The organism is Azonexus sp. GW821-FHT04F04, from assembly GCF_059420025.1.
Map to the genome: position 1 here is coordinate 115,344 of NZ_JBWKSX010000006.1, position 57,671 is coordinate 173,014.

At 53.4% G+C, this 57,671-nt stretch carries 52 protein-coding genes (2 of these 52 cut by a window edge); 35 read left to right on the forward strand and 17 right to left on the reverse strand.

Going from position 1 to position 57,671, the window contains the following annotated elements:
* The 3 genes from AC07TV_RS13305 to AC07TV_RS13315 form a co-directional block, all read right to left on the reverse strand.
* On the reverse strand, positions 1–424 hold the 5' end (the start) of the coding sequence (locus AC07TV_RS13305; RefSeq protein WP_494648843.1) for a hypothetical protein. It extends 701 nt beyond the left edge of the window; only the first 424 of its 1,125 coding nucleotides appear in the window; it begins with the start codon at positions 422–424; its stop codon lies beyond the left edge, outside the window.
* Entirely contained in the window at positions 425–700 is a 276-nt protein-coding gene (locus AC07TV_RS13310) for a DUF2249 domain-containing protein (protein WP_494648844.1), read from the reverse strand.
* Between the two features lie 131 nt (positions 701–831).
* Positions 832–1,905 (reverse strand): rhomboid family intramembrane serine protease, encoded by a 1,074-nt coding sequence (locus tag AC07TV_RS13315; protein WP_494648845.1) that lies wholly within the window; start codon positions 1,903–1,905, stop codon positions 832–834.
* Between the two features lie 83 nt (positions 1,906–1,988).
* On the opposite strand from AC07TV_RS13315, the gene AC07TV_RS13320 reads away from it, so the two are divergent.
* Entirely contained in the window at positions 1,989–3,230 is a 1,242-nt protein-coding gene (locus AC07TV_RS13320; protein WP_494648846.1) for a TIGR03790 family protein, read from the forward strand.
* A 52-nt stretch (positions 3,231–3,282) separates the two neighbouring features.
* Here AC07TV_RS13320 and AC07TV_RS13325 read toward each other — a convergent pair whose 3' ends face one another.
* Together AC07TV_RS13325 and AC07TV_RS13330 are read right to left on the reverse strand one after the other, a co-directional pair.
* Positions 3,283–4,593, reverse strand: coding sequence for a homoserine dehydrogenase (locus AC07TV_RS13325; protein WP_494648847.1), 1,311 nt, complete (start codon positions 4,591–4,593; stop codon positions 3,283–3,285).
* A 9-nt stretch (positions 4,594–4,602) separates the two neighbouring features.
* Positions 4,603–5,841, reverse strand: coding sequence for a pyridoxal phosphate-dependent aminotransferase (locus AC07TV_RS13330; protein ID WP_494648848.1), 1,239 nt, complete (start codon positions 5,839–5,841; stop codon positions 4,603–4,605).
* Between the two features lie 108 nt (positions 5,842–5,949).
* Between AC07TV_RS13330 and AC07TV_RS13335 the strand changes: the two genes are divergently transcribed.
* A complete protein-coding gene (locus AC07TV_RS13335; RefSeq protein WP_494648849.1) occupies positions 5,950–6,321 on the forward strand; it encodes an Mth938-like domain-containing protein in 372 nt (123 codons plus the stop codon).
* Between the two features lie 4 nt (positions 6,322–6,325).
* Here the strand turns inward: AC07TV_RS13335 and AC07TV_RS13340 are convergent, their stop codons facing one another.
* Positions 6,326–7,120, reverse strand: coding sequence for an outer membrane lipoprotein-sorting protein (locus tag AC07TV_RS13340; RefSeq protein WP_494648850.1), 795 nt, complete (start codon positions 7,118–7,120; stop codon positions 6,326–6,328).
* Positions 7,121–7,174: 54 nt separating this feature from the next.
* Here AC07TV_RS13340 and AC07TV_RS13345 point away from each other — a divergent pair, with 54 nt between their 5' ends.
* From AC07TV_RS13345 to AC07TV_RS13365, 5 genes are all read left to right on the forward strand, one after another.
* Positions 7,175–7,924 carry an ABC transporter ATP-binding protein gene (locus AC07TV_RS13345; RefSeq protein ID WP_494648851.1) on the forward strand — a complete coding sequence of 250 codons (750 nt, stop codon included), beginning with the start codon at positions 7,175–7,177 and terminating at the stop codon, positions 7,922–7,924.
* 30 nt (positions 7,925–7,954) lie between these two features.
* Positions 7,955–9,295: a DUF1302 family protein gene (locus tag AC07TV_RS13350; RefSeq protein ID WP_494648852.1), complete on the forward strand. Its 1,341-nt coding sequence runs from the start codon at positions 7,955–7,957 to the stop codon at positions 9,293–9,295.
* Positions 9,296–9,359: 64 nt separating this feature from the next.
* On the forward strand, positions 9,360–10,580 hold the full coding sequence (locus tag AC07TV_RS13355) for a glycosyltransferase (RefSeq protein WP_494648853.1): 1,221 nt from the start codon (positions 9,360–9,362) through the stop codon (positions 10,578–10,580).
* Positions 10,581–10,616: 36 nt separating this feature from the next.
* Positions 10,617–11,324 carry an acyltransferase gene (locus tag AC07TV_RS13360; protein ID WP_494648854.1) on the forward strand — a complete coding sequence of 236 codons (708 nt, stop codon included), beginning with the start codon at positions 10,617–10,619 and terminating at the stop codon, positions 11,322–11,324.
* 208 nt (positions 11,325–11,532) lie between these two features.
* Positions 11,533–12,306, forward strand: coding sequence for a PEP-CTERM sorting domain-containing protein (locus tag AC07TV_RS13365; RefSeq protein WP_494648855.1), 774 nt, complete (start codon positions 11,533–11,535; stop codon positions 12,304–12,306).
* Between the two features lie 164 nt (positions 12,307–12,470).
* On the opposite strand, the gene AC07TV_RS13370 is transcribed toward AC07TV_RS13365, so the two are convergent.
* Together AC07TV_RS13370 and AC07TV_RS13375 are read right to left on the reverse strand one after the other, a co-directional pair.
* On the reverse strand, positions 12,471–13,544 hold the full coding sequence (locus AC07TV_RS13370) for a nitroreductase family protein (protein ID WP_494648856.1): 1,074 nt from the start codon (positions 13,542–13,544) through the stop codon (positions 12,471–12,473).
* A complete protein-coding gene (locus AC07TV_RS13375) occupies positions 13,534–14,421 on the reverse strand; it encodes a ThiF family adenylyltransferase (protein WP_494648857.1) in 888 nt (295 codons plus the stop codon). The genes AC07TV_RS13370 and AC07TV_RS13375 overlap by 11 nt, the downstream gene beginning before the upstream one ends.
* A gap of 35 nt (positions 14,422–14,456) precedes the next feature.
* Here AC07TV_RS13375 and AC07TV_RS13380 point away from each other — a divergent pair, with 35 nt between their 5' ends.
* The 28 genes from AC07TV_RS13380 to AC07TV_RS13515 all read left to right on the forward strand — a co-directional run bounded on the left by AC07TV_RS13380 (position 14,457) and on the right by AC07TV_RS13515 (position 46,807).
* Complete coding sequence (locus AC07TV_RS13380; RefSeq protein WP_494648858.1) at positions 14,457–15,722, forward strand: ABC transporter permease; 1,266 nt, start codon at positions 14,457–14,459, stop codon at positions 15,720–15,722.
* Entirely contained in the window at positions 15,719–16,951 is a 1,233-nt protein-coding gene (locus AC07TV_RS13385) for an ABC transporter permease (RefSeq protein ID WP_494648859.1), read from the forward strand. The genes AC07TV_RS13380 and AC07TV_RS13385 overlap by 4 nt, the downstream gene beginning before the upstream one ends.
* A gap of 130 nt (positions 16,952–17,081) precedes the next feature.
* Positions 17,082–17,705 carry an XrtA/PEP-CTERM system exopolysaccharide export protein gene (locus AC07TV_RS13390; protein WP_494648860.1) on the forward strand — a complete coding sequence of 208 codons (624 nt, stop codon included), beginning with the start codon at positions 17,082–17,084 and terminating at the stop codon, positions 17,703–17,705.
* Positions 17,706–17,769: 64 nt separating this feature from the next.
* Positions 17,770–19,335, forward strand: coding sequence for an XrtA system polysaccharide chain length determinant (locus AC07TV_RS13395; protein ID WP_494648862.1), 1,566 nt, complete (start codon positions 17,770–17,772; stop codon positions 19,333–19,335).
* Between the two features lie 3 nt (positions 19,336–19,338).
* Positions 19,339–20,265, forward strand: a complete 927-nt coding sequence (locus tag AC07TV_RS13400; protein WP_494648864.1) for an XrtA-associated tyrosine autokinase — start codon at positions 19,339–19,341, stop codon at positions 20,263–20,265.
* Positions 20,255–21,832 carry a TIGR03016 family PEP-CTERM system-associated outer membrane protein gene (locus AC07TV_RS13405; protein WP_494648865.1) on the forward strand — a complete coding sequence of 526 codons (1,578 nt, stop codon included), beginning with the start codon at positions 20,255–20,257 and terminating at the stop codon, positions 21,830–21,832. Before AC07TV_RS13400 ends, AC07TV_RS13405 begins: the two co-directional genes overlap by 11 nt.
* Positions 21,833–21,836: 4 nt before the next feature.
* Positions 21,837–22,940: an XrtA/PEP-CTERM system-associated ATPase gene (locus AC07TV_RS13410; RefSeq protein WP_494648866.1), complete on the forward strand. Its 1,104-nt coding sequence runs from the start codon at positions 21,837–21,839 to the stop codon at positions 22,938–22,940.
* A complete protein-coding gene (gene wecB / locus AC07TV_RS13415; RefSeq protein ID WP_494648867.1) occupies positions 22,921–24,093 on the forward strand; it encodes a non-hydrolyzing UDP-N-acetylglucosamine 2-epimerase in 1,173 nt (390 codons plus the stop codon). The genes AC07TV_RS13410 and wecB overlap by 20 nt, the downstream gene beginning before the upstream one ends.
* Before the next feature lie 9 nt (positions 24,094–24,102).
* Complete coding sequence (locus AC07TV_RS13420; RefSeq protein ID WP_494648868.1) at positions 24,103–24,966, forward strand: XrtA system polysaccharide deacetylase; 864 nt, start codon at positions 24,103–24,105, stop codon at positions 24,964–24,966.
* Positions 24,956–25,990, forward strand: a complete 1,035-nt coding sequence (locus AC07TV_RS13425; protein ID WP_494648869.1) for a FemAB family XrtA/PEP-CTERM system-associated protein — start codon at positions 24,956–24,958, stop codon at positions 25,988–25,990. The genes AC07TV_RS13420 and AC07TV_RS13425 overlap by 11 nt, the downstream gene beginning before the upstream one ends.
* Positions 25,991–25,992: 2 nt before the next feature.
* Positions 25,993–27,204: a TIGR03087 family PEP-CTERM/XrtA system glycosyltransferase gene (locus AC07TV_RS13430; protein ID WP_494648870.1), complete on the forward strand. Its 1,212-nt coding sequence runs from the start codon at positions 25,993–25,995 to the stop codon at positions 27,202–27,204.
* Entirely contained in the window at positions 27,201–28,715 is a 1,515-nt protein-coding gene (xrtA, locus tag AC07TV_RS13435) for an exosortase A (protein WP_494648871.1), read from the forward strand. The genes AC07TV_RS13430 and xrtA overlap by 4 nt, the downstream gene beginning before the upstream one ends.
* On the forward strand, positions 28,712–29,872 hold the full coding sequence (locus AC07TV_RS13440) for a TIGR03088 family PEP-CTERM/XrtA system glycosyltransferase (RefSeq protein ID WP_494648872.1): 1,161 nt from the start codon (positions 28,712–28,714) through the stop codon (positions 29,870–29,872). The genes xrtA and AC07TV_RS13440 overlap by 4 nt, the downstream gene beginning before the upstream one ends.
* A gap of 27 nt (positions 29,873–29,899) precedes the next feature.
* On the forward strand, positions 29,900–31,807 hold the full coding sequence (locus AC07TV_RS13445; protein WP_494648873.1) for an XrtA/PEP-CTERM system amidotransferase: 1,908 nt from the start codon (positions 29,900–29,902) through the stop codon (positions 31,805–31,807).
* On the forward strand, positions 31,807–33,018 hold the full coding sequence (locus AC07TV_RS13450) for a TIGR04063 family PEP-CTERM/XrtA system glycosyltransferase (protein ID WP_494648979.1): 1,212 nt from the start codon (positions 31,807–31,809) through the stop codon (positions 33,016–33,018). Before AC07TV_RS13445 ends, AC07TV_RS13450 begins: the two co-directional genes overlap by 1 nt.
* Positions 33,019–34,245, forward strand: coding sequence for a glycosyltransferase (locus AC07TV_RS13455; protein ID WP_494648874.1), 1,227 nt, complete (start codon positions 33,019–33,021; stop codon positions 34,243–34,245). It begins immediately after the preceding gene.
* Positions 34,238–35,593 (forward strand): phenylacetate--CoA ligase family protein, encoded by a 1,356-nt coding sequence (locus tag AC07TV_RS13460; protein ID WP_494648875.1) that lies wholly within the window; start codon positions 34,238–34,240, stop codon positions 35,591–35,593. The genes AC07TV_RS13455 and AC07TV_RS13460 overlap by 8 nt, the downstream gene beginning before the upstream one ends.
* A gap of 3 nt (positions 35,594–35,596) precedes the next feature.
* Complete coding sequence (locus tag AC07TV_RS13465) at positions 35,597–36,253, forward strand: arsenate reductase/protein-tyrosine-phosphatase family protein (protein WP_494648876.1); 657 nt, start codon at positions 35,597–35,599, stop codon at positions 36,251–36,253.
* Positions 36,250–37,212: a polysaccharide deacetylase family protein gene (locus AC07TV_RS13470; protein ID WP_494648877.1), complete on the forward strand. Its 963-nt coding sequence runs from the start codon at positions 36,250–36,252 to the stop codon at positions 37,210–37,212. Before AC07TV_RS13465 ends, AC07TV_RS13470 begins: the two co-directional genes overlap by 4 nt.
* The gene (locus AC07TV_RS13475; protein WP_494648878.1) at positions 37,209–38,435 is read left to right on the forward strand and encodes a carboxylate--amine ligase; all 1,227 of its coding nucleotides are present in this window, start codon (positions 37,209–37,211) and stop codon (positions 38,433–38,435) included. The genes AC07TV_RS13470 and AC07TV_RS13475 overlap by 4 nt, the downstream gene beginning before the upstream one ends.
* Positions 38,436–38,687: 252 nt before the next feature.
* A complete protein-coding gene (locus AC07TV_RS13480) occupies positions 38,688–40,205 on the forward strand; it encodes a 6-pyruvoyl-tetrahydropterin synthase-related protein (protein ID WP_494648879.1) in 1,518 nt (505 codons plus the stop codon).
* Entirely contained in the window at positions 40,195–40,572 is a 378-nt protein-coding gene (locus AC07TV_RS13485) for a GtrA family protein (protein WP_494648880.1), read from the forward strand. Before AC07TV_RS13480 ends, AC07TV_RS13485 begins: the two co-directional genes overlap by 11 nt.
* Positions 40,569–41,615: a glycosyltransferase family 2 protein gene (locus tag AC07TV_RS13490; protein WP_494648881.1), complete on the forward strand. Its 1,047-nt coding sequence runs from the start codon at positions 40,569–40,571 to the stop codon at positions 41,613–41,615. The genes AC07TV_RS13485 and AC07TV_RS13490 overlap by 4 nt, the downstream gene beginning before the upstream one ends.
* A 4-nt stretch (positions 41,616–41,619) precedes the next feature.
* Positions 41,620–42,777, forward strand: coding sequence for an acyltransferase family protein (locus tag AC07TV_RS13495; RefSeq protein WP_494648882.1), 1,158 nt, complete (start codon positions 41,620–41,622; stop codon positions 42,775–42,777).
* The gene (locus tag AC07TV_RS13500; RefSeq protein WP_494648883.1) at positions 42,770–44,089 is read left to right on the forward strand and encodes a putative O-glycosylation ligase, exosortase A system-associated; all 1,320 of its coding nucleotides are present in this window, start codon (positions 42,770–42,772) and stop codon (positions 44,087–44,089) included. The genes AC07TV_RS13495 and AC07TV_RS13500 overlap by 8 nt, the downstream gene beginning before the upstream one ends.
* 68 nt (positions 44,090–44,157) lie before the next feature.
* On the forward strand, positions 44,158–44,889 hold the full coding sequence (locus tag AC07TV_RS13505; protein WP_494648884.1) for a tetratricopeptide repeat protein: 732 nt from the start codon (positions 44,158–44,160) through the stop codon (positions 44,887–44,889).
* Between the two features lie 31 nt (positions 44,890–44,920).
* Positions 44,921–45,838 (forward strand): hypothetical protein, encoded by a 918-nt coding sequence (locus AC07TV_RS13510; protein ID WP_494648885.1) that lies wholly within the window; start codon positions 44,921–44,923, stop codon positions 45,836–45,838.
* A 21-nt stretch (positions 45,839–45,859) separates the two neighbouring features.
* Complete coding sequence (locus tag AC07TV_RS13515; RefSeq protein ID WP_494648886.1) at positions 45,860–46,807, forward strand: polysaccharide deacetylase family protein; 948 nt, start codon at positions 45,860–45,862, stop codon at positions 46,805–46,807.
* A gap of 90 nt (positions 46,808–46,897) precedes the next feature.
* Here the strand turns inward: AC07TV_RS13515 and AC07TV_RS13520 are convergent, their stop codons facing one another.
* The 9 genes in view from AC07TV_RS13520 to AC07TV_RS13560 are tightly spaced (at most 58 nt apart) and all read right to left on the reverse strand, a layout consistent with a single transcriptional unit that may run on beyond the window.
* The gene (locus AC07TV_RS13520) at positions 46,898–47,779 is read right to left on the reverse strand and encodes an FkbM family methyltransferase (protein ID WP_494648887.1); all 882 of its coding nucleotides are present in this window, start codon (positions 47,777–47,779) and stop codon (positions 46,898–46,900) included.
* Complete coding sequence (locus AC07TV_RS13525; RefSeq protein WP_494648888.1) at positions 47,776–49,221, reverse strand: oligosaccharide flippase family protein; 1,446 nt, start codon at positions 49,219–49,221, stop codon at positions 47,776–47,778. Before AC07TV_RS13525 ends, AC07TV_RS13520 begins: the two co-directional genes overlap by 4 nt.
* A gap of 10 nt (positions 49,222–49,231) precedes the next feature.
* Entirely contained in the window at positions 49,232–50,197 is a 966-nt protein-coding gene (locus tag AC07TV_RS13530; RefSeq protein WP_494648889.1) for a glycosyltransferase family 2 protein, read from the reverse strand.
* Positions 50,194–51,906, reverse strand: coding sequence for an asparagine synthetase B family protein (locus AC07TV_RS13535; protein ID WP_494648890.1), 1,713 nt, complete (start codon positions 51,904–51,906; stop codon positions 50,194–50,196). Before AC07TV_RS13535 ends, AC07TV_RS13530 begins: the two co-directional genes overlap by 4 nt.
* A gap of 36 nt (positions 51,907–51,942) precedes the next feature.
* Positions 51,943–52,860 carry a glycosyltransferase family 2 protein gene (locus AC07TV_RS13540; RefSeq protein WP_494648891.1) on the reverse strand — a complete coding sequence of 306 codons (918 nt, stop codon included), beginning with the start codon at positions 52,858–52,860 and terminating at the stop codon, positions 51,943–51,945.
* 21 nt (positions 52,861–52,881) lie between these two features.
* The gene (locus AC07TV_RS13545) at positions 52,882–53,637 is read right to left on the reverse strand and encodes an FkbM family methyltransferase (protein WP_494648892.1); all 756 of its coding nucleotides are present in this window, start codon (positions 53,635–53,637) and stop codon (positions 52,882–52,884) included.
* A gap of 19 nt (positions 53,638–53,656) precedes the next feature.
* Positions 53,657–56,056 carry a hypothetical protein gene (locus tag AC07TV_RS13550; RefSeq protein ID WP_494648893.1) on the reverse strand — a complete coding sequence of 800 codons (2,400 nt, stop codon included), beginning with the start codon at positions 56,054–56,056 and terminating at the stop codon, positions 53,657–53,659.
* 58 nt (positions 56,057–56,114) lie between these two features.
* The gene (locus AC07TV_RS13555; protein ID WP_494648894.1) at positions 56,115–57,359 is read right to left on the reverse strand and encodes a glycosyltransferase family protein; all 1,245 of its coding nucleotides are present in this window, start codon (positions 57,357–57,359) and stop codon (positions 56,115–56,117) included.
* 50 nt (positions 57,360–57,409) lie between these two features.
* Positions 57,410–57,671, reverse strand: the 3' end of a protein-coding gene (locus AC07TV_RS13560; protein ID WP_494648895.1) for a GNAT family N-acetyltransferase. It continues 2,552 nt past the right edge of the window; the window shows 262 of its 2,814 coding nt (coding positions 2,553–2,814); its start codon lies off the right edge, out of view — the gene reads right to left on this strand; its stop codon occupies positions 57,410–57,412.

Here is a 57,671-nt window from a genome sequence, read left to right on the forward strand (position 1 = left end):
GCACAATCGCCGACAGGGCCAGCATCAAGCAGCCGAGCGCCGCGCCGTACCAGCGCCAGCCGGGATGCGGTGTGCCAAGCGCTGCCCGGGCACGCAGGGCGATCCAGTTGAGCAATATGGCGGCCAAAACAAGGTCGACCGCAGCAGCCAGGTAAACCACGCTGTATGGCAGCCAGCCCTGCATTGCTGCAACGGCCACCAGGCCGGTTGCCTGGGCCGCCGATGGCAGCTTCGCCAGACGCCGATCCGGCTCACCGGTGCGGGTCAGCACCGGCACAAAGTGCATCATCGCCGCAAAGATCAGCGGCACGATGCCGACGGCAAACGCCAGATGCGCTACCGCCAACGGCGAACCCAACCCGCTCAGCGCCAGAACGGCGCTGCACACCAGTGAAAGCAGGGTCAGGCTCGCGGTGAAAATCACTCAGCCAACAACGGAGAAATCGATCACGATAGCGCCCGGTTCGCGCTGCTTGTATTCGATATTGAGATGAGCGCCGTAGCGAGCCTGCAATTGGGCCAGCAGCGGCAAGGGATCGTGATCGTTGCAGAAGCGCATCGTTTCGCCGGCTTGCAGCGCATCAAGGGCGCCAAAGATGGCGGCATGACGGAAACGCTTGGCGATCCCGCGGGCATCGAACGGATAGAGAGCTTCAGCGGTCGGATGGTCGCAGGAGTGGACGGGGTGAATGGTTTGCATGTGAGCTCCAGAAAAGGCATGCCGGGATGGCATCAGGCTGCGATTCTGCCCGTCAGCCGCCACCGTTTCCTTGATCCTGATCGGAATAACCCTTTCGCGACAAGGCCCTCCTGCCGACATCACGGCCACCATCATTTGGCCGCCCCGGACTGGCGTGCCTGCTCCAGCGCCTTCTGAATCTGAACCCGATCCTTGGCGCGCAAACCCTCGACCATGGCGCGTGAAGCATCGCGCCGCTGTTCGGCATATCGCGTCACCCGCTCGGCAGCCAGGGCCGATGGCAAGTTGGCATCACGCGGCAAGGCAGAAAGTTCTTCGAAACTATGCTCGTAGCGATCGACCACGACGGACTCAATCACGTCAGCCAGTTCTTCAAAAGAGGCACCCTTTCTCTGCCCCTGGCGCATGATGCTCTCCCAGGCCCGGGTGATCGCCGCATCCTCCTGCAGAAACTCGCCGATTTCCCGCTGAACCTCTTTTTCATCGCTCCAGCGGTAAGCCTGCTGCGGAATGTTGGCGACCATGACACCGACGAGAGCAACGAACACGAGGCCCGTCATCAATTTTGCCCGCTGTGGCATGACCACAGGCCCGGCGTTGGGCTTGATCAAAACCCCCATCAGCAGGCCGCCGATCAAGCCACCGATATGCGCAGCGTTGTCAATTCCCGGAACCATCAATCCAAAAACGATGCTGACCACAGAAAAGCCAACAGCCGCCCAGAACAGCCAACGAAACTCGCCGCGCTGGATTTGGGAGCGCTCCAGCCAGAGGTAACTAAGCAAGGCCCCATAGAGGCCGAAGATAGCCCCCGATGCACCACCGGATACGGCATGCCCCTGATGAATCACCAGCGACAACAGATTGCCAGCCAGGCCTGCGACAAAATAGATCGCCGCAAACCGGAAATGCCCATACATGCGCTCGACCCATTGGCCGCCATCCCACAATGCCCACATGTTCAAGGCCAGATGCAACAAGCCAAAGTGCAGGAACATCGCACTGCCCAGACGCCACCACTGACCATCCTGGGTCGCCGGTCCAAAATTGGCGCCCCACGCCAACTGGACGCCATTCTGCGAATGCCACAGCCCTGCCCCGCTGAGCAGCATCGCCCCGAAGACCAGCACGTTGGCTGCCATCAACAGCGGCGTAATGCGCAATTGCGGCATGCGCAGGCAAAGCAGATCGTTGAGAGACGACATGGAGCGGGAGGATTGATGATCAATGGCTTTCAAGACCGTGATTATGCGCGACAATCAGGTCACTGTTGAATTAGCGAATCGCCATGCCCGCCAAGCATCTACCCGTTTTTCTGCGCATCCTGGCCTTGAGCATCCTGCTCGGGGCCGTACATGCCCATGCAGGCCCCACTATCCAGCTACCGAGAACCGGCATTTCCGCCGACGAACTGGCGCTGCTGATCAACGACGATGATCCACTCTCCCGCGAGACCGGTGCTTATTACCAACGAATGCGCAAATTACCGGAACAGAACGTCATTCATCTGCGCTTTCCCTCCGGAAAAACAACGCTGAGCCCGCAGGAGTTCGAACCGCTCAAGGCCGAAATCGACCGCCTTGCTCCGAAGCACATTCAAGCCTTTGCTGCGGCATGGACGCAGCCCTATCAGGTTGGCTGCATGTCCATGACCTCGGCCCTGGCCTTCGGATACGATGAAAAATATTGCTCGACGAAATGCAGTCCAAGTAGCGCCAGCCGATATTTCGACACGGCCAGTACCTACCCATTCCATGATTTTCAGACACGCCCGGCCATGATGTTGGCCGGACAAAATTTTGCTGACGTCAAGGCGCTGATCGATCGCGGTGTCGAGACGGATCACAGCTTCCCGGACGGCACCGCTTATCTACTGAGTACGTCCGACAAGGCGCGCAGCGTAAGAACCAAGCTATTCGGCATCACCAAAACAGTAATCGGCGTAATGGTTCCCATCGAGGAAATTGAAGCGGACTCGATCACGGGTCGCCAGGATGTGTTGTTCTATTTCACGGGTCTGGCTCAGGTACCAAATCTTGACACGCTCAAGTTCATACCGGGTGCGCTAGCCGACCATCTGACCTCATTCGGCGGCCAGTTGACCGACTCTAAACAAATGAGCAGCCTGCGCTGGCTGGAGGCTGGCGCCACAGCGAGCTACGGCACGGTTACCGAACCCTGCAATCACCTGCAGAAGTTTCCAATGCCTGCCGTTGCGATGTTTCACTATCTGTCAGGCGCAACGGCCATCGAGGCCTACTGGAAAAGCGTGGCTTGGCCGGGTGAAGGTCTTTTCATCGGCGAACCACTGGCCCGCCCATTTGCGCCAAGCCTGACCAGGACCGACGACGAAATCTATCAGTTGAAACTGATCTCGCCCAAAAAAGCCGTCTGGCGAGTCGAACAAGCCGATTCGATCATGGGGCCGTTTCAGCCCATTTCCCGAGGTCTGCCTGTCGTGGCCGGGAGAAACACCGTGCGCATCGCAGTCCCGCCAAGTACCAAGGCCTATCTTCGCCTGGTTCGTTAACCAAAAACGGGAGCTTGAAGCTCCCGTTTCTTGTTTGCATGCCTGGTCGGGCTTACTGCAACTCCTCCAGACGAATGCGCTTGACCTTGCCCTTCTGGGCAGACAGCGCTTCGATCTTGGCAATTGCGGCATCGGCAGCGCTTTCCTTGCAAACATGAGTCAGGATGATGATGTCGGTCTCGCCTTCACCCTCTTCCGGTTCGCGCTGCAGCATGGCATCGATGGAGATGCCCTGATCGGCCAGAATGCGCGTGACGTCAGCCAGCACGCCCGGCTTGTCTTCGACACGCAGACGCAGGTAATAACCGGTCTCGATCTCGCTCATCGGCAGGATCGGCAGGTTGGACATGGCATTCGGCTGGAATGCCAGGTGCGGCACGCGGTGCGCGGCATCAGCCGTAGCCAGGCGGGTGACATCGACCAGATCGGCAATCACGGCTGAAGCGGTCGGCTCGGCGCCGGCACCCTTGCCGTAGTACATCGTCGCGCCAACGGCATCGCCCTTGACCAGTACGGCATTCATCGCGCCTTCGACATTGGCAATCAGGCGCTTGGCCGGGATCAGGGTCGGATGGACACGCAGCTCAATGCCCTTGTCGCGACGCTTGGCAATGCCAAGCAGCTTGATGCGGTAGCCGAGTTGCTCTGCATACTTGATATCGGAAGCTTCGAGCTTGGTGATGCCTTCCACATAAGCCTTGTCGAACTGCACCGGGATGCCGAAGGCGATCGAGGCGATCAGCGTGGCCTTGTGAGCGGCATCGACACCTTCGATATCGAAAGTCGGATCAGCCTCGGCGTAACCGAGACGCTGGGCTTCCTTGAGCACGTCGTCAAAAGACAGGCCCTTGTCGCGCATTTCGGAGAGGATGAAGTTGGTCGTACCGTTGATGATGCCGGCCGCCCATTCGATGCGGTTGGCGCTGAGGCCTTCGCGCAGCGCCTTGATGACCGGGATACCGCCGGCCACGGCTGCTTCGAAAGCAACCATGACGCCCTTGTCTTGCGCTGCGCTGAAAATTTCCGTGCCGTGCACGGCGAGCAGCGCCTTGTTGGCCGTAACAACATGCTTGCCATTGGCGATCGCCTGCATGACCACTTCCTTGGCCACGCCGTAGCCGCCGATCAGTTCGACAATGATGTCGATTTCCGGATCGTTTACCAGCGAGAAGGCATCGTCGGAGACACGGGCAGAGCCACCAGTGATTTGCTTTGCCAGTTCAACATTCTTGTCGGCCACGGCAGTAATCCGGATCGGACGGCCGGCACGGCGGGTAATTTCTTCCTCGTTGCGTTTGAGAACGGTCCAGGTGCCACCGCCGACGGTGCCGATGCCGATAAGGCCAACATTGATAGGTTTCATGTGCAGTCTTTACTTGGTTTGGTTGGTGTTGTGACGTTTGCGATAGTTTTCGAGGAAGCGAGCGATACGCGCAATGGCCTCTCGCAAATCATCCTCATGCGGCAGAAATACAAGGCGGAAGTGATCCGGATGCGGCCAGTTGAAGCCCGTCCCCTGCACCAGCAACACCTTTTCTTCCTGGAGCAGCTCAGAGATGAATTGCTGGTCGTTCTTGATGGGATAAATAACCGGATCAAGCTTCGGGAACATGTACAGCGCTGCCTTCGGCTTGACGCAGCTGACCCCGGGAATGGCAGTTATCAGTTCATGCGCAATGTCGCGCTGGCGACGCAGGCGACCGCCGTCCCTGACCAGGTCGTCTATGCTCTGATAGCCACCCAGCGCGGTCTGAATGCCATGCTGGCCCGGTGCATTGGCGCACAAACGCATGGACGCCAGCATGTCGAGCCCTTCGATGTAATCCTTGGCGTGACGCTTGTCGCCTGAAACCACCATCCATCCGGCACGATAACCGCAGGAGCGATAGTTTTTCGACAGGCCATTGAACGTGATCATCAGGACATCTTCGGCCAGCGAAGCGATCGAGGTGTGCTTTTCAGCATCGTACAAGACCTTGTCATAAACCTCGTCGGCATAAATCGTCAGGTGATGCTGGCGAGCGATGTCGATGATTTCGTGCAGCAGGTCGTCCGGATAAAGCGCACCGGTCGGGTTGTTCGGGTTGATGATGACAATCGCCTTGGTATGGGCGTTGATCTTGCTGCGAATGTCATCAAGGTCGGGCAACCAGCCCTTGCTCTCGTCGCACAGGTAATGCTTCGGCGTACCGCCTGAAAGGCTGATCGCCGCCGTCCATAGCGGATAATCCGGCGCCGGGACCAGTACTTCATCACCCGCATCGAGCAAGGCATTCATGGCCATCACGATCAGTTCTGACACGCCGTTGCCGACGTAGATGTCATCCAGCGTCACGCCCTTGATACCCTTCTGCTGGGTGTAGTGCATGATCGCCTTGCGCGCCGCGAAGATACCCTTGGAGTCTGTGTAGCCGGCCGCATTCGGCAGATTGCGGATCATGTCCTGCTGGATTTCTTCAGGCGAATCAAAGCCGAACGCAGCCAGATTGCCGATATTCAGCTTGATGATCTTGTGGCCCTCTTCCTCCATCTGCTTGGCTTTCTGCAGCACGGGGCCGCGAATGTCATAGCAGACGTTGGCGAGTTTGGCGGACTTCTTGACGTGTTTCATTGGAATCTTCCGACGTAACGACTTATGGCCCACAAGGGCCAAAGGTATAATCCTACTTTATCGTATGGTGCACCGCAATTTTGGCGGACTTTTCGGAATGATCGCGCAGTGAAACTTCACATCTCGAATACCGCAGGACTCAACCTGTTTACCGCCTATGGCGATGACTATGCTGCGGTCAACCACGAAAAACATGAAAAAAACCTGATTCTGCTTCCCGAGTCGATGATTCCCGCCTGGACTTCAGCGACAGTGAACACCTTGAGCGAATCAGACATGAATATTCTGCTCGGACTGGATACCGAAATAGTCCTGCTTGGCACCGGCAAAAGGCTGCGCTTCCCGCCTAGCGCCCTGCTCAGGCCCTTTGCCCCGGCCGGAATCGGCATCGAAATCATGGACCTGAAAGCTGCCTGCCGAACTTACAACATCCTTGCCGCTGAAGGGCGCAAGGTTGCAGCAGCACTGCTCTTCGACTAATCGCTCAGTCCAGCTTTTTCAGGTATTCCTTGGTAAACACCTTGTCCGGAAGGTCACGCAATTTCATGTCGCTATAGTCGAGAATCGACTTATCGCCGTTGCGTAACGCATCTTCCATCACCAGCCGCGTCGGACGAATCCGCCCCGCCAACGTCTGGAAATTCTCGTAGCTGCATTTCTTCATAAGACGATTGGACAGCGAGTAGAACTCAGCCTTCAATGGCCAGCCCGATTTTTCATTGACCCAATAAACGACTCGCTGATAGGTAACGCTACGGTCAACGGCAATTAACTCAAGAATATGAAAAGAGTCGTTACCGATTTTTTCGGTGCCGATGATTTTGGGATTATAGTCGCCAGAAAAATTGGCTCTCGCCAGATCACCATTTGCCACCTGCCCAGTCAGACGCTGCGCCAGCGAAATTCGAACCGGCTGCGATACCTCTGGCATGAATACCCAGAGATCACGCCCCTTCATCAGAATGATCTGGCCACGCTCCGAAGCCGGCTCCGTCACCATGACGACTGTGTTCTCGTTACCCTTTGAAAGCACGCGGTATTTGCGCATGTCGGCATCTTTGTCCGGGCGCAGGGAATTTATTACAATGTCAACCTGAAACCCATCAGCGGGAAAGCGAACCTTGTCCGCCTTTTCAACTATACTGCGGGCAATCGCATCATCGGTCGGCGCAACACTGCTTCCTTGCGCTGCAACGGTCAGTGACTGGAGCAAAAGAAAAATGCCGGACGTCAGAGCAACGCACCATCTGCCATTCCGAATGCACTTGTTATTTACCATGAATACTCTCCTGCACGATCTTGATGGTCTAATTACTGACGGCAGCAACCAACTATGAGCGTTGTCCGCATCGAACACGTCTTCAAGGACTACCAGCTCGGCGAACAGACCGTCCACGCCTTGAATGATATTACATGGTCCATCGACGCCGGCGTCTTTCTCGCCATCTCCGGCCCCTCTGGCAGCGGCAAAACCACCTTGCTCAATCTGATCGGCTGCATTGACAAGCCGACTCACGGCAAGATTTTCATCAATGAAGAAGACGTGTCCGAAAAAACCGCTAACGAACTGGCCGACCTCCGTTCGCGATCAATTGGATTCATCTTTCAGACCTTCAATCTGCTCCCGGTGCTCTCCGCGGCGGAAAATGTAGAGTACCCCCTGCTCCGCCGCACCGATATTTCTGCCGAAGAACGGAAGATGCGGGTTGATTACTTTCTGGATATCGTCGGCCTCAGCCAGTTTGCCAACCATCGCCCGAACCAGTTGAGTGGCGGACAACGTCAGCGTGTCGCCATTGCCCGTGCTCTGGCCATCAAACCCAGTATCGTCCTCGCCGACGAACCAACCGCCAACCTCGACAAGGCAACTGGCCGCGAAATTCTCAGCCTGATGAAGCAGATCAATCGTCACCTGAAAACCACCTTCATTTTTTCCACGCACGACCAAAAAGTCATTGATCGCGCTGACCGTTTGGTTCAAATGGAAGATGGTTGCATCACCGCCTTTGGCGTCCGCAACGAAAGTAACAAGACCTGGAACCTGGCCCGAGTCCGCAGCTTGCCCGAATCCGAAGACGAATAACCGGCCCACTGAAATCAACAGGAATATCCCGTGACCGAACCAAAAACCGCCCACTGTCTAACCATCATCGCTGCCTGCACTCTTGCCATTGGCGCCAACGCTGCAGACGACGACCTGTTTGGCCGCGACGCACTCTTTGGCGACGATCTTCCCAAGCTCTCTTCACCCTCCCGTGAGGCCGGCTCCGGCATCAAGGGCTTTATCCAATTCGAAGCTGCCCGTACGACAGCCACTCCGGAACATTGGTCCAAGCTACGCACCCGTGCCGAACTGGGCAGCGCCGGCAAGCTTGGCGAAGGGACAAAATGGAAAATGGGAGCCCGCTTCGACTACGACGCAGCCTACAGTATCAACGACTACTACCCTGCCGACGTCGAAAAGAATCAGCGCTACAACCTTGAGCTGCGAGAAAACTATCTAGACATCAGCGCCGGCAACTGGGACTTCCGATTCGGCAAACAGAACGTTGTCTGGGGCGAAATGGTCGGCCTGTTTTTCGCCGATGTCGTATCCGCCCGAGACCTTCGAGAATTCGTCCTTCCAGAATTCGACCAAATGCGCATTCCGCAATGGGCTGCCCGCGCCGAATATTTCGCCAATGACTTTCATGCCGAATTGCTGTGGATTCCGGTGGCCAGCTACGACAACATCGGCAAACCCGGATCTGAGTTTTATCCGATGCCAGCCGCCGCTAACGTCCGCTACCTCGCCGAAACGAGACCCGAGCGTGACACCGACAACATGAACTACGGTCTACGTCTCTCAACCCTGAAATATGGCTGGGACGTATCAGGTTTTTATTACCACAGCACAGATATCAGTCCGACCTTCTACCGCCAATTCGATGGTCCGACAGTCGTCTATCAAGCTCACCACGACCGCATTCATCAATACGGTGGCACGCTATCCAAGGACTTTGGAGATGTAGTCTTGAAGGCCGAAGGTGTGTACACGACCGGCCGTAGCTTCAGCGTACAGGACCTTGCCGACAGTGATGGTGTCGTCCGGCAAAACACCTTCGACTGGGCCGCTGGGCTAGATTTCACCCTTCCTGCTGAAAGTCGTTTCAACGTCCAATTATTCCAGCGTCGATATTCCAACTACAACGCAACCCAGATTCCGGATAAAGAAGAAAATGGCTACAGCCTGTTGCTCAACACCAAGTTCATCAATAACTGGGAAGCCCAGGCCATCTTCATTTCCAGCCTGAACCGGAGCGACTGGCTATTGCGACCACGCTTAGCCTGGAATTTCGAGCGCAATTGGCGATTACTGATTGGCGCAGATATCTTTAAAGGCCCTCCTACTGGCTTGTTCGGTAGATACGACCAACAGGATCGCGTCTATTCCGAAATTCGCTACAGTTTTTAAGTCCCTGTTTAATCAACGCAGAGCAAGACGCTACGCCCCGTAGCAACAGGACAAGGAAAGCCCATTGAAAAAGCTAAAAGTGCTTTTCTTTGCTGAAGGTGCCACCCTTGCTCACGTTGCACGGCCGCTAACGCTGGCCAAAGAATTGGACGCACAACAATTCGACGTCGTTCTTTGTCGTCCTGCCGAATATGCGAAATTAACTTCGGGGCTTCCATTTCCTGTACTGGACCTGGAATGCCAAGATGGGGACACTTTCGCGCACAAACTCGAGCGTGGCTCACCGCTTTATGACTTCCCAACTTTATGCCGCTATGTCGACGCAGACTTGGCGCTGATTGATCAGGAAAAACCAGATGTCGTGGTTGGAGACTTTCGACTTTCGCTGTCAGTTAGTGCCCGTTTACGCTCCATACCGTATATCGCCATTTGCGATGCTTACTGGAGCCCGGAACGTCAGCTCAGCACGCCGTTGCCTGTATTCGGCTTTACCCGCTACTCACCAATCCCGCTAATTGAATTCCTGTTTCATCGCATCGCCCCATTGGCATTCCGTCTGCACGCCTTGCCGCTCGAACGTCTCCGGTCAAAATTTAATCTCCCGTCTCTTGGGTACGATCTGCGGCGCTGCTATACCGATGCTGATCAGCGATTATTTGCCAACTTCCCCGCTCTTTTCCCTGATGTATCCGCGCACAAGGGCGCCGAATTCATTGGTCCGATCGCATGGTCACCCGATTTCGATGGGGAAATGGATTTCCTGTCCGGCACGGGGCCTCTAGCGTATGTCACCATGGGTAGTTCCGGTAATCCACAAGTTATTGAAGACATCGCTCCCATCCTAGAGGGTATCGGAAGCAGAGTCTTGATAGCGACCGCTGGTAAGCCATTGTTCCTGAAGGACCCAAAACCCACCACGCAAATTTTCAACTATCTACCAGGATCAGTTGTTTGCCGGCATGCCACTCTGGTCATCTGCAACGGGGGCAGCCCAACCACCAATCAGGCATTAACAAATGGAATACCTGTTTTGGGAATCGCCCGAAACATGGATCAATTTCTCAACATGGAAACTATTGTCAATTTCGGAGCAGGACTGTTGGTACGAGCCGACCGTGCTACGCCAACCCGGCTACGGCAGGCCATCGAAAAGCTCATGGGCGATCCAAAATTCACGCTCCGTGCAAAAAATTTGGCCGACAATCAATACGGGGAACACGTCTCGTTGACGTTGGCTAAACACATCAAGGCTCTGTGCGTACGTAGCCTTAGCCAATTGCAATGAATTTTCAAACATCCGTGTAATCTCAAGGATCATCAGATGAGACGAATAAACAGTTTGCAGATAGCGGCATTTGCACTGCTACTGACGCTAGCGGTAAGCATCGGGATAAGCGCCGCCGTGCTATTGGCGACACTTATTCCGTTGGGGGGCTATCACGAGATAGCCGTGGTATTTTTATCTGCGCTTCTGATCTATGCCTTCGCTCTGTTTTTTTTCAGGGCTTTTCTGTTGCTCTTCCCTCTGCGCAGTGGAGATATCCCGGAAGGATCTCAACAAGAGTTTGTCTACCATGTTTATCTCTTGTTCTATCTGATTCTTTTCTACCCTATTCTGCGCAGTGGCTTCGTTCCCGTGCCGATCATGCGATTGGTGTACTTGGGCTTGGGCGCAAAACTTGGAGATAACACCTATAGTTCGGGCATTATTCTCGATGCGCAGTTTGTCGAAATTGGCAGCAACAGCATTGTTGGCCAATATGCATTACTTGTTCCACACGTGATCGAGGGAAGTAAGCTGGCGCACTACCCAATTAAAATGGGGAACAACGTAACCATAGGAGCTGGCGCAACAGTACTTTCCGGCGTGACGATCGGCGATGGTGCGATCGTTTCCACTGGGGCTGTAGTAACAAAAGGTACTCAAATCGGGCCAGGTGAAATATGGGGTGGAATTCCGGCCAAATTAATCGGAACAAGGGTTACAACCGATCAGCAGCCTCCTGAGGATGCTGAAGAATCTGTTTAAGTTCCATTTGCGGCACTGAAATGCTCCTTGAAGGAAATACTGTCGGAATATTTTACACAGGTCATTTTTGATTGCTTTTCTGAGGCAACAAAAACGCCGTTAACAACTGATTAATAAGGGTTTTAATCATGTTGGCACGCATATCGCTTTAGATCACTGCGTAAGTTCAAACAATGTAATTTCCATCCAGACAGACCGGAGAATTCTCATGAAAAAAACTCTTATTGCGGCAGCCGTAGTCGCGATGTCCTTTAGTTCCGCTGCCAACGCAGCATTGGTTAACACCATTGACCTATTTACGACCGCACAAGCCCCCCTTACTGACACTACTCCTGGCGGCGCTTACATCATGTCGCAAGTTGGCGCTGTCGGCGATACCAGCATTCTCGGTGGTTACCGTGACCTCGGTGTAAATCTGTTGACCAACGGCGGTGTTGGAACCCGTGACGCAAACATTTCCGTTTCCAGTGGTTTCCTTGACTTCAGCGTCGATACACTAGCCACTGGTACAGGCCTCGTTCGCTGGGACGGCGTAAATAGCGCAGCCGCAATTGACCCGACCGGTCTGGGCGGCATATTCCTCGCCGATGCAGCCACCTCCGCCTTTGCCCTTGATGTCATTTTCTCCGATGGTGGTTTCCGTTTTGACCTGGAAGCTTACACATCGGCCAACCAGTGGTCGAAAATTCAGTTGATTTCCAATGCGCACGCAGTGCCGGAAACCACGTATATCTCGCTGGCGGCTTTCGGCCTCTGCGGCTTCAACAACGGCGTTGTAATCGTTACCTGCGGCGCAGGTGGTGCGGTTGATTTCGCAAGCCTCGGCGCTTTGCAAGCTGTTATCGACCCTCTCGGCGGCAGCACCGCCATTGACTTGACCTTGGGCCAAGTGGTTGTTGTGCCGGAACCCGCCTCTCTGGCTCTTGTAGGTCTGGGACTGCTTGGCGTTGGCGCTCTCCGCCGCCGTCGTTCTGCCAAGTAATAAATACTTGATGTAAAAATGAAGCGGCCTTCCGGCGGCTTCAGACTGATACCAAAGCCTCCAAGTAATTGGGGGCTTTGTTTTTTAGTACCCTCACAAGCCAACCCAGATCGAACAGGAGGTTGTGACCTTGGAAGAGCCTTGATATTCCCTAAGATTGCAGTTTAGTTTAGATTCAGCAATTGACTTAGACTCTTGCGCAAAGACCTCGATGTTGGGACTGTCGATTGGCCAATCCGACAAAAGAAAGCGAAGCTTTGATCATTTGATGCCTCAGCTAAACTTTCAAAACGTGAAGCTACCAGTTCAATTTCGGTATTGATTTCTGAGTTGGCCGATATTTTTCGACCAGCTCTGGCATACCAACGGAAAATCACAGGCGTCATTTCTGGTTGCAGATGCAAACCAAGCGAAGTAGCCGTCAACCAAAGACGCTGCATAGCCATTCCCGCCTCAACGTAATCATTCATAGAATTTAGTGGTTTGCGAGGCTTAAGCAGCAGATGCCCCGCGCAAGCAAGAGCTGGGATGAAATCGAGCTGGATGCGAGGAACAACAGTTCCCAGTAGGTAGCGATTGAAGAACTCCACCCTCGACCAACTCTGCATCACCCATTTCATGAGTTTGGCCGTCATTGGATCAACTCCAATTGCCTCTTCAGGCAAGCGATCATGACTAAAGCGCGCTCCCCATTCAATGATATCCCTGTGTACTTGATACGCTTCCGGGCAAGTCAGGCGAATATACGCGTTATCCCAAAGCAGTCTTGCCACCCTCATCCGATCAGTCATATTCTCGAAAAACTGGACGGAATAATTGCTGCCGGGGGCTAGCGAAAGTACGTTTCGCTGCTCCGAGGTAAGCGGCGTCATACGCATGGGGCGACGTTGGACCACGCGCTTTTCAATATGTGGGAGCAACGGATCAACCAACAAATCCGGCACACTCCTCAGTTCAATATCATAAACAGGAGCGTTATCTGGAGATCCCGGCCGCACGCGCCACTCGCACACAAGCTGATATCCACTCGCTGCAATTCGCAATGTCTCAATCAGAGCACCATGAGCCATCTGGCTCGGATGCCCGTCAAAATCGTAAAGGACATGCTCCCTGGTGTCATAACCGTGTATTGCCAAGCGATCATCTGCCACGATTTCAAATCGCCACGGCTGTGTGTTATCACCACTCGGCGCCCAACGAGCCAAATCGAGAATTTCTATCAGCACGTCACGACTCATTGTCAGTTTTCCTTGCCATGAGCGCCAACTGCCGACGAACCAAACTCCGCATCAGGCGCTGTAGCGGATTCCGGAACCCGCCAGGACGCCAAGTCCTGACATAGCGCATGCGATACGCATCAAACTGGCTACCCCAGGGGGCTAGCCTTACCCCTCCCCGACCAAGCAGTAGCTTTAATGTTTCAACAGCCGCTACTCCGGCACATAGCTGGCAGGCGGCAATACTCGACGGACCCCGTCGTTCGGCCAAGTTGACACGACTCATATCGGCAACGTAACCACGTTGAAGCATAGCGGGCGACAGACCAACAAGAAATCGGATTGCCATCTCCATTTCATCGCATCCCTCAAAGCCAAAATAGTCTTCATAAGGCATCCCACCCGGCCCGAAAACCAGAAGTGCCGTTCCTAATCCCAACGGGGCAGCAGTAACGACCGGAATGTTTTTTCGTTCGCACGCAGAAAACGTCATCCGCCGGGCAGAAAATGCAAAAAAATCAAGCCCATCGACGTATACATCAACATCGTCAAGAAACGCTTCCAGTGAGTCTTCTTGCACCCCTGCTGAAAACAGCTTCAGGTCAACCTCTGGATTGATGTCTTTGACCATATCAGCCAGAACATCGATTTTGGGATGTTTTAAACTGCTGACCGTTGCACCGACCTGACGATTGAAATTTACAATATCAAAGACATCAAAATCAGCTATTGAGAATCGCCCAATTCCAAGACGAGCCAGTGTCAGTAAGTGAACACCGCCAACCCCTCCCAGCCCTCCTATAGCAACACGCGATTGGCGAAGCCGCTGTTGCTCTAACTCGGTGACCCACCCGATATTCCTTGAAAACGCATCGTCGTAATTAAACATTCCTGCCATTCCTCAAGACTTGATTCGTTTGGTATTACAATCAATTGAGCCACATTACCCGAAGCAGCCCCCTTGCGCCAATGATCAGTTTAATTACAGAATTTCGAGTTGCAGCACGCAACCTGAAACGCAACAGGAATCGCACGGCCATTGCCGTTCTTACTGTGGCCGGGGGGTTGGTCGCCTATCTTCTAGCTGGCGGTTTCATTGAATGGATCTTCGAAAACATGCGCGAATCGACGATTCGCTCTCAGTTGGGACATATCCAAATAGTCAAACCAGGCTATCTGGAAAAAGGTATCGCAGATCCATATAGTTATCTATTGCCGTCGCGATCGGAAGAATTCAATGGCATTTCTCAGCACCCGAACGTAGTAAGTATTGCCCAGCGTGTCGCATTCAGCGGCTTGGCCAGCCTTGGCGACACTACCGTCAGTTTCATTGGTGAGGGCATAGAGCCCGCACAAGAAGCTGTGATCAGTGATCAGATTCACATCCGCTCAGGAAAAAATTTGGAAAGAAGCGATGAGCGCTCCGTCCTTCTTGGCGAAGGCCTTGCAAAGAACCTGACTGCAAAACCCGGAGATACCATCGTTCTACTTGTTACCGCCGCAAACGGTACCCCCAATGCAATTGAAGTTGTAGTTGCAGGCGTGTTTTTTAGCTCTGCCAAAGAGTTCGATGACACTGCTTTGCGCCTCCCACTCAAGCTTGCACGTAAACTAATGCGAATCGATGGTGCTAGTTCGTGGGTCGTGCTGCTGCAGGACACGAAACAAACTACACAGGTCGTAGCAAAATTGCGTTCCGTGCTATCACCAACAGATTTCGAGGTAATTCCATGGATAGATCTCGCTGATTTTTATAAAAAGACTGTAGTGCTTTTTGGAACGCAAGTCAGCCTGATGAAGACAATCATTGCGCTGATAATTGTATTGACGATATCCAATACACAGACCATGAGCGTTCTTGAACGAACCACCGAAATCGGCACAATGATGGCCATAGGCTCAAGACGTTCTGAGGTATTGAGAATGTTCGTAGTTGAGGGTTTATTAATTGGGGTTATTGGCGGGTTTACCGGCGTATTAGTCGGTTATGGAATCGCCGAAACCCTGTCGGCAATAGGTATCCCGATGCCCCCCCCTCCGGGGATGGAAACTGGGTTCACCGCCCAGATTCTAGTCACTCCGTGGCTTTCCCTGGATGCGCTCGGACTGGCTATGGTTACGACACTGATTGCCAGCGTAATGCCCGCTTGGAAGGCCAGTCACATGAACGTTGTAGACGCATTAAGGTGCAACCAGTGACGAGTCAGACATTTGGGCGACTTGCGCTGGCACAGCGAAATCTGTTTCGCCATCGTTCACGTACTGCCGCCACCTTATTTGCGATTATTCTTGGAGTAATCAGCATGATCTTGGCTGGAGGCTTCGTTCAAGACATCCTGATACAGCTTGGCGAAGCGACCATCCACTCCCAAACCGGGCACATTCAGTTGGCGACTCCTGGCTATTGGGCGAGCAGATCGCGTACGTCTGAGTCACACATGATCAATGATCCGACAATTACGAAGAAAATTCTTGAGGCGCAAACTGGAGTAGAACAAGCTGTTAACAGAATCAATTTTGTTGGGATGCTAAGTAATGGCAAGCGCGACTTGGCAATTATTGGCGAAGGCATCGAACCAGCCGGTGAACGAAAAATTGGCAGCTTCATTCGCTATAGCGAAGGACGACCATTGGAAGAGGCAGACTCTGATGGAGTTGTTATTGGTCAAGGCATTGCGCGCTTGTTAAATTTGCACGTTGGTGATCGTGTCACGTTAATAATAAGTTTGTCTCAAGGTGCAATCAATACAATGGACCTTCAGGTCATTGGCGTCTTTCAAAGTTTTTCAAAGGAGTTCGACGCTAGGGCGATACGTATTCCCCTAACTGCGACACAAGAGTTACTCGACACCAAATCTGCCCACGTTCTGGTCTTGACACTGAGTGAGACCAAAGAAACAGATCAAATCGCCAGTGCCATTCGTGATCAGGTTGAGAAGCACGGGATCAAAGTAATGACTTGGCGGGAACTTTCGGATTTTTACGAAAAAACTGTTCAACTCTATGATGCTCAATTCGGCGTCCTACGCTTGATTATCTTTTTGATGGTTCTCCTCAGTGTCGCCAATAGCATTAATATGACCTTGTATGAGCGAACCAGGGAGTTCGGCACACTGCTTTCTCTTGGTGACAAGCCAAAAACGGTTTTTGAACTAATCATGATGGAAACCATCTTGCTGGGACTGCTCGGTGCCGGCCTTGGCATTCTCCTTGGTTGCATCTTCGCTTGGGGCATTTCTGCCATAGGCATTCCAATGCCGCCTCCACCAAATTCCAATCTCGGCTATACGGCCCTGATCCGTCTGGAGCCTTTAGCCATACTCTCAGCCGGCGCAACAGGATTCGGCGCAGCTGTTTTTGCAGCTCTATACCCAGCCTACCGTGCCACAAAGGTCAATATTGTTGACGCCTTGCGTCATGGTGTTTAGGCATTAACGTGAATTCCTTCTCGATGTAGCGTTGTCATTTTCGTTTTTTACACCTGTTTCCGTTATGATATCGCCCTACTAAGCGCCTTCAACACTAGTTACCGCCTGCAACTTGATCGAGATAACAACCATGCCCTTAAATCATTTCAACTTGGTATTTGCTACCAAATTGCTGATCGCATCACTCTTAGCATCAACGTTGATCGGTTGTAGTAGCAATCCTCCAGCCCCTGCTTTGGCTGCCACAGCCGACTACAGCTACAAGATTGGCCCTGGCGACACACTCAACATCGTTGTGTGGCGCAATCCTGAATTGTCAATGAGTGTACCTGTCCGCCCCGATGGCAAAATATCGGCTCCCTTGATTGATGACTTGGCTGCAATGGGGAAGGATTCAACGACCCTTGCCCGTGACATCGAAAAGGAACTGGGGAAATTCATTCGTGATCCAGTGGTCACTGTGATTGTCACTGGTTTCGTCGGTCCCTACAGCGAGCAAATTCGTGTCGTTGGCGCGGCGGCTAAGCCACAAATTCTTGCTTACAAGCAAAAAATGACAGTTCTCGATGTCATGATCGCCGTCGGTGGCATAACTGACTTCGCCGACGGTAACAGAGCGACTATCCTGCGCACCTCTGAAAACAACGCGCAGTACCGGGTACGCCTAAAAGACCTTGTCAAGAACGGCGACGTTTCCGCCAACGTGGAAATGAAACCTGGTGACGTTGTCATCATTCCACAAAGCTGGTTCTAATCATCCCGGAACAACCTACCGCTGCCGTGTATTCACGGTGGCGGTTATATCTTTGAGCTCATAGATGGAAGAAATTCTTCGGCAGGCATTTACCATTCTGCGTGCGACCTGGAAACATCGGCACCTCGGGATGGTGGTCGCGTGGGTTGTCGGCGCCATAGCGGCTGGCGTGATACTACGTATTCCAAATCAATTTGAAGCCTCTGCCCGAATCTATGTCGACACGCAATCTATTTTAAGACCTTTGATGTCAGGACTCGCTGTTCAGCCAAATATTGAGCAGCAGATCATGATGCTCAGTCGCACATTGATTAGCCGGCCGAATTTGGAAAAACTAATCCGGATGGCTGACCTTGACCTGAATGTCAAAGATAAGGCACAACAGGAAGCGCTAATCGACTCACTGTCAAGCACCCTTAAAATACAAGGGCTTGGCCGCGACAATCTCTACACGATCTCTGCCCGCGACCCTGATCCGGCCAAGGCCCAGCGAATTGTTCAAGCGCTTGTTTCGATCTTCGTTGAGTCCAGCTTGGGCGACAAGCGGCAAGATACCGATTCAGCACGCAAATTCCTTGAAGAACAAATTCGTAACTATGAGAAGAAGCTGGAAGACGCAGAAAACCGCCTCAAGGAATTTAAATTACGCAATATCGAACTTGCCACATCGGAAGGCAAGAGTGGCGTTGATCGCCTTAGTGAACTGACAAACCAGCTGAATAGCGCTCGTCTTGAGCTACGTGAAGCGGAGCAGTCCCGTGATGCGCTTCGCCGTCAAATCGTTGGCGAAGAACCAGTGCTGCTTCCTGAAACCTCTGGAAGTGAGTCAAGCGTATCACTACCAGAGATTGACGGCCGAATTGATGTCCAGAAGCGGAACCTCGATACACTGCTTCAACGCTATACAGAACAACACCCGGATGTAATCGGGACACGACGCATGATCAAGGATCTGGAAGAGCAAAAGCGCCAAGAGCTTCAGGCCCGAAAAAAATTTGCTGCGGCCAATCCAGGCTCTTCAGTCAGCAATAATCCCGTATATCAGCAGCTCAAGGTATCGCTTGCAGAATCCGAAGCCAATACTGCCTCACTCCGAGCTCGCGTCAGTGAGTATGAAGAACGCTACAAACGTACTACGAGCGTAATGAAGAATCAGCCCCAACTCGAAGCTGAGTTTGCCCAATTGAATCGGGATTATGAACTCGACAAGAAGAACTACGAGCAACTGGTTTCGCGTCGAGACTCTGCGGAAATGTCGGGTGACCTCGATACAGCAGGCTCAATGGCTGATTTTCGATTAATCGACCCTCCTCGTGCCTCATCCACACCTGTAGCACCGAATCGTTTACTTCTCTTCCCTCTCGGCCTCGTACTTGCCATAGCAGGCGGCCTTTTTGCTGCCTTCGCAGCCAGCCAAATTCGCCCTGTGTTTTTCGATAGCAAGTCCTTGCGTGAGGCAACTGATCTTCCCGTTTTGGGCACCGTGTCGTTGATTCCAAACGAGGCGCGTCGCCTCAAGGAACGGGCCAGTCTTCGTCGCTTTTTGCTAGCCAGTGGTGGTTTGGTAGTGGCCTATGCACTTGGACTAGGGCTACTTACCATCCTTTCTCAACGTGCTGCAGGAGGTTGATCGATGAGTCTGATTGAGCAAGCAGCCAAGCGCCTTGAACAACTCCGCCAAGCTGGTGTTGAGCTACCGGAAGAACGGGACGAAGCACCAATTTTTAAACCGGTACCTTTCGATGGAATGCAGCATTCACAAAGTGCAGCTGATACAGTGAGCTGTTCCCCCGCGCCCCTCGGGATTCAATCTTCGAATGCAGTGGAAACCACATTGAACTTGGAAGCAATTTCGGCTTCCGGTCTGCTGGTGCCGAATGCAGCCCGTAGCCAGCTTGCTGACGAGTTTCGCGTGATTAAGCGCCCGCTGATTGCCAATGCCATGGGTAGAGGAGCTGAGCCGATTCCCAACGGCAACTTGATCATGGTTACCAGCGCCTTGCCAGGTGAAGGCAAGAGTTTTTCGGCTATCAATCTGGCCATCAGCATCGCCATGGAACTAGATAATACCGTGATGCTGGTTGACGCCGATGTTGCTCGCCCATCAGTACTGAATATGCTTGGACTTCCGCCAAGTAAGGGCTTGCTTGACGTGCTTCAACAAAACTCTCTCGACATCTCTGGGGTCCTGTTACGCACGAATATCGAAAAGCTCTCCATCCTTCCAAGCGGTACACCGCACCCTCGTGCCACCGAACTACTGGCGAGCGACGCGATGATACGCCTGCTAAATGACATGGCAAGTCGATACAGTGACCGTATCATCGTTTTTGACTCCCCACCTTTACTGCTGACCACCGAAGCACGTGTCCTTGCCACTCACATGGGGCAAATTGTTGTCGTTGTCAATGCCGAAAACACCGTTCAATCCGCCGTAAAGCAAGCCATTTCAACCATTGAGTCCTGCCCGATCAAGATGATGGTCCTCAACCAAATCCGGACAGTCAAGGCAGATGGGTACGGCTATGGGTACGGCTATGGGTACGGACATGAAAAATAGCACCATCCTCCTGTCACGCACCACAGGACTAGTCATAGCGTGCCTGTGGACTAATGCAGCTATTGCCCAGGAGCCACCTGCCCTTAATTCAGGGACACAAAGTCAAGCTTTTGTTGTAGTCCCACGTTTCACTCTGACCGAGACATGGACAGATAACGTCGCGATTGGCGGCGGTCAAAACAACAAGGAAAGTGGCTTCATCACTCAACTTGCTCCCGGCATTCGTATCGACGCAAAAACGGCCCGACTGAAGGCTTACTTTGACTATGCATTGACGGGCATTTTCTACTCAACATCGTCGGCCAATAGCCAAACACAAAACGCTCTTAACACCTTTGGCACGCTTGAAGCGATATCAAACTGGATGTATCTGGACTTCAGTGGTCTTATCGCCCAGCAGGCGATTTCTGCATTTGGTGCACAGTCACCCAGCAACGCGAACGTCAACACGAATAGTACAGAAACATCGACCTATCGCCTCTCTCCTTATATCCGCGGGCAACTGGCTGGAGCTGCCGATTACTCGTTACGTTATACATGGTCGACCACTCAATCCAATGCCTCAGTCGCTTCCGATATAGAGCTTTCTAGCTGGGCTGGGCAATTACGTGGAAGCACCCCATTTCAGAACCTGAAATGGTCTATCGACGGAACCCAGCAGAATGCCAGCTATAGCCGTGGGCGAGCAACAGAGGCAGATCGATTATATGCGATTGGCACCTATACAATTGTTCCTCAATTCCGTGTCTCTCTAAGTGGTGGCCAGGAATCCAATAACTACGCATCGCAAAACGTTGAGGAAAAGTTAACTTATGGTTATGGCTTTGACTGGACACCGACCGAGCGTACCCAGATTTCAGCCTTCAAGGAACGTCGTTTTTTTGGTGACGGTCACCGATATAGCCTCAGTCACCGTTTTCCGTTAAGCAGCATTCGCTATTCAGACACCAAGGACGTATCGGTTCTACCGGATCAATTTTCATCGGTCGGGCTTGGTACCGTTTTCGACCTCTTTCGGCAAATTTGCAGCCAGCTACTCTCCAGTATTTATACCGACCCGAATCAACTGGAGCAAGCCGCCAACAGTTGTGCGATAGACCGCATAACTAGGGCAGGCATCCCTGCCAATACCCTGGCTACCAGCAGCTTTCTGAGTTCTCGCGCTACGGTGCAGCGCAGTCAACAACTTGCTCTGGCAGTCCAAGGGGCAAGAAACACACTTACTGTGCTATTCAACAGAAACGAGAACCAATCAATTCTGGCCTCGAGCACCGAGTTTGACGACTTCAACAATACGAACAACATTCGACAACGAGGTATTAGCGTTAACTTGTCGCATCAACTAAGCGCTATTTCGAGTCTGAACTTTATGGCATCCCGCCAGGAAAGCACAGGGACTGGAAATAGCACGCTAAAGGCCACGACCATGATGTACCAGGCTAGCCTCACATCAAAGCTTGGCGCCAAGACTAATGGTGGACTCACCATCCGCCATACGGAGTTCGATAGCACATCCAACCCTTACACCGAAAACGCACTCGTCGGCACCATTTCAGTAATTTTTTAGCACCATGTACAAGTCCTTCTACGGCTTGACCAGCAAGCCATTCCAGCTGAATCCTGACCCAGCCTTTTATTTTGGCAGCAAGCAACACCTCCGTGCGCAAGCCTACCTTGAGTATGGGATGCACCAAAACGAGGGCTTCATCGTGATCACGGGCGAAGTTGGCGCGGGAAAAACTACTATTGTGCGCGGACTGCTCGACAGTCTCGATCCTGAAAAGGTGGTTGCCGCCCAGTTGGTCAGTACCCAACTCGATGCCGACGATACGCTACGGCTTGTTGGCGCAGCATTTGGCCTGCGCACCAAAGATGTCGCCAAATCCGATGTCCTGATGTCGCTGGAGGCATTCCTGATCAGCATGACGGCCAAAGGCAAGCGCTGCCTTCTGGTTGTTGACGAAGCCCAGAATCTGACGGCCCGGGCAGTCGAGGAATTACGCATGCTCTCCAATTTTCAGTATGGCAACCAGGCCTTGCTGCAAAGTTTTCTCATCGGCCAACCGGAGTTCCGGCAAATCCTGCAAAGCCCGCACATGATGCAGTTTCGCCAACGAGTGATTGCGGCCTGCCACATTGGCCCGTTGGATGTCAGCGAAACTCAAGCCTATATCGAACACCGCCTGCATCATGCAGGTGCAACTGATTCGCCAAGCTTTACCTCTGGGGCTTATGAAACAATTTTCAAAGCTAGCAGCGGTATCCCTCGACGCATTAATTCCGTATGTGATCGGCTACTTTTGTTTGGTTTTCTCAATCATCAGAAGAGCTTCGATGTCGCCGATGTGGACGAAGTTGCCCGAGAGATATTTGAAGAGACCATTGGCGGCTCGACGCAGGTTCAGATGCAATATGCCTTGAATGATGGCATTGGGGTTTCGGCTCAACCAAACCCCTTGGCAACAGGAACTCTTGGCGAATACGCTCGTCCTCCTCATGAACTGCTAACCGTATTGAATGCCGAACATGTTGCCGAGCGCCTCGCAAGGTTGGAGTCAAGCCTGATACAACTTGAACGAATCAACGGCGCCACACTGCAACTTTTGCAGCAAGTTTTTGCTCATTCCAGCACGCTAACCACTTCTCAAAACAAGAATGAAAAATCAGATGCCTAACACTTGGCCTGCCGAGCTCGGCCCAGTAATTTGCGTGGTCGGCGCCCGCCCCAATTTCATGAAAATGGCGCCTATTCTGCGCGCCTTTGCTGCACATCAGCCAGCCATTCCCACACTGTTGGTGCATACCGGTCAACATTACGATCGGGACATGAACGATAAACTGTTCGAGGACTTGCGGCTCCCTCACCCTGACATCAATCTTGAGGTTGGCTCGGGTAGCCATGCCGTTCAAACAGCTGAGGTGATGCGCCGCTTTGAACCCGTTGTAGACGACAAGAAGCCTTCCTGTGTGTTGGTGGTCGGAGATGTCAATTCGACCTTGGCCTGCACGCTGGTTGCCGTCAAAAAAGGGATTCCGGTTGTTCATGTCGAAGCCGGGCTGCGCAGCTACGACCGCGCCATGCCAGAAGAAATCAACCGCGTCCTGACTGATCAGGTCGCTGATCTTCTTTACACTACAGAACGAAGCGCTGCCGACAATCTGGCGCGTGAGGGCATCGCAGGCGAGCGAATTCGCTTTGTCGGCAACGTCATGATCGATTCGCTGTTAAGCAACCGGGAGTTTGCCCGCAAGCCAGCTGATTGCCTGCAGGCAGCATGTATTGATCCGGCCTTGATCAGTGGATCACAGGGTTTCGGCATCGTCACCATGCACCGTCCGTCCAACGTTGATCACCCGGATGTGCTGGAATCCCTGCTCAATGTGTTGCGTGAAATCTCTGAATCAATTCCATTGGTTTTTGCGCTGCATCCACGCACCAAAGCCAATATTGCACGATTTGGCCTTGATCAGCTGATCAACGACACGCGGATGATCATGCTGCCCCCACAGGGCTATCTTGAAATGCTTGGTCTGATGTCCAATGCCCGCATCGTTCTCACAGACTCGGGTGGCCTGCAGGAAGAAACAACCGCCCTTGGCGTACCGTGCCTGACCATGCGCGAAAATACCGAACGCCCCATTACTGTCGACCAAGGCACCAACACCATGGTTGGGCGTGACGTCGATGCTATTCGCCGTCACTCCTCAGAGGTACTGGCCGGCCGAGGAAAAAGTGGGCGCGTACCCGAATTCTGGGATGGCCATGCAGCCGAACGCATTGCAGCAGACCTCGCTGGCTGGCTGATTGAGCATCAAGGGCGACGCTAATTGCCAACAATGACGAAGCCAATCGTTGCTCCGTGCAATGCGCTGACCATTGACGTCGAGGATTACTTCCAGGTTTCGGCATTCGCCCCGCATATTCCCCGCTCCGACTGGGCCATTCGCGAATGCCGCGTTGAACGCAACGTAGACTGCATTCTTGCCATGCTCGATAGGCATGGCACGAAAGGTACTTTTTTCACACTGGGCTGGCTCGCAGAACGTTATCCGGCGGTCGTTCGGCGCATTGTCGACAGTGGCCATGAACTGGCCAGCCATGGCTATGGCCACGAGCGAGCCAGCGATCAGACCCCGGAGAGTTTTTTTGCCGATATCAATCTTGCCAAGCTGATTCTCGAAGATCTCTCCGGCCATGAAGTGAAGGGTTATCGCGCCCCGAGCTTTTCAATCGGCGAGAAAAATTTGTGGGCCTTCGAATGTCTGGAGCGCGCTGGCTACCGCTACAGTTCAAGCATCTACCCGATTCGTCATGACCACTACGGCATGCCGAACGCGCCTCGCCACGCCCACGCCATTGGTGGCCTGGTCGAGATTCCCTGTACGACCCTACGCTTTCTCAACCGAAACTGGCCAGCCAGTGGTGGCGGCTACTTCCGGCTGATGCCCTACAGCCTGTCGCGATGGATGATCGAACGGATCAACCGGGTCGACCAGCTCCCGGCCGTGTTCTATTTTCATCCGTGGGAAGTGGACACGGGGCAACCCAGAATCCCCGGAATCAGCGCCAAGACGCGCTTCCGTCATTACGTCAATATTCACCGGATGGAGCAACGCCTGAATCGCCTGCTTGCCGATTTCACATGGGGCCGCATGGACAAACTATTTCTCGCCCCTGTTGGTAGCACCAATGGAGATTAAGCAGCTCACTCTGACAGATACGGCAAACGCGGTGCACTGGGATGCATTCGTTCTGGCCTGTCCGGACGCCACTTTTTTCCATCGAGCCGCCTGGCAAAGCATTCTCCGCAATGTCTTCCGCCACCCGACCTATTTTCTCTATGCCGAGGAGGATGGAAAAATAGAAGGGGTGCTACCACTAGCCCATATCAAGAGCCGGCTCTTTGGTAATTCGCTGATCGCCCTGCCTTTTGCCGTCTATGGCGGCGTTGCGGCCACCACACCGGAAGCCGCAACAGCGCTCGAGCAGGAAGCCCAGTCGCTGGCACGCAAGCTGGACGTCGATCATCTAGAATTTCGCAATATCCAACCCCGGCACGCTGATTGGCCAACCCAGGATCTCTACGTCACTTTCCGCAAAGCAATCCTGGCTGACGTGGAGGCCAATATGCAGGCCATTCCGCGCAAGCAACGGGCGATGGTTAGAAAAGGCATCAACAATGGTCTTGTTTCCACGGTCGACCGGAAATCTGACCGATTTTTCAAACTGTTTGCCGACAACGTACACCGGCATGGTACGCCAGCCCTACCCAAGCGCTATTTCGATACCCTGCTCCAGGTCTTTGGCGACGACTGCGAAATCCTTACGGTCACCACACCCGAAGGCAAACCGCTCAGTAGTGTCCTCTCCTTCTATTTCCGCGACGAAGTCCTGCCCTACTATGCTGGGGATGACGAGACGGCCCGCAACTTCGCCGCCAACGACTTCAAGTACTGGGAACTGATGCGTCGCAGTTGTGAACGCGGTTTCAAGGTTTTCGACTACGGCCGCAGCAAAGTGGGCACCGGCCCCTATTCATTTAAGAAAAACTGGGGCTTCGAGCCGCAAGCACTGCATTACGAGTATTGTCTCTACAAGCGCGACAGCATTCCGCAGAACAACCCGAACAATGCCAAGTACAAACTGCTGATTGAAACCTGGCGGCGCATGCCGATTGGCTTGGCCAATCTTATCGGCCCGCACATCGTGCGTAATCTGGGCTGAACATGGGGAACATTCTCTTCCTCGTCCATCGTCTGCCCTACCCCCCCAACAAAGGGGACAAAGTTCGCTCCTTTCATTTGCTCAAGCATCTGGCAGAAAGGCACCGTGTTTTCCTCGGCACCTTCGTCGATGACCCGGATGACATACAGCACATCGAGACCGTTCGCACCTATTGCAGCGATCTGTATGTAGCCCGACTGGAACCAAGGTTTGCCAAGCTGCGTAGCCTTAATGGATTACTTGCCGACGATCCGCTAACCCTTCGCTACTACCGTGATGTCAGGTTGCAGGACTGGGTCGACAACACCTGCCGACATAGAAATATCGACGCAGCGGTCATTTTTTGCTCAGCGATGGCCCAATATATTGAATCCATCCCCCGGCTACCGACCATCGTTGATTTTGTCGATGTCGATTCGGCCAAATGGACGCAATACGCGCCAAACCATCGCTGGCCCATGTCGTGGCTATACCGGCGAGAGGGCCAAAAACTGCTGGCTTACGAGCGCGATGTCGCGGCCCGTGCCGCCCGATCATTTTTTGTTACAGAGGGCGAAGTCGAACTTTTCACTCGACTGGCCCCCGAGTGTGCGGTACGAGTCGAACCAGTCTGCAACGGGGTGGATGCCGATTACTTTGCCCCCGATGAAAACCGCGCCTCGCCCTTCGCTGCCAACGAGACTCCCGTGGTATTCACCGGCGCCATGGACTATCTGCCGAATATCGATGCGGTACGTTGGTTTGTCGCCGACATGTTGCCCCTGCTATGCGAACGATGGCCACAACTACGTTTCTACATCGTCGGCCGCAGTCCTACGGCGGAGGTTATGGCCCTGGGCAATGAAAGCGTCACTATCACCGGCACGGTTCCCGATGTTCGCCCCTACCTCCAGCACGCGGCGGTAGTCGTCGCACCGCTACGCATCGCCCGCGGCATCCAGAACAAAATCCTCGAAGCAATGGCCATGGCCCGGCCCGTCGTGGCTTCCAGTGAATGCGCTGGTGCGGTCGACGCCGATTTTGACCTGGAATTGAAAACAGCAACGACTCCGGCTGACTTCATCGCTGAAATCAACGCACTGTTGCAGGATCCCGAACGCTGCGCCAGCATCGGCAAGGCAGCCCGCCAAAGAGTAATTGCACGATATAGCTGGGAGGCCCATCTCGGCAGCATCGACCAATACCTGCCCGCCTCCCAGGAGGTCACCACATGAACAGCCAGTCCAATTGGAAGCCGACCTTGGTCGCAATCGCACTGATCCTCCTCTGGATCGGCTATTGGTACTGGGATACTTTGGAGGCGATGGCGCAGATCTGGTGGCGCTCTGAAACCTACGCCCATGGACTCATCGTGCCACCTATTGCTCTGTGGCTCATCTGGAGAGACTGGCAGCGGCCTGCTGCGCTTTCCCCGCATCCCACCCTCTGGTTTGCCGTCCCGCTCGCCGGCTTCGTTTTCCTCTGGCTGCTGGGCGACCTAACCGCAGTCAACGCCCTGACCCAGTTTGCCGTCATTGGCATGATCGCGATCGCGATCATGGGCTTGGTTGGCAGGCCAATCAGCAAGATTCTGGCGTTCCCGCTACTCTTTCTGTTTTTTGCAGTCCCGGTCGGCGACTTCCTGCTGCCGCGCCTGATGGAGTGGACCGCAGACTTTACCGTGCTGGCCCTGCGCTTGACCGGCATACCTGTTTTTCGCGAAGGGCAGAACTTCGTCATCCCCAGCGGCCACTGGTCTGTCGTCGAAGCCTGCAGCGGCGTCCGTTATCTGATCGCGTCGCTTACGGTCGGCACTCTTTACGCCTATTTAACCTATACCTCACTTAAGCGTCGCCTGATTTTCATTCTCGTTTCGCTGCTCGTTCCGATTCTGGCCAACTGGCTTCGTGCCTACATGATCGTTATGCTGGGCCACCTTTCCGGCAACAAACTCGCGGCCGGGGTAGACCATCTGATCTACGGCTGGGTCTTTTTTGGGGTGGTCATCGTCATCATGTTTGCAATTGGTGCCCGCTGGGCTGAACAACCAGTTCATGCCGCCCAGCCCGCCACGTCGACCGCAAGCAGCGATTACCAGAAACCGCTGCAAGCCTGGGTGACCACGCTCATTCTCACCCTCATTCTCGCCGCCGGCCCCCTCTACGAGAAGCGACTCCAGCAGGCCAACACCGACGTAGTCATCAACCTTTCGCTACCAACCGCCGTCGGATCCTGGCACGCCGAGGCCCCCGTCACTGACTGGCAACCTCAATTCGCCAGTCCGTCGGTGGAGCGGCACTCGGCTTACCGCAACCAGGGTGGTCAGGTTGGTCTCTACATCGCCTACTACCAAAACCAGAACTACGAGCGCAAGCTGGTGACCTCGACCAACGTGCTTGTTACGTCAAATGACCCGGTCTGGCAAATCGTGGCAAATCGTCAGACAAATGCGAACTTCGGCGGCAGCGAATTGGCCGTTCGAGAGGCGGAACTGTTAAAGAAACAGGGCGTTGCTGATGAGCGCTACGTCGTCTGGAGCGCGTACTGGATCAACGGGCACCTCACCGCTAGCGACATCCAAGCAAAGTGGCTGACCGCATGGGCAATGCTCTCTGGGCACGGCGACGACAGCGCCGCCATCATCTTCTACGCCCCCAAAAACTCGGCTGCCAAGGATCTGCAAGCCTTCGTCAACGAGGCTGGCGACGAAATCCTGCACAGTCTGAACGAGGCACGGCCGAAATGAGCGATGGGCGTCCCCTCGTCGCCCACATCATGCACCGCTTCGACACAGGCGGTCTTGAAAACGGCGTCGTCAATCTGATCAACCATATGCCGGCCGATGCCTATCGCCATGCCGTCATCGCGCTTACCGAAGTCACCGACTTCAAGAAGCGCATCAACCGACCTGATGTCCAGTTTTTTGCCCTGAACAAGCCCCCAGGGCATGTACTCTGGATCTATCCGCAGATTTACCGACTATTCCGCCAACTCCAGCCCGCGATCGTGCACACCCGTAACCTGGCCGCGCTGGAAGCCACCGTGCCGGCCTGGGCAGCCCGCGTACCGGCCCGCATCCATGGCGAGCATGGCCGGGACGTTGGTGACTTCGATGGCACGAACAAGAAATGCCAATGGATTCGGCGGATTTACAGCCCGTTCGTGAAACATTACATAGCCCTGTCCCAAGATCTCGCGCACTATCTAACCAATCCCGTTGGCATTGGTGCAAAGCGCGTGACGCAAATCTATAACGGTGTGGACGCTACCCGTTTCCATCCCGCAACTCAGCGGCAACACATTCCTGGCTCCCCGTTCAATGAAGCCGGGCTCTGGCTCATCGGCACCGCTGGCCGCATGCAGACCGTCAAGGATCAAACCAATCTGGCGCATGCCTTCGTTCAGGCCATCAAAACCGAACCTTCACTGAGTGGACGCCTGCGTCTGGTCATGGTCGGCGACGGCCCATTGCGCCTCGAATCACTGGCCATACTGGAAGCGGCCGATCTCACCGAACTCGCCTGGTTGCCCGGGGAACGCAACGATATTCCAGACATCATGCGCGGACTTGATTGTTTCGTTCTGCCTTCGCTCGGCGAAGGCATCTCCAACACCATCCTTGAAGCCATGGCCTGCGGGCTACCGGTGATCGCCACCGCTGTCGGCGGCAACCCGGAACTGGTCCAGGAGGGGGGCACCGGCCATCTGGTCCCGGCGGCGAATCCCGGCGCCCTCGCCCGAGCCATTATCGATCTCGCCCAATCCCCGGAAAAAGCCCGGGCCATGGGATATGCCGGACGCAAGCGCATTGAGGCACAATTCAGTATGACCGCCATGATAAACAGCTACCAGAAGATCTACGACCACCTGCTGGGCAGAATGTCACGGTCGACCGGAAATTAACCCCAAAAACCAAATTACGAGAAACCCATGTGCGGCATCACCGGCATCTTTGACACCCGAGGCAAACGCGACATCGATCGTGCGGTATTAAATCGCATGAACGAAGCGCAGTTCCATCGCGGCCCCGACGAAGGTGGTCTGCATATCGAACCCGGCGTCGGGCTCGGCCACCGGCGCCTATCGATCATCGACCTGTCTACTGGTCAGCAACCGCTCTACAACGAGGACAGCAGCGTCTGCGTTGTTTTCAACGGCGAAATCTACAACTATCAGGAACTCATCCCCGAACTGCAGACACTCGGCCACCACTTTCATACCCGTAGCGACACCGAAGTCATCGTGCACGCATGGGAGTCTTGGGGTGAGCGCTGCGTCGATCGCTTCCGCGGCATGTTCGCCTTCGCGCTGTGGGACCGCAATCGAGAAACGCTCTTTCTCGCTCGCGATCGCCTCGGCGTCAAACCGCTGCACTACGCTCTGCTCGATGACGGCACGTTTCTCTTCGGCTCCGAACTCAAATCGATCCTCGCCCACGGCGGCCTCAAGCGCGACATCGACCCCTGCGCCGTTGAGGAATATTTTGCCCTCGGCTACGTCGCCGAACCGCGCGCCATCTTCAAACAAGCAAAAAAACTCCCACCTGCGTGTACTTTGCTCTTGCGTCGAGGCCAACCGGTCGGCGAACCACGCGAATACTGGGACGTCCGCTTTACCCTCGACAACCCTATCAGCGATGCCGACGCCCGTGCCGAACTGACCCATCGCCTGGAAGAATCGATAAAACTCCGGATGATCTCGGAAGTGCCGCTCGGCGCGTTTCTCTCCGGCGGCGTCGACTCCAGCGCCGTGGTGGCCATCATGGCCGGCCTGTCGGCCAACCCAGTCAACACCTGCTCAATCGGTTTCTCCGATCCCGCTTTCAACGAATCCGAATTCGCCAAAATGGTAGCCGACCGCTACCACACCAACCACCACCTCGACATCGTCGAAAGCGACGACTTCGATCTCATTGACACCCTGGCCAAACTCTACGACGAACCCTACGCCGACAGTTCAGCCATCCCAACCTACCGCGTCTGCCAGCTTGCCCGTAAGCATGTCACTGTCGCGTTATCAGGCGACGGGGGAGACGAGAGCTTCGGCGGCTATCGCCGCTATCGGCTGCATATGATGGAAGAAAAGATGCGCTCGGCCTTGCCGCTCGGCCTGCGCCGCCCACTGTTTGGCACGCTCGGCAAACTCTATCCGAAAGCCGATTGGGCACCGCGAGTCCTCCGGGCCAAGACCACTTTCGAAGGCCTGGCACGCAACTCCGTGGAAGCCTATTTCCACTCCGTGTCAATCCTGCGTGCACCGATGCGCGACCGCCTGTTCAGCGCCCAATTCAAGTCCGAGCTAGGCGGTTATGATGCCCTCAAGGTATTTACCGATCATGCCGCCAAGGCCGACACCAGCGACCCGCTGGCGCTGATCCAATATCTTGATCTAAAGACCTACTTGATCGGTGACATCAACACCAAGGTCGACCGCGCCAGCATGGCTCACTCGCTCGAAGTGCGCGAACCATTGATGGACCACAAGCTGATCGAATGGCTGGCCACCCTGCCCTCGACACAAAAGATCCGCAGTCAGGAAGGCAAGTATCTACTGAAGAAAAGTATGGAGCCGCTTCTGCCGAACGACGTTCTCTACCGCCCAAAGATGGGCTTTTCGGTGCCGCTCGCACGCTGGTTCCGCGGCCCGCTCAAAGCGCGCGTACAGGAAGCCATCCTCGGGTCGCGGCTGGCCGACACCGGCTGGTTCAACCGTAGCTACCTGGAAGAATTGGTCCGCGACCACAGCAATGGTAGCCGCGACTACAGCGCATCTATCTGGACCATACTGATGTTCGAAGCCTTCCTGCGCAATGTTATGGAACAAGGTGAAGCTGCATGATTCGCGTGCTCCACGTCCTCGACCATTCGATTCCCCTGCACAGTGGCTACACTTTCCGCACCGCCGCGCTATTACGCGAGCAGCGCGCCTTGGGTTGGGAAACCTTTCACCTAACCTCACCAAAGCAAGGCGAGACCTCCGCTCCCTTCGATGACGTCGATGGTCTGCGCTTCTATCGCACGCCAATAGCCAAGGGAACCTTGGCCAGAATCCCCCTGGGCAAGGAACTGGCCTTGATGAAGAAGCTGGAAGCCAGGCTTGAAGAAGTTGCACGCGAAATTCGCCCGGACATCATTCACGCCCATTCCCCCGTACTCAATGCCCTGCCGGCAATCAAGGTCGCCCGCAAATTTGGCATCCCCGTCGTTTACGAAATCCGTGCCTTCTGGGAAGACGCCGCCGTCGACCATGGCAGTACCCACGAAGGCAGCCTGCGCTATCGGGCCACCCGCAAGCTTGAGACCCGAGCCATCCAGAAGGTCGATCATGTCTTCACTATTTGCGAAGGTCTGCGCGCGGACATCGTGGCGCGCGGCATACCCGCCGCCAAGGTGACAGTGATTCCGAACGCTGTCGATGTCGATTCCTTCATGCTGGCGAGCCCGCCCGACCCGCAACTTCTGGAAAAATGGGGGCTGACTGGAAAAACCGTAATCGGTTTCATCGGCTCCTTCTACGCCTACGAAGGCCTCGACCTGCTGCTCGATGCCCTGCCAGAATTGATCCGCCAGCGCCCGGAAGTACGTGTATTACTGGTCGGCGGCGGTCCTCAGGAGGCCAATTTGCGCCAACAGGCCGAACGGCTCGGCCTCGCCAATCATGTCATCTTCACTGGCCGTGTGCCGCACAAAGAGGTCGGGCGCTACTACGACCTAATCAACGTACTGGCCTACCCGCGCCACCCGATGCGCCTGACCGAACTGGTCACGCCACTCAAGCCACTCGAAGCCATGGCCCAAGGCCAACTATTCGTCGCTTCCGACGTCGGCGGCCACAAGGAACTGATCGAACATAACAACACCGGCATTCTATTCGAGGCCGGCAATGGTGGCGCCCTGACCGAAGCACTGCTGGCCTTGCTCAACGACCGTCAACGGTGGCCGGAACTGAAGGCGAACGGCAGGCATTTCGTCGAAGCAATGCGCAACTGGCGGAATAGCGTGGCCAACTATGTCACCCCGTACCAACAACTCATCGGCCCAAAAAACTGAATGAGCCATCCGAAACCGCCGCACATCGTGGTTCTGTCCAGCCTATTTCCGAGCAGTTTGCAGCCGGGAGCTGGTCTGTTCATCCGCGAGCGCATGTTTCGCGTCGCCCGACAATTGCCCATCACCGTCGTTGCACCAACCCCATGGTTCCCTCTGCAGAGACTGATCCGCCGCTTCAAGCCGCACTTCCGCCCCGGCGCCCCGGCCTATGAAAAACAGTTTGGCATCGACGTCTGGTTTCCACGCTTCCTGTCGATGCCCGGCGTATTCAAGAAACTCGACGGCCTGATGATGGCCCTGTGTACCCTTCCGCGCATGCGCCGACTAAAAAGCGCCGGCCGCTTGGATATTATTGATGCCCATTTCGCCTACCCTGACGGCTATGCTGCCAGCCTGTTAAGCCGCTGGCTGCAGGTGCCGTATACGATCACGCTGCGCGGCACCGAAACCCGGCACATTCAGGACTCCCGATTCGCCGGCCTACTTCTGCAGGCCGTTAGACGTGCTGCGCTGGTATTTTCGGTATCCGAATCCCTGCGCCAGTTGCTGATCGCCCACGGGGCCAGTCCACAGCAGATCGAAGTCGTAGGCAATGGCGTGGATACTGCCCGCTTCACCCCGCGGGACAGGGCCTCGTGTCGCGATGCGCTCGGCATTTCCGCTCAGGCACAAGTCCTGGTCTCGATGGGCGGACTGGTCCCACGCAAAGGATTCCACCGCATCATCGAATTATTGCCGCAGATCCGAGAACACTTCCCGGACTTGATCCTCCTCGTGGTCGGCGGAGCCTGTGCCGAAGGCAACAACCGCCCGCAACTCGAGCAGCAAGTAAAAACCCTCAAATTGGAAGACTGCGTCAGATTTCTCGGCCCGCGGCCACCGGACGAATTATCGGCGATCCTCTCGGCCGCTGACGTGTTTGTGCTGGCGACCAGCAACGAAGGCTGGGCAAACGTCTTTCTGGAAGCCATGTCCTGTGGACTACCGGTGGTCACCACCGACGTCGGTGGCAACAAGGAGGTCGTCAGCGACAACAGCCTAGGAATCGTCGTCCCCTTTGGCGACAGAGAAGCCCTTCGGCTCGCGGTTGCAACCTCGCTGCAACGTGATTGGGATAAAAAGCAGATTCGCCGCTACGCGGAACAAAATGCTTGGGATGAACGCGTGGAAAGGCTAAGCGGCCGTTTTTGGCACATCGCTAATGAAGCAAGAGGACAACATGAGTGACCTTTACACAAAACTGGTGTCCGGCTTGATCTTCCCAATCCACGAACAGCTCAAGCATCACAGCACGGTTGCCGTACGTAGGCACCTCGAGGAATCTCAGTGGTGGTCGCCCGATCGTCTGGCGGCGCTACAATTGGACCGCCTGCGCCAACTACTAACCCAGGCGCAGAACCACGTTCCCTACTACCGCGAGCTTTTCGCCAAACTGAATTTCGACATACGCACCATAGCCTCGCTGGACGACCTGCAACGTCTACCCTTCCTGACCAAGGCCATCATCCGGCAGAACCAGGAGCAGCTCAAAGCCGATAACGCCGAACATCTTGCCCGCTTCAACACTGGTGGATCGTCCGGCGAACCACTGATCTTCTTCATCGGCAACGAGCGCATCAGCCACGATGTCGCTGCCAAATGGCGTGCAACTCGCTGGTGGGACGTAGATATCGGCGACTCCGAGATCGTGGTCTGGGGCAGCCCGATCGAACTAACCTCGCAAGATCGCGTGCGCCAGATTCGCGACCGCCTGCTGCGGACCCGCCTGCTGCCTGCATTCGAGATGAACGAGGCCAATCTCGACGGCTTCGTCGACACCATCCGCGCCACCCGGCCAGCTATGCTGTTCGGCTATCCATCCTCACTGTCACTGATCGCACGCCATGCCGAAAAGCGTGGCAAGACAATGAACAAGCTAGGCATCAAGGTAGCCTTCGTCACCTCGGAACGACTCTACGACCATCAACGCGACGACATCGCTCGCGTCTTCGGCTGCCCTGTTGCCAACGGTTACGGTGGCCGCGATGCCGGCTTCATCGCCCACCAGTGCCCGCAGGGTGGCATGCACCTGACTGCCGAAGACATCATCGTCGAAATCGTCGACAAGGACGGCAAGTCAGTACCCAAGGGTGAAGCCGGCGAAGTCGTTGTCACCCATCTGGCCACTGGTGAATTTCCCTTCATTCGCTACCGCACCGGCGACGTTGCCGTGCTCTCCGCCAAGTCTTGTGCCTGTGGCCGCGGCCTGCCGATGCTGGATGAAATCCAAGGTCGCACCACCGATTTCGTCGTCGCCACTGACGGCACCATCATGCATGGCTTGGCCGTTGTCTATCCGATCCGTGACATTCCCGGCATCGCCTCGTTCAAGGTGGTACAGGAGACGCTGCAACGCATCGTCGTCCACATCGTACCGGGCGACAATTGCGGCCCCGATGTCGAAGCTCTGATCTCGACGGGTATAAAAGCCCGGTTGGGGAAAAGTGTCGATGTCGAGGTATTGCGCGTCGGCGATATTCCCCGGGAGAAATCGGGAAAATATCGTTATGTACAAAGCCTGGTCACCGGGAGTTAATGGATGCCACACAGCCAACTGGCCAATCCAGAATGCCCGCTCGGATCGGACTCGAGGCAACAGGGCATTGCCAGCCCGAAACAGCGCCTGACATCCCTGATTTCTGGCAATTTTGGCACCCACCGGGGACTGATCAGAATGCTGCTCGGCGAGACTGAATACCTGGCTGGCCGGGTGAATCAGTTTCTCCAGCCCGATCTCGCCGCAACGCAACGGGTAGTATTCGTCTGTCTCGGCAACATCAATCGCAGCGCCTTTGCCGAAGGAGTTGCCACCTCCAACGGACTCAACACCGCTTCAATCGGTCTGTCGACCTCCACCGGCAATCCGGCCTTCCATATGGCCATCGATACCGCCCAGCATTTCGGCATCGATCTGCAAGCGCACCGCGCTACCGACTTCACCGACTACGAATATCGACCGGGCGACCTGCTGCTGGCCATGGAAATTCGCCATGCCCATCGCCTGACCAGCCTAGGGATTCCGCAAGAGGCCATCGCCCTGCTTGGTCATTGGGCGACACCGCATCGTATTCATATTCACGATCCACACACCCTTTCCAGCGCCTACTTCCGGACCTGTTTCAGCCTGATTCACTCCGCTGTGCGGGAGCTGGCCATGGATTGCCGAAAAACGGGCAGCCCGTGTGTCGCCACATGAACGTCCACCTGACCTTCGACATCGAGGTCTGGTGCAACGGCTGGACCAATCTCGACAGTGAATTCGCCAGTTGTTACCCACGTTACGTCTACGGCCATTCGAAGCACGGCGACTATGCCCTGCCAAAAACCCTCGAAATCCTCAACCGCCACGGCTTGCGCGGCGTTTTTTTTGTCGAGCCCCTGTTCTCGTCAAGGTTCGGAGCCCGCTATCTGGAACAGATTGTCCGCCTGATCGACGATGCAGGCCAGGAAGTACAGCTTCATCTGCACCCGGAGTGGACGGACGAAATCAATCCGTCAATTCTCTCTAACGTTTCCAGCAAACGGCAACACCTCACCTACTACTCCCTAGAGGAGCAAACAGCACTGATCCACCACGCCAAGACTCTGTTGGAAAACGCCTTGGGCAAGCCGGTATCGGCCTTCAGGGCTGGTAGCTATGCGATCAACGAAGACACCTTCCTGGCCTTGGCCACTAACGGGATTGCTATCGATTCCAGCATTAACCGCTGTTACGACATCAGCGCACCGGATCTTGTCTGCAAGCATGGAGCGACAGCCCCATTTGCTATCAATGGGGTTATTACTTATCCGGTGACCGTTTTCCGCGATGGCTTTGGACGGGAAAGGCCAGCCCAGATTGGCGCCTGCGGCTTCGGTGAAATGCGCCAGGCACTCGAGTCCGCCTGCGAAAAGGGATACGGCGACTTCGTGATCGTTTCGCATAATTTCGAAATGCTCAAGCCCGGTCGCATGGATCCAGATTTTGTGGTGGTGCGACGCTTTGAACGACTATGTCGTTTTTTGGCCGAGAACCTGAATGCAATGCCTGTCAATAGCTTCACAGGTCAAGCGAGTACAGCATTGTCCATCGGAAGAGACCACTTGCCGCAAACTGGTATGTCTTCCACAGCTTGGCGGCTAGCTGAGCAGGTTGCCCGGAGGATGCTCGGATGACTGTTTCACGCTCGGAAACTACGATTACTCCTTGTGTTGTTCTAGGACTAGAAACCCAAATTGGCTTGGGGATCGTTCGGGAGCTTGGACGCTCTGGCATTCCAGTCATCGGAATTGCTCAATCGGAATCTGCAATCGGACTGAGATCCCGTTATCTAACACGCGGAATTGTTGTAGATCAGCCACGGAGTGATGAATTACTACAATGCCTTCAACGATTGGGGGAGGAGTATTGTGAAGCCTCGCTCATCGCAGTATCCGAGACCAATCTAAACTGGCTATTGAGTAACCGCTCCCGTTTGGGTCGTTTACGCCCGGTATTACCAAGACTTGAGGCCTTAGAGATTGTCCTCGACAAGCAGAAGACCTTAACAATCGCCAAGGAAATCGGAATTCAAGTGCCGCTTTCGGCGGAGCCGCAGTCCATTGACGATTTTGATGCTTTGGCCGAAAAATTCAGCTATCCGGTAGTGCTCAAATGGAAAGATCCCAACAGTATTGGCCCCTTGCTATCGCAGTACAAAATTCCAATGCTCAAGGCTGAATATGCCCAGAATGCTGTTGAACTGAGGACGATCGGACAGCGCTATGCGAAGATTGGAAAATGGCCACTCGTTCAGGAATACTGCGCAGGAACAGGGCTAGGCCAGTTTTTTTACATGCATAATGGCAAAGCCTTGCGCAGATTTCAACACCTCCGTATTGCCGAATGGCCCCCCGAGGGGGGATTTTCTAGCGTCTGCGACAGCATTCCCATCACTGAGCATACCGAGCTACAAGAACAATCGATCGCTCTACTCCGTGCTATAGGCTGGGAGGGAGTGGCTATGGTCGAGTATCGTTTTGACTCGCTAAGCAAGCGTGCAGTCCTCATGGAGATCAATGGTCGTTTCTGGGGCAGTTTCCCGCTGGCGGTTCAGTGCGGAGCCGGCTTTGCTCTACTCGCACACTACATACAAGGCCAGGGAAAGGTTCCCAATCTTGGAGAGCTATCTAACCAACGCCGCTGTCGCATGGTAGGAACTGAAGTTAAGCGTCTGTTCCGCATCCTATTGCAACCTTCGAAGATTCGAGATCCATATTTCGAGAAGAATCCGATCCACGAAATATCGCGGTTTGTCATCGATTTTTTCAAACCGAACGTGTGCTATTACCTATGGTCAGCTGACGATCCAGGCCCATTCTTCAAGGATCTTCACAACATGGTATTTCGCCGCGGCTGACAAACCACATTTGGGATGACACTCACTCAAATTTCGTCACTCAGCATCATATTGTCATGCTGAACTCGTACGTCTTTGATGCCCCTATTACCAATGACTAAACCACGGTTACTGATCTTGTTGCTGGCCATTGTTTGCCTAAGTGCTCTCACCCAGTCTGTAGCGTTATACGGCCCGCAGGTCATAGATGGGCCAGACATAAAGATTCACTACAGATGGGCCCTCCAGTTCGCATCCGCTCTCTCGGAAGGGGTGTGGTATCCACGCTGGGCATCCTACAGCTATTTCGGCCTAGGAGACCCGACTTTTCTCTACATTCATCCTCTCTTTTACTACGCCGTCGCAGCCGTAAATATCGTGATAAACGATGTTTGGCTTGCCATATTGACCATTGGGGCTATGAGTTCAGCGGTTGCAGCAGCCGCGACCTATTGGATTGCACAAAGAAATACATCGAAGGGTATGGCGCTGGTCGCGGCTTGTGCAATGGCGTTATCGCCATATGCGTTTCATCTGGCCCACTACCAGCAGTTTCTTCCCATGCACTTTGCGATGCCGGCACTAGTTCTATTCCTTGGCGTGATCTCATCGAACAGGATGCGATATCGCGTGCCCCTTATTGCGGTAAGCCTTGCCTTGCTTGTGATGTCCCATGTGCTGGTTGCATTCATGGCTCTGGTTTGTACTGCTGCCGTGATTCTCTGGCGAGCGCTACGGGAGCGGAATCTCGCTATCAACCAATTTCTCCAACATGCCACCGGGGTGCTTCTCGGCTTGGCATTATCAGCCATGTATCTATTCCCGGCGCTTACTACTCAGCATCTGGTTTCCCCTGCGGGATGGTACGTGCCAATCCATCTAGACTGGCACAATGCCTTTCTCCTACAGTATTTCACGCTTCCTGACTTTGGATTCCGCTGGTTTCATCTACAGTGGTCCATCCCGCTCCTAACTGTATTCGCATGTGGCCTTTCTGGGATTTTTCTCTGGGTAGGCCGTTCAAATATTACTGATAGTTGGCACAAGGCAGCCGAAATGCTCGTTGTCGCTATTTTTGCCCTTCTCCTGGGTTCCGAATTCTCATATTCCGTTTGGGATCATGTTGAGACTCTGCGTAGGCTGCAGTTCCCGTTGCGGTTCCTTCAGGTTGCGTGCGTTGCCTCAATTTTTGCGCTCGTCTGGTCAGCAGCCGGAATCGAAAAAGCCAGGGCAAAGATGGTTTCGGTTTCTATTACTCTCTTTCTTGTGGGAAGTTTGGCAATGCTCTTTGCCCTGGAGCGCCAATTTTCGATCGAGGCCAAACCAGCGCTAACAGTAGCGGCTCCCGGAAACGCCCAAAGAGGACAGCCAGAAATGAAACCAGCATCAGCTGGTGGTGCATGGCGGGCGTATCTCGATCAAGGTGGGTGGAAAGCGGAATGTATTACCAAAAGCGTGATTTGTAGCCAGACTGTCGAGAGAACCCATCACAAGATATGGACAGTTGAGGCGCAGGAAAATGTTCAGGACATCCACCTGCCGATATTCTGGTTTCCCGGCTGGGCTTTCTTGGTAAATGATCGGCTTGTGACACCAGTTGTTGATTCCGCCAATGGTCTGCCACTGTTGGCAATTGCTCCGGGACGAACCACAATCGAGGCTAGATGGACTGGCATTCCTCAAGAACGCGTTGGTGAGGCCATATCATTGGCGGCAGTTTTAGCACTAGCAGGGCTGCTATTCACTATCCGATGTCGTGCCAAGAATGATGGTGATCGCAATGTGGCGTGAATTCCTCAAATTCGCCAACAGCGGGGCAATCGGTACACTGGCTCATTATTCCGTGCTTTGGATTCTTGTGGACCTGACGGGCACCCATCCTGTCGCGGCCTCCACGGCGGGAGCTCTGACCGGCGCTGGAGTCAACTACTTTCTTAACTACCACTGGACGTTCAAAAGCCGCTTGCCACACTCGCGGACTATGCCACGTTTCTTTGCAATCGCCATGTTCAGCCTCGTCTTGAATACTTTTCTGATGGCGATACTGATCTCACTAGGAACACTGCATTACATGGTGGCTCAGCTAGCTTCAACAACAATTTGTTTGGTGGTTAATTATTTTGCGAGCCGATTTTGGGCTTTTGGGGGTAATTCATGACGACTTCAAAATATGTTGTTGAGCGCGAGCAAAGTCCACTTTGTATATCCGTTGTTGTGCCTGCATACAACGAAGAGGAGGTGCTTCCAGAATTGCATCGCCGCTTGCAAGCGGTATTGTCGCAACTAACAACGAACTACGAAATTGTCTACGTCAATGACGGGAGCCGGGATCGGACTCTGGAGATAATGCGAGAGCTCAAAGAAGCTGACTCACACGTAGGCTACGTAAACCTAAGCAGAAATTTTGGCAAAGAGATTGCAATGACCGCTGGGCTTGACCTGGCGCGAGGTGATGCTGTGGTGGTCATTGATGCCGACCTGCAGGACCCGCCCGAACTAATTCCCAAACTGCTTGAAGGTTGGAAAGAAGGGTTTGACGTCGTTTATGCACGTCGCGTAAGCAGAGCCGGTGAAACTTGGCTAAAGAAAGCCACCGCAAGAGCCTTTTACAGGATAATCCAGCGTATCGGACCAGTCAGCATTCCTGAGGATGTCGGTGATTTTCGGCTCATGAGTCGCCGTGCGGTCGATGCGCTTAAGCAAATTCGTGAACGACATCGCTTCATGAAAGGTTTATTTGCCTGGATCGGATTTCCTCAAAAAGCAATTGATTACCAGCGCGATGCACGTTTCGCAGGAGTGACGAAATGGAACTACTGGAAACTATGGAATTTTGCGATAGAGGGCATCACATCATTCAGCATCGCCCCCTTGAAGATCTCCACCTATGCCGGGCTTCTGGTCGCAGCCCTCGCCTTCATATATGCAATTTGGGTCATTTATAAAACTTTGATTTTTGGCGACCCAGTTCAAGGCTATCCGTCCCTTATGGTAGTAGTTCTCTTCCTTGGAGGAGTCCAGTTGGTCGGCATCGGATTGCTTGGAGAATACCTCGGCAGAATGTTCGTCGAGACCAAGTACCGTCCGTTGTACTTATTGGACGAAGTAGTTCCCGCCCCTGCATTAATTTGCACAAATCAGAAAGGCCCGATCAAAATTATTGAGGCTAATGCTTCCGCATTTCCTTGTGACATATCGTGACCGCATGACCAGCTTGAATATTCAGACAGAGCGGAATTTGATGAGCCGATGGTTTTCTCTATACCTTGATATCGTTAGGCTCCTGGCAGCAGGTTTTGTGGTGTATGCCCACTCCAATGTCCGATTTCTATATCCAGAAAAACTGCCTCTCGCGGAATATGCACACTCGGCGGTAACAGTATTTTTTGTTCTTTCCGGCTATGTCGTTGCATTTGTTGTCGATCGCAGAGAGAACACGCCGATTAGCTATGCAGCCAGTCGTGCATCAAGAATTCTTTCTCTTTCCATTTTTGCGGTACTGCTTACCCCCATTATTGATTCGCTAGGACGTAGTGCCGCTCCTGAGTTGTATTCAAAACTGATTCCTTCGGATTATCTTCTCGTAAGAATTGTGGCGAGCTTGGTCTTTCTTGCCGAGCTTTGGACAATATCCATCACAACATTCTCCAACGTTCCCTACTGGTCTTTAAACTACGAGGTTTGGTACTACGTCCTGTTTGGAATTTACTGCTTTGTAGAAACATCCCGGCGGTGGATGCTGATCGGCATCATTTGCATCATTCTCGGCCCCAAGATCGTTCTCATGGCGCCATGCTGGTTGGCCGGTGTTTTAGCATATCGCTGGAAGCTTCCGCTGAAGGCGCTAGGGACGTGGAGTGCTGTCGCCCTCTGGATTATCAGCATGCTAGCGTTCGCGGGTTATCACCATTTCGATCTGATGCGAAGTTTTAGTGATGAAATCGTGCTCAAATACGGAGGGGAGTGGCTCCACACCCAGCTGCATTTTTCGCGCTATTTTGCCGCGGACTGGTTTTTGTCCTCAATTATCGTTGTGAACTTCATCGCTATACGCCACTTGGCTAACAGGCTACCAGAGATAGATATTGGTTATTTGGCATGGATCAACTATGTTGGAGGGCTGACCTATGCGCTATACATTATCCATTTTCCGTTTTTATACATGTGGGGTGCGATCCTTAACTCAATGGAACCAGGCGGCGAAAAATATGCGCTAACCGTAACCTTTGCATTACTCTCAGTTGCGGTTATCGCTGCCTTGGGAGAGTGGCTACGCCCGCGCATGCGTCGTTGGATACAATCTCTGTTCGAAAGCCAGCGCTTCGTACGTTGGTGCTCTCGTCGGATAGCCAAAAATGCGTGACATCCTCGTTGTTGGAATTGTTTTGGCGGGAAGTCTTTACGCACTTCGCCAACCTTGGGTTGGAGTAATACTGTGGACTTGGGTTAGCCTGATGAATCCTCACAGCCTAACTTACGGGTTCGCGCTAAGTTTCCCTGTTGCAGCAATTGCGGCAATAGCAACCGTTATTGGATTGCTAATGACAAAAGAAAGGCAAAACCCTTTTTCCGAGTCACCCGCCGTCTGGCTTGCTTTATTTGTAGTCTGGATCTGTATCGGCTACCCGTTTTCTTACAACGTAGACGGTAGCTGGGAAATGCTCAGCAAAGTGTTGAAAATTGACATTATGGTTTTGGTGACCTTAATGATCCTCAAATCGCGCCGCCACATTGAACTATTCGTTTGGGTTGTAGTGGCATCCCTTGGCTTTTATGGGGTGAAAGGTGGCATCTTCACGATTGCCAATGGTGGCAATTATCGTGTTTGGGGGCCAGGTGGATTCATTGGGGGAAATAACGAATTAGCGCTAGCGCTGATCATGATCATTCCTTTCATGCGCTATCTCCAACTACAAGCAACAAATAAATGGATTCAGCACGGACTTTCACTTGCGATGCTACTAACGGCTGCAGCCTCCCTTGGCAGCCACTCACGGGGTGCGCTATTGGCGATTGCCGCAATGGCATTTTACCTTTGGCTAAAGAGCCCAAAAAAACTAACATTCGGAATAGCGCTGGCCTGCGCGGGGATAGGCTTGATCATATTCATGCCTGAACAATGGAGTGACCGGATGAACACCATTCAGACCTATGAACAAGACAGTTCTGCGATGGGCCGAATCAATGCTTGGTGGGCCGCGTTCAATGTTGCAAAAGAGCACCTCACGGGCGCAGGCTTCGACATGTACAATTTCCATATTTTTGCCCGCTTCGCCCCTGATCCACTTGATGTCCATGCCGCTCACAGCATTTACTTTCAAGTTCTTGGAGAACATGGATTTATTGGACTTTTTCTTTTCCTCTTGATTTGGCTTTCCACATGGCGAACCGCTAGCTGGCTTATTAAAAACGGAACCGCAATACCTGAAGCGGCATGGTGTAGAGATCTCGGGGCAATGTGTCAGGTAGCTATGATCGGCTACCTCGTTGGCGGTGCGTTTTTAAGTCTTGCTTATTTCGATCTTCCTTACAATATTCTGGCCATCGCAGTTTTGGCCAAGCAATGGGTCTTAAAACATCGATTTACCGAATCAACTGAATTAAATCCAGCAAAAAGCAACCCGCTAAATACTTACCTCCCATCGAGCGGGAAACCATCTATTTTTCGACCATAGGAACATCCCTGCATGCCCTATTCAGGTTCTCTATCGATGACGCATTTCACTTTGAAGAGATTCGTTTGATGCCAAGACTATGTCAACGTTATCTAAAATATCTGCAACCTACATGTTTGGTGTTTTTTTCGATCATCTCCACTGGAGTAGCTGCAGCGCTCAACCAAGGTTCATACCCCGATTGGGCAACGCGTTGGCCTGCGGAGGAGCAATATGATGGTGATTGTCGCCCACTATGGATACCAAATAAATATGGTCCATTCGAGTATCGAACTGCGAGCCCAGAAGATCGCGCGTTGGTTGACGATGCACATTTCTCCCAAGAATATGATGCCTATCTCAAAGGACAAAAAAAATCTTCGAGAATAATGAATGAACTTCCTCCTGCAGCAGGTTTTGGATACACCTTATGGGCTTTCCCAAATCAACCTCGTGCGCTTGCTGCAATGGAAGATCTCGGCATAAGACACAAAACAGAAAAACCTCCAGGTGCGATGCTTCGTGTCCATTGCTGGTTCCAGAGAGCTGTTCGTTTTGCTCCTGACGATGAGTTGGTTCGTGCTATATACGGGTATTACTATTCCCGCCGAGGAAAGCCTGCCGAGGCGAGAGCACAACTTGAAAAGGCTACATCTGTTGGAAGTAGTAATTCTAGTGTTTATGTCTACAGCGCCTTTGCTTACATTGAAATAAAAGACTACGAAAAAGCACTAGAAGCAGCCAAGACCGCCTATCAACTCGGCTATTCATTGCCGGGACTGCGAAACCGCATGAAACGTGAAGGCAAATGGAAAGATTGAGAACTCACACGAATGTCACTTTTAAAATTTTATGATTTCACTTAAATATTTATTTGAGAAAGTACGTACAGCGATTAACCGTCGCAATTTTGATCGAGAACTTCAGGGTATTCTTGATACGAAACCCGTACATTTGGGCAAAGTCCAGTTAACGCTCCTGTCTATGGTTCACCACCGGGATGTCGAATCATATTTGCTGGCAATTAAGGCATTCTGCCGCTTTATACAGCCACACCGAATTGTCATGGTTGCCGACCCCAGTATCACTGTAGCTGACCGTACCAAAATCGCGGGTCATGTTCTAGGTATCGAGTTCGTTCGCGCAGAAGATTACCGCGAGCCCGAAATGCCACAAGGAGGATGTTGGGAGCGCCTGATTGCAATCTCAGAATATGTCCAAGATGATTATGTTATCCAGTTGGATGCAGACACTGTGGCATTGGCAGATATGGACGAAGTTAGGGAGGCGATCAGCGAATCCTGTTCATTTGTTCTCGCGACCGAGGATGGGCAGGATTTTGTCTCCTGCGTCGAAGCCGCTCAATGGGCAAAACCGAGAGCGGAATCAAGTGAGCATGTGCAAATTTTGGCTGAAGCGAATTTGGATCGCCTCCCAAGAGCCGCATCAGCGCGTTATGTCCGGGGTTGCGCCGGATTTTCTGGTTTCGCACCCGGAAGCTTTAGCCGAGCACAGCTAAGGCAGTTCAGCCAAGATATGGGAGTTGCTCTGGGCGAAAAATGGAGTGCTTGGGGAACAGAGCAATTTTCTTCAAACTATATGGTCTCAAACTCCACCAAGGCTCGGGTCTTGCCTCATCCAAAATATTGTCATCCGGGACGTGAACGACCAGAAACTGTTTTTCTACATTTTATCGGCTACGTTCGCTTCAATTCGGGCCGCTACGCTCTTGCAGCCCGGGAAACCTGTACTGCCCTTGACATTTCTTAATAGGCAATAGAGAAAAATATAGTGACCTCTTGGTTTTTCAAAACTCTTTCGCCAGGGGGCGATTCGGCGAAGCTAAGTATATTTATTTTTCACAGAGTCCTTGCGAAAGCAGACCCATTGCTTCCATCTGAACCATCAGCCGAAACATTCGACTGGATGGTCCGCTTCATCTCAAGAGCATTCACTGTCCTGCCCCTGAGTGAAGCCGCGAGCCGGCTGAGGGCCGGCACTCTGCCCCCGGCGGCAGCAGCCATCACCTTTGACGATGGCTATGCAGACAATCTGCTGGTGGCTTGGCCCATCCTCAAGCGCTACGGGATACCTGGAACCTTCTTCATCGCTACGTCCTTCCTTGAAGGCGGCCGCATGTGGAATGATGATGTAATAGAGGCTTTCCGCTGTTCTCAATCACACGAGTTAGACCTCAGCGATTTGAACCTTGGTTTCCATCGAATTTCCGACAATTCGTCTCGCGTAAAATGTTACGAAACTGTTCTTGACAAACTGAAGTACTTTGAACACCAACTACGGACAGAAACCGCTAGGGAAATCGCCAGACGCTCCGCTGTTCCTGACACATCAGACCTAATGATGACACGCAGCCAATTGTGTTTTCTGCATGAAAGTGGCGCAGAAATTGGTGGGCATACCAGCACACATCCCATTCTTCAGCGACTAGATGATGCAACGGCTTTGAAAGAGATCGAATCCGGCAAGCATGAGCTAGAAGCACTCCTGAAAGTTCCGCTGCGCGTATTCGCCTACCCTAACGGCGTACCAGGTCGTGACTTCTCGGAAAAACATGCAAATATGGCCTGCCAAGTAGGATTTGAAGCTGCCGTTTCGACTCTGCAGTCTTGCGCAACTTCATCCTCTGATCTTTTTCAGTTACCCCGTTTTACACCTTGGGACCGAACGCCCTTACGGTTCGCGATACGTAGTATGTTAAATTTGCGCAGAAAGTCCTGATTTGCTGTATCTCTGAAACAACTGCGACGACCCCATCCCCCAAAACCGTCAATCAAAATAGTTTATAGATTGACTTTTCAACCTAGGTTATCAGGAAACACTGGTCGCTTCGTTAAAGTCCTGAAAACAGAAAATACTCTCGCCTCCAAGTAAATAGTCAAACGGGTAGCTACTGAGACATGAGAAAAAATTTCTGCTTGTTCCCCGCCAAGGGAACAGCCAGTCATCGAGTTCCATTGTAATCAATGCAGTGCGGCCAACCCACTCGGTATTGCCGGCAAAGAGATGTTCTTGCGCCCCTTCAATATCAAGTTTGACAACCAATGGACTGGCGACTCCGGCTATCTCACATAAATCGTCGATCGTATATGCGGAAATTGAGTTCGGAATGGGTGTCTCGCTAAATGCCACCCGAAAAGCAGCAGAACCTGAATCCGGATTGACAATGCACAGTGCTCCGTGACGATCCCAGACTCCTCCCTTGACTAGGGTGATGCGCTCACCCAAGGCTGCTGTGTTGTAACGGAGGAGTTCAAAGTTGTTTTCGTCAGGTTCAATTGAAATAATTTTTGCCTTGGGAAACAGACTGGCGAACCAGAGGCTGCCTAAACCGATATTGCCGCCACAATCGATAACAAGCGGCGTTTCACCTCTCTGTAGCGAGTTGCTGTAGCGTTGAAGCAACCTTTCATACTGAGGAAAACGCGCCAAGTCGTATTGGCGCTGCACAAGGCATTGCCAGAAGGTGGCCCTGTCTGCCAGCGAGTTACGCAGTTGGATTGTCCCTTTATAGCCTTTCAAATTCAGCCGAATGCGCTGGGTGTCATTCGCTATACCAGCCATTTCGACCGCAAGGAATGCTTTTATGCCAGATGCAAGACCAAATTCCCGAACATAAATTGGGAACTTTTTTAAGCAATTAACATTTGAAGAAGCAAGACTGCGCAGCCAGGAATAAACTTTATTTGTCATTTATTAGTCCATGTTTTTTTGGCTTTAAGCAGCTTGACTAGTTCCGCCCAAACCTGATGCTTGACCAGCCATGCTGCTACCAAGAACCCGAGAATACCTCCGGGAACGGAAATTACCACGGTCTGAAATATGTCAGGAGAACGCAACCCCTTAGCAAGCACCACCAGCATAGGCACCGTACCAGCCCCTACGGCCAACATCAGACTCTTGTACCAAACCTTACCCAATGCCGCGCTTGTGAAGGGAATGAAACCCCTCGTCAGTCTTAGCCAGAGGAATGTGCTTACCAAACTGGCCACGGCGAGAAGCTGGCTAAGAGTGACTAAATTGGCGCTAGCTCCGAGCACAGTCGCCACAAGTACGACCACAGTGCAACTGGAGGTGACCTTGAGGACCTGTGTGGAAGCCCCATGGGCTATCAATGGCGAATAACAAACCCCCGCCGGGATCGAAATCGCGTAAGACAGCGCGAGCCAGCGAGCAGGCTCTACAGATTCACCCCATTGATCGCCATAGAGTATCCAGATCGCTTGAAAGGCCAGAATTCCGACCCCAGTGAAAAACGCCCAACCTAGGCCTGTTATTAATTCCATCGCCAGCAAGAACGAAGTGCCCATATCCTTAGCCTCACGCGATTGCTTGGAAAAGTAAGGTAACGCGACAGCGTTAACGGCATCAAGTACCAAGCGATGGAACATCGTGACCAAACCGAGGGCTCTACTGTATAGTCCTGCTTCTAACATTGATTGAATCTTACCGAGGATCAATTCCGGGGCACCTCCTGCAAACGTGTTCAACAGCGAGGTAAGAGTCAGCTTCCCGCCAAACGAAACAACTTCGGAGATACCCGTCAGGGTTGGCCGCCAAGGCCATCGCGGAGGAGACAGCAGCCAGATGGCAAAGATGCCCGCTACGGTAGTCAGCAGATTAGCCCAAGCAAGGCTTATTGGCCCCTGCCCCATCCAGGCTAATCCTATAGCACACCCCGCGTGCGCCAGAGAACCGATGAAGCGAACTGTTGCGATGGTCCCGAAGCGCATATCGCGCGATAGCCAAGCATAAGGAAATGCCAGAAATGGCGTAATAGCAAAATTCAATGCCAGAACCGACATAATCTCGCGCATCCGCGGTTCATTGTAGAAAGCAGCCATCGGTAGTGCAGCAATCAGCACAACAAGGCCGAGAATCAACCCAAGCCCGAGTTGGACGGACCAAGTTGCACGGATTCGTTCCTCTGTCAGACTCTTCTGTTGAACGAGATATTGGCCAGCCCCCATATCGCGAAAGGTGGCAACAAATCCCAACAGAACCATAGTGACGGAATACACACCGATTTCCGCAGGAGAAAGGAGTCGTGCAACGAACATCGACGAAGCCGTGTGCAGAATTAGCCCGGAATATCGGTCAAGGAAGGATAGTGCTAATGCTTTTCTTGTAGACAAGATGGCCTTTTCATATTATTCGTTCCTTCCCAAAGAGCTTCATCGCAACGACAGGGAGAACCCTAAAGATAATCTGAGGCTCCTGCCCGAGCGCAGAAAAAGTCAATCTCCAATCAATGCCCTTACTCTCGTTCAACCGATGGAGAAAATCACGCACAAAGGCGTCATGCAAACTGCGAATTCCTGCAACAACGTAATTTTTGTGATGATCGAGCAAAGGGTACTCTGCCAGTAATAGACGGCGAAAAGCCAGTTCATCGATAATCCGACGAGCATGATATTCGGTTCCCCAGCCAGAGCCGGCAAATACATTGACTCCTTTACCGTACACCACCTCGGTCGACGCCCCGAAAGCAAACTTGGCCCCCCTCAACGACAGATCAAGCCAGAATATGTAATCCTCTCCAGCCATTTTGAGATCTCTTCGGAAACGCACATCGGAAAACTTACGTTTATCGAATACAACGGTTGATGTTCCAATGACATTTCCCGAAATAATCTGATCAAACATGTCGCCTTCATAAGAATGGAGATCGTCTGATACGGAAATTGATGGGTGATCAGCAGCAACGATTCGATTGGCACGGCAAAATGCGCTGGTTTCTGCGCCAAGCTGAAGATGGTCGGAAAAATATACATCATTACCTGCACGGAGCGCAGTCATGGCATTTTTTAGATGCAGAGGCGACCATTCATCATCGGAATCCAGAAAGGCAACATACACAGCATCTGGGGAAACTTGGTCCAGACCGGTATTCCTCGCACCACCAGGTCCGTTATTGGCTTGCTTGATGAGCCTTACGGGGAAACGTGTTGAACCGATTGCCTCGACTTCCTCTAGCGCGGGAATTGGGGAAGCATCGTCGACAACAATAACCTCGAGCTGATCGATGTCCTGCGATGCAAATACCGATTGCAACGCCCGAGCGAGAATGCCCCGCTCTCTCTGAAAATAAGGAATGACAACGCTGATCATGCTGCCGAACCAATAGCACTGGTTGAAAGTCTGAGGTGTGCGGATCTTCCCAGCCACTGCTCCAGCATCATCAGTATCCAGACCAATTCACCATAGTAGCCGGGATGTTGTGGCAAATACTCCTTGACCAAACGATCAATGAAATCAGCGCGAACAATTCCTCGGCCACGTAGCGAATCCAGGGAATCCAACGCCAAGCTGCGCAAGCCTGAATGGCCAACAGCCCAGACCCCAAACGGCAGACCAAAGCCGTGCTTCTTCTTGGCAATGATCTCCGGTGGCAGGAAATCCTTCAGTGCTTCCTTGAAGAACCAGCGCAAGGTCAAGCCCTTGAGCTTAAGTTCCGGGTCAAGGCGCAGCGAGAAATCGACCAAGCGGTCGTCGAGCAATGGGAAGCCAACTTCTAGCCCAGCCAAGCTGGTGGCTCCCAGCACTTTCGGCAGATCGTTGTCGGCAAGCGTGTATTTCCAGTCGTACCAGAGCATGCGGTTAACCAGCGTCTGACCGTCGCCAGCAAGGTAGGTCTCGCGCTGCTGGCTCAGAGGGCCCTTCGGGTCAACCTGAGCCAGAAACTCCGGCGTTAGCACTTCCTCTAGGCCAAGCCGAGTCAGCAGGTTGTACATCTGCATGCGATCCGGCATCGGAACGCTCGCCTGTTCAACATAGCTGACTGCCTTCTTGATGCCGGGAATCCATCCCGGCAGCGCGCTACCGGTCAGTAGCGGTTCGAGCAGACCGCGGCGCAGCAGGCCGGGAATCTGATCGTAGGCACCGAAGACCCGTTGCTTGGCATAGCGGGTATTGCCACCGAACAGTTCGTCGCCGCCATCACCGGCAAGTATGCGGGTCAAGCCGGCTTCTCGCGCTACCTTGGCGCAGTAAAAGGCCGGCACGACGGACGAATTGCCGAACGGTTGGTCGTAGGAGGCGGCGACATCCTGAATGCTGCGCACCAAGTCGTCCGGCGTTACGTAATACTCATGGTGTTCGGCGCCGAAGTGACGAGCGGCGATGCGGGCATACTCCATTTCATCGTAACCGGCCGCCTCGAAGCCAATAGAGAAGGCCCGGGCGGGTTTCCCTGTGACTTCCCGTAGCAACCCGGCCACTGTCGAACTATCGGTGCCGCCGCTGAGGAAACAACCAGTAGTATCGCCATCGAGCTGGTCGTGTACGGCGTCGAGCAGTATCTTGCGGAACTCGGCCTTCAGTGCGCCGAGGGGTGCGTGCCGCTTTTCGCTAAAATGCGGTTTCCACCATGGCGCGACAGTCAGTAGGCCATTTTCGAACAAGGCATAATGGCCGGCCGGCAGGCGGAACACATCCTTAAACACGGTCCGTGGCGCCGGAATCATGTGGAAGTATAGGTAATCGTAGAGCGCCTGAGGATCGAGTTGGTCATCCAAATCGGCGAGTTCGTCTGCCCGTTCTGCAACAAGCAATTGCCCGTTCTTGACTCGATAGCATAACGAGCATATCGAGAAGCGATCCACCGCCAAATAAGTCTTGCCGGGTTCTGGATTGAAGGCTGTAGCAAATCCACCGGAAGCAACGTGCGGAGCACCAGTTCCATTTTGTCGGTAGGCTTCCAACCAAGCTGCAGTCGTCGAATCAGAGCGGGCAATTTTTTCAATATGACTATCACTAAAGCAACTGGTACCACCGGAAGCGTAAGGAAGGATTGCGGGTTTAAATGGGTGCGGAGGCATATCAGAAACCTGGATAGAGTAATTCACTGCAAAAACTTACTTATAAAATGGGAAAAGCAAGCGCCTAGTGTATGAAATATACTGCCACCCGCCATGCATAAGGCAGGCCAAATGGAATTTCCACGCATTGATCAACTGCCCTCGCTCCCTATATATATTGGACTGCGAATTTAGCGCCGTAACATATTTTTTCTGAATTGCTCCTTTTACGTCCTTGGGCAATTTGAGGCGTTTAACCTCGATTAGAAAATCTGGGTAAGCTAAAGCATATTCAATACTTTTTGACACAGAAAGAGGATTATCTTCGTATTTTCGATAAGTGATGACATTGTCAAACACCAATTTCTTTTTTAGGGAAACAATCCGGAAAAACAGATAAGTCCATTCAAAGTACTGGTAAGCAAAATAGAACAACTCTGCTTTAATTCGTTGAGTTCTAAACATTGAAGCCGGAGAAGAAAACCAGTTTTGTTGGAGAAAGGTGCCGCATACATCCGAATTGATCATCAAGGCTAAATTCGACGAAACCATTGGGATATCCGTACCCAATATATGATAAAAGCCATTTGTGACTACAACCTCACAATCTAGATCATTCGTCATAACAGCTAGTCTCTGCTGGAGGCAACCCGGCAGGAATTCGTCATCGTCGTCGAGGAAGCAAAAAAACTCACTATTAACATTGCACACCCCTAAGTATCGGGCTTTGGAGACATTTCCCTCCTGTATACGCAATATCCGAAGCCCATCCTGTCTTTCGAGGTAAGCCAGAAGTTGTCCATCTTGCCGATTGCCGTTGCAAATCAGTAGTATCTCAACAAGCACTCCTTCCTGCTCTCTTATGCTACTGATTGCCCGCAGCAACGACTCTGACCGAGAGCCCTCGCAGGTGGTTGGGATAATGACGGAAATTTGCGGATTATTTTGATTCTGTTTTCCAGATATTCTGCTCATAGATTGTGCTCGAAAGACACGTTAGAGAATCAGTTCCGATGTCGGTGTTCGAACCATGACACAGTCAAGTTCGACTGCCCGCAGATATTTGTCAATGCTGACCGGAAAAAGTCCGGAAATCTCGAATCCCATTGATTCCACTATTTCAAGCATTTCCCGGTAATGAGGAACTTCTGCATAGAGCCTCTGGATTGGCAGTTCAAATTGCAGTGCTTTTATCAGTCTCAGCAACTCAGGGGCTCCCCGCAACACCTCTAAGTCGAACCCCTGAGTATCGATTTTCAGGTAACACGACTTGCCCCTCATGACGGTAGCGGGAAACAGGTCATCCAACCTGCGGACCGGAACGACGACATCGTTGACGACGGTGTTGCTAGCAGAAAATCTTTGTTCTACATCGGCAAGTGGCTGCCTGAAAGAACTAAAAGTATCTCGGGCCATAACATTGAGCAACAATTCATCGTTACTGCTTCCGAGACCAAAGTTATGGATTTCCCATGCAGGGTCGGTGGTCTGCCGCTGTTGAAGCAAATGCGCCAGTTGTGGCTGCGGCTCAAAGGAATGCACCTCACCCGTAAACCCCACCTGCTGACGCAGGAAGTCGTGGTATTGACCGACGTTGGCGCCAACATCAAACACCGTCGTTATCTCATACCTGTCGAAGATGTTTGCCAGATGTTGAGTCAGTTCACGACTCTCAAGACGCCAAGTCGGAATGATGGCATAACCTAGCCTCTCAACCAGACCAGCAACAATTTTCTCGACAGTTCGACTCACGGCTTCGCTCCAATGTTTGTCAATGTACTACTCTCCCAACTGGCCCACCTGATTTCAAGGCATTTGGCATTAACGCCGTAAGGATGAGAATATAAAAAATTAGGGCTAGCCGAGGGACATCGATCAGACTATCGAAAGCTCCAACCACCAGAAAACCAATGATGGCAGCCGAGATGTAGGGTGAAAGTTCACGCTGCCTGGCCTTGCCAAAGCTCAAGCGCCAAAGGGCGCATGCGTTAAGCAACAGAAACAACGCCAAGCCGAAGTATCCTTGATCGAACAACACATTAACCAATATGTTTTTCGCATGCCACGGCATGTGGTCCCGATCGCTACTGAAGAACCAGTACTGCATACCGTTACCAAAATCGCCGTTACTGAGCAGGGTTTCGCCCCCTGGCCCATTCAGCACGATGTCGCCAATATCCGCAGAACCGCTCTGGTTGGCGACGGCAAGCGAGAACATAATGATGCGCGGTGCATACCATGGACCGCCACTCAGGAGCGGACCATCCAGCTTAATCCTGGCCGAGCGCCAGTCTTCGCCTTCCTTGGTACTGGTTTTCCCAATGGCACAAGTAGCTGCGTAAAGTAGGTGTTTTTCGCAAACTTCGACATGAATACTAGCATCCGTCCTGCCTTTGACCCTGAGCGAAACCTCAAATGGCCCGGTGGTATTGAGGCCCAACCGCTGGGAGACCCGGAAAACGTCGCCAAAGCTCATCGGATGCCGTGCACCAACCAGCGACAGCCAAGCCCTCTCACCTTCGCCAACAATCTGATAGGTACCGGGAAATTTGCTGTCCGGAATCGCGAAGAAATAGTTCGCCGGGTAACGTCCGAGCCCCTTCCCGACCCAGTGATCGATAGGCGTTTGCAGCATCGACAAGCTTACGCTCCAGTGGTCGAAACGGCCATCAAGGTCCTTGGAGGAAGTTGAAAAGCGATCACCCATGTAGCCACCGCCGCTAAATACTGAAATTACCGCGCATACTGCCAACGACGTACTCATGAACTCCCCCTGCCAACGCAACGCCACAGGCCAGACCGGCGTGCGTACAAAAACCGCGCCCATGGAGACGACAATTACAACAGCGAGTGCAGCAGTCATACCCCCTCTGGCATCCCCCCCCCCCCAGTGATCAGCCACATTGGCAGCCGTAACTGCCAGGGCGAAGAAGCCTGCCGCAGCGCAAACAGGATGTCTTCTTCGAATCATGGCTTGCGGACCATGTAGGAACAGTAGCATCACTCCGAAAAGGACAAAATGCAGTACATATGGCCCCTTCGGGAGGAAACCTGCCACTAGCACCAGCAGCCCGCCAATCACCAGGCCAAGTAAGGCACCAGTCAGCAATAGAGAAAAGCCAATACTGCGCAACACCTGCGGAATCGCTAATGCCACCGCTATGACCCCCAGCAGCGCCATCAGCCCGCGATAGCCGCCGCCAGAAAAGACGAGGCCGGCCATGGTGGCGAGCAGGATCAGCGCGATGAACCAGCGCAAGGGACTCCAGGCCGGTTGTCCCATCGCCCCCGCTTTGGCACCCGTATGCATTCGCGTCTGCCAAGCCAGCAAAGGCAAGGCAACGAGTAGAGCCAGATAGACCCCACGCGAAAAAGTTGTCAGTGCGGCATAGGCTGCAAGGACGATCAGGCAGAGTGACAGCGCGTGCTGAAACCGTGTCCGGGCATGCCGCAACGCCCATATGGCAAACGGTACAGTCAGGAGCAACCAGCCGTCGAGCGCAGCACCGCCAACATGCATTTCCCAGAACATCGCAGTCGAGCGATAGTCGCTGGAAAAGTTGAGCAGATCGGTGAAGGCCAAGCGCTCCCAGAGGGCAGCCAAAGAGGCTGTACCGAGGCCAAGCGCCAAACCCCATGCCAGCATATGGTCGGCCTGATTCTCAGGATTTCGCCGCAGACGATTGATCAGCGGCATAAGGAGAAGCGCCAAGAAGAAGCTCTTGCCAATGCGTATGCTGTTCATTGGCCCGTCGTAGCCTTGATACCAGCCGAAAACGAAACCGCCAGCATCAGAAAAGCCACGTGACATCGAAATCAGGATCGATAGCGACATCAGCGTTGAAAGACCGAAAAGCAGCAAAGAATGGCGCCGAGATTTTTTCTGTGCGCAATCGAGCCACGCCCGAGCATACCCACCGCTAGCCATGGCCATAACGAGCAGATCGACTTCTTCAAAAGTGATCCAGCCAGTCCAGGGGGCTAAGCCGATGATAGGCAGCGAGGCCGGGATGATAACCAGAAACCAAACTGTTCTCAGGTAGGCCAAGGCGGAGGCCGAAATGAAAAGTAGCAGTGCTACGAACTGTCCGAGCGGATAGTGCCACGCCAAATAGCAACCAACGGAAAACGCGGCGAGTGCGGTCAGCAGATAGCCTGCACGGCTCAACATATCCTCGCCCTAACGAAGACCGCAACAACCGCTGGCACGACGATTGCGACCATGTTGCTCAGCGCTTTGTTGCAGAGTCGAGCAGTTTGGCCAACTGTGCCGTCCGCCCTTCACGTGAGGCATTTTCAACGGCCTGCCGGTGCGGCAGCGTGGCGCAGTCCTGCCGGATCGCATCGAGAAAATGTGGCAGAACTTCCGCGATATCGGCGACCGAGTCGAGCCGAGCGATATCGGTTGCACCGGCTTGGCACAGCGTAGTAGCGGTGTCGCCCTGCGGGTCGGTCAAGGAAAGGATTGGACGGTTGGCGCGCAGATATTCGTAGATTTTGGCAGGAATTTGCTCGTTGCAATTTGCTGCCTGCATGACCAGCAATCCGTCGGCATTGAGCATTTCAGCCAGCGCCTCACGGTAAGAAACAGGCGGTTGGCAGTCGAGGAATTCGGCGACGTTGTAGCGATTGGCGAGTGAGTGCAGAAGGTCGTCATGCACCGAAGCACGAAATCGAACGAACAGGCTACCGGCAGCAATCGCCCCACTTGCCTTGAGTTGCCCCAGTGCTTCGAAGAATTGTGTCGGATCACGCTCGGCTGGATAGACAATACCGCTATGCAACAGGGTAATCGCCCCCGGATGAATGCTCTGCCGTACATGGCCGGAATTTTCCGCGTTGATGAAGGTCTCTTCGTCATAGCCGTTTTCCAGCACCGCCACCCGCTCATCACAGAGAGGATAGCGCAAACGGTACGTACTAGCTGCCCCTGGCGTTGTGAAGGTGCTGTACCGCGCCGTGTGCAGCGTATGCTCCTCAATCGCCCGATAGCTTTGCCAAGTCAACGGGTCGGCCGGATAACCATCCTGGGCCATTGGATCCCGGAAGTCTGCAATCCATGGCAGGCTGCTCTTGCGCTGCAAATCGGCGCCAATCAGGTGGGCGGTAGCGATCGGATAGGTTGACCAGATCGCCTCCGGCTTGTATTCGCGAATCATCCGCATGCCTTCACGCACGGCAGCGTATTTCCAACTGACCCAGCGGTCGGGCCTAGCCATACCCCCGATGTAGCGACCTGCAATCGATAAATGGCGCGCGGTATCAAGTGCGAAAGGTCGGCTCACCACAGTATCCGGAGGAATATCCGCCATCAGGTCAGCGCTGGTACGCTCGTAAGCCCGCGGATCGGCCGACAACACGAGGGGCTGCCAACCAAACTTGGGCAGGTGCTGCACAAAGCGCAGCGTACGCTGGATTCCACTGCTGCCTGCCAAGGGGGGAAAGTGGTAGGCAATCATCAGGACACGTTTCATGGCTTCTCTAATTGCAAGGTAACAGCTTGTTCGGATCACTCATCACAGCCTCAACGCTCTGCGGTCGCCTCTTGTGTCTGAGCAGCCATTACGGCGGCGCGACGGGCATGCAGCTTCTTTAGCCATGCCCAACGATAGGCGGTCGCATGATAAATGGTTCGGCTTTGCGATGTCCAACGGGTATGCCATTCCATGACCTTGCCGAAAAATTCGATACGGCGAAACTTCTTTTCGGAGAACAATTGCTGGAACTGATCGTGGCGCATCAGCGTCGAGGGCGATACCGCCTTATAGGATTCGTCATACGCAGTT

What these genes read in the sequence shown, in the direction of transcription:
- AC07TV_RS13540 (WP_494648891.1), bottom strand. Translation starts at nt 52,860, where the DNA reads ATGAGCAGAATATCTGGAAAACAGAATCAAAATAATCCGCAAATTTCC.
- AC07TV_RS13505 (WP_494648884.1), top strand. Translation starts at nt 44,158, where the DNA reads ATGCCAAGACTATGTCAACGTTATCTAAAATATCTGCAACCTACATGT.
- AC07TV_RS13370 (WP_494648856.1), bottom strand. Translation starts at nt 13,544, where the DNA reads ATGAGTCGTGACGTGCTGATAGAAATTCTCGATTTGGCTCGTTGGGCG.
- AC07TV_RS13535 (WP_494648890.1), bottom strand. Translation starts at nt 51,906, where the DNA reads ATGCCTCCGCACCCATTTAAACCCGCAATCCTTCCTTACGCTTCCGGT.
- AC07TV_RS13475 (WP_494648878.1), top strand. Translation starts at nt 37,209, where the DNA reads ATGACTGTTTCACGCTCGGAAACTACGATTACTCCTTGTGTTGTTCTA.
- AC07TV_RS13330 (WP_494648848.1), bottom strand. Translation starts at nt 5,841, where the DNA reads ATGAAACACGTCAAGAAGTCCGCCAAACTCGCCAACGTCTGCTATGAC.
- AC07TV_RS13400 (WP_494648864.1), top strand. Translation starts at nt 19,339, where the DNA reads ATGAGTCTGATTGAGCAAGCAGCCAAGCGCCTTGAACAACTCCGCCAA.
- AC07TV_RS13430 (WP_494648870.1), top strand. Translation starts at nt 25,993, where the DNA reads ATGGGGAACATTCTCTTCCTCGTCCATCGTCTGCCCTACCCCCCCAAC.
- AC07TV_RS13510 (WP_494648885.1), top strand. Translation starts at nt 44,921, where the DNA reads ATGATTTCACTTAAATATTTATTTGAGAAAGTACGTACAGCGATTAAC.
- wecB (WP_494648867.1), top strand. Translation starts at nt 22,921, where the DNA reads ATGAAAAATCAGATGCCTAACACTTGGCCTGCCGAGCTCGGCCCAGTA.
- AC07TV_RS13445 (WP_494648873.1), top strand. Translation starts at nt 29,900, where the DNA reads ATGTGCGGCATCACCGGCATCTTTGACACCCGAGGCAAACGCGACATC.
- AC07TV_RS13550 (WP_494648893.1), bottom strand. Translation starts at nt 56,056, where the DNA reads ATGTTGAGCCGTGCAGGCTATCTGCTGACCGCACTCGCCGCGTTTTCC.
- AC07TV_RS13465 (WP_494648876.1), top strand. Translation starts at nt 35,597, where the DNA reads ATGCCACACAGCCAACTGGCCAATCCAGAATGCCCGCTCGGATCGGAC.
- AC07TV_RS13340 (WP_494648850.1), bottom strand. Translation starts at nt 7,120, where the DNA reads ATGGTAAATAACAAGTGCATTCGGAATGGCAGATGGTGCGTTGCTCTG.
- AC07TV_RS13460 (WP_494648875.1), top strand. Translation starts at nt 34,238, where the DNA reads ATGAGTGACCTTTACACAAAACTGGTGTCCGGCTTGATCTTCCCAATC.
- AC07TV_RS13365 (WP_494648855.1), top strand. Translation starts at nt 11,533, where the DNA reads ATGAAAAAAACTCTTATTGCGGCAGCCGTAGTCGCGATGTCCTTTAGT.
- AC07TV_RS13490 (WP_494648881.1), top strand. Translation starts at nt 40,569, where the DNA reads ATGACGACTTCAAAATATGTTGTTGAGCGCGAGCAAAGTCCACTTTGT.
- AC07TV_RS13520 (WP_494648887.1), bottom strand. Translation starts at nt 47,779, where the DNA reads ATGACAAATAAAGTTTATTCCTGGCTGCGCAGTCTTGCTTCTTCAAAT.
- AC07TV_RS13500 (WP_494648883.1), top strand. Translation starts at nt 42,770, where the DNA reads ATGCGTGACATCCTCGTTGTTGGAATTGTTTTGGCGGGAAGTCTTTAC.
- AC07TV_RS13375 (WP_494648857.1), bottom strand. Translation starts at nt 14,421, where the DNA reads ATGGCAGGAATGTTTAATTACGACGATGCGTTTTCAAGGAATATCGGG.
- AC07TV_RS13315 (WP_494648845.1), bottom strand. Translation starts at nt 1,905, where the DNA reads ATGTCGTCTCTCAACGATCTGCTTTGCCTGCGCATGCCGCAATTGCGC.
- AC07TV_RS13425 (WP_494648869.1), top strand. Translation starts at nt 24,956, where the DNA reads ATGGAGATTAAGCAGCTCACTCTGACAGATACGGCAAACGCGGTGCAC.
- AC07TV_RS13320 (WP_494648846.1), top strand. Translation starts at nt 1,989, where the DNA reads ATGCCCGCCAAGCATCTACCCGTTTTTCTGCGCATCCTGGCCTTGAGC.
- AC07TV_RS13530 (WP_494648889.1), bottom strand. Translation starts at nt 50,197, where the DNA reads ATGATCAGCGTTGTCATTCCTTATTTTCAGAGAGAGCGGGGCATTCTC.
- AC07TV_RS13455 (WP_494648874.1), top strand. Translation starts at nt 33,019, where the DNA reads ATGAGCCATCCGAAACCGCCGCACATCGTGGTTCTGTCCAGCCTATTT.
- AC07TV_RS13345 (WP_494648851.1), top strand. Translation starts at nt 7,175, where the DNA reads ATGAGCGTTGTCCGCATCGAACACGTCTTCAAGGACTACCAGCTCGGC.
- AC07TV_RS13310 (WP_494648844.1), bottom strand. Translation starts at nt 700, where the DNA reads ATGCAAACCATTCACCCCGTCCACTCCTGCGACCATCCGACCGCTGAA.
- AC07TV_RS13485 (WP_494648880.1), top strand. Translation starts at nt 40,195, where the DNA reads ATGTGGCGTGAATTCCTCAAATTCGCCAACAGCGGGGCAATCGGTACA.
- AC07TV_RS13325 (WP_494648847.1), bottom strand. Translation starts at nt 4,593, where the DNA reads ATGAAACCTATCAATGTTGGCCTTATCGGCATCGGCACCGTCGGCGGT.
- AC07TV_RS13395 (WP_494648862.1), top strand. Translation starts at nt 17,770, where the DNA reads ATGGAAGAAATTCTTCGGCAGGCATTTACCATTCTGCGTGCGACCTGG.
- AC07TV_RS13410 (WP_494648866.1), top strand. Translation starts at nt 21,837, where the DNA reads ATGTACAAGTCCTTCTACGGCTTGACCAGCAAGCCATTCCAGCTGAAT.
- AC07TV_RS13470 (WP_494648877.1), top strand. Translation starts at nt 36,250, where the DNA reads ATGAACGTCCACCTGACCTTCGACATCGAGGTCTGGTGCAACGGCTGG.
- xrtA (WP_494648871.1), top strand. Translation starts at nt 27,201, where the DNA reads ATGAACAGCCAGTCCAATTGGAAGCCGACCTTGGTCGCAATCGCACTG.
- AC07TV_RS13440 (WP_494648872.1), top strand. Translation starts at nt 28,712, where the DNA reads ATGAGCGATGGGCGTCCCCTCGTCGCCCACATCATGCACCGCTTCGAC.
- AC07TV_RS13495 (WP_494648882.1), top strand. Translation starts at nt 41,620, where the DNA reads ATGACCAGCTTGAATATTCAGACAGAGCGGAATTTGATGAGCCGATGG.
- AC07TV_RS13420 (WP_494648868.1), top strand. Translation starts at nt 24,103, where the DNA reads ATGACGAAGCCAATCGTTGCTCCGTGCAATGCGCTGACCATTGACGTC.
- AC07TV_RS13390 (WP_494648860.1), top strand. Translation starts at nt 17,082, where the DNA reads ATGCCCTTAAATCATTTCAACTTGGTATTTGCTACCAAATTGCTGATC.
- AC07TV_RS13555 (WP_494648894.1), bottom strand. Translation starts at nt 57,359, where the DNA reads ATGAAACGTGTCCTGATGATTGCCTACCACTTTCCCCCCTTGGCAGGC.
- AC07TV_RS13405 (WP_494648865.1), top strand. Translation starts at nt 20,255, where the DNA reads ATGAAAAATAGCACCATCCTCCTGTCACGCACCACAGGACTAGTCATA.
- AC07TV_RS13360 (WP_494648854.1), top strand. Translation starts at nt 10,617, where the DNA reads ATGAGACGAATAAACAGTTTGCAGATAGCGGCATTTGCACTGCTACTG.